The organism is Micromonospora sp. NPDC049275, from assembly GCF_043197115.1.
GTDB lineage: Bacteria > Actinomycetota > Actinomycetes > Mycobacteriales > Micromonosporaceae > Micromonospora.
The window spans coordinates 713,506-754,841 of record NZ_JBICSN010000001.1 but is presented as its reverse complement, the minus strand read 5'-3'; the positions used below and the strand labels follow the sequence as shown (position 1 = coordinate 754,841).

The following is a 41,336-nucleotide window of genomic DNA, read 5'->3' as shown; positions in this document are numbered from 1 at the left end:
TGCTGCTGACCGTAGCCGCCCTGGTCGTAAGCGCTGGTCTGCTGGCCGTAGCCGCCGGTCGGCTCCGCCGTCCGACCGCCGCTGTACGGGGTCGTCGGATCGGGCTGGCCGTAGCTCGAAGCCTGCTCCGGCTGGTAGACGCCTGTGGCGTACGGGTCGGCGGGCGCCGGGTACTGGGTGCTGTCACCTGTGTACCGGCCGGTCGGCTCGTCGAAGCGCTCGCCGTAGCCGGCCGCACCGGCGGGAGCCGGCGGGTAGCCCGCTGCACCGGCCGGAGCCGTGTAGTCACGGCTGCCGTAGCCACCACCGGAGGAGGGCGCGCTGCCGTAGCCGCCACTCGGGGCCGCCGCGCCGCCGTAACCCGCGCCCGAGCCGGGCACGGCGCCGTAGGCGTCCCCTGCCGGGCCGGCGCCGTAGCCGCCATCAACTCCGCCGGCGCCGTAGCCGCCATCAACTCCGCCGGCGCCGTAGCCGCCATCAACCCCGCCAGCGCCGTAGCCGCCATCAGCCCTGGCGCCGTAGCCGCCATCCGGCGTTGCCGCCGTGCCGTAGCCGCCGCCCGAGGAGGGCGCATTGCCGTAGCCACCGGCGCCGTAGCCGCCCGGGGCGGGCTCGTCGCCGTAGCCGGCGCCTCCCCAGCCCTGCTGGCCCGCCGCGCCGTAGGGCTGTGCAGGCGCTCCGTACGGGTCCGGCGGGACGTCCTCGACCACCGGGCGGTGCATCATCGTCGGCGCCTCGCTCAGCGCCGCGCCGCCGACCATGGTCGGGTCGGGCCCGCCTCCGGGGCGGTTGACCACCCGGGTCCGGTCGTCGGCGCCGTGGAAGGCACCCCGGGCCGCCGGCACGGCGCCAGCCCCGCCAGCCGCTCCGGCCGTCGCCGACTCGTCATCGTCGTCGCCGCTCTCGCGACGCTTCATCCAGAGCAGCACGATCGTGCCGACACCAGCCGCGACGAGCAGGCCGCCGAGCAGGATGATCAGGTACGAACTGATGCCGCCGCCGTCGTCCTCCTTGGAGGCGTTCGCCGCAGCGCCCGGGCTGGCCTCCTCGGAAGCCTCCTCCTCGGTGCCCTCCTCGGTCGACTCCTCGGTGGGAGTGGCCTCGGCGCTGGCGGACGGGGTGGCGCTGGGCGTCGCGGCGACCGCGATCTCCAGGCTGATCCGCTGGCCGGTGATGGACTGTCCGGCGCTGGCGTTGAAGCTCTTGACCGCGTTGATGTTGTCGAAGCTGGCACCGACGGTGAGCCGGCCCGGAGCGATCGGCTTGTCGGTCGTGCCGTTGATCCGGAAGTTGCCGCTATCGTCGCTGAACGTGTCGTAGCGGTGGCCGGCGCCGTCCTGGAGGATCACGAGGGCGTTCGGCACCGCGCTGTTGTCGGCCTTCTTGACGACCTTGCCGGAGACCGACTTCACAGTCTGGTTCTGCTGGGGCGTCGGCGGGGCCGCCTTGGCGGTGAGGTTGACAGTGGTCGAGCCCTGTCCGTTTCCGAGCCCAGCACTAGCCTTGACGGTGATGCGGGCGGACCCGTTCGAGGCATCGTCGGCCAACTTGAACTTGGCTGTGTAGGTGCCGCCCTCGGTCACGTTCCCCTGCGAGCAGCCATCGACGCACTGGAGCTTCGAGTTGTCAGAGCTGACAGTGATGTCGGCGGGCACGACCGGGTCGTCGAAGCTGAGCTTGTAGCTCACCGTCGTCTCGCCGCCGGCCTGGACGGTGCCTGGGGAGGCCGAGACGTTTGTGACGTTGGGTGCGGCCAGGGCTGGTGTGGCGGGGACGGCGAGCAGAGCGCCGGCAACCAGCGCTACGACCACACCGGCCCGCTGCTTCCAGGCACGTCGGTGTGTTGACACGTCCACCGCCTTCCGGGCTGACTTCCCTTGACCGGCGGGGCGCCGGGCCGGGGATCATCACGGTACGAATACGCCGTCGGCCACTATGCCTTGTCTGACTGGATCGGCGCGACCCAGGGCCAGAGTCGGGTGCTTCACCTGTGCGTCGTATCGTCCCGTCGTGTCCTCTCCGCACAGTAAGTCCGCCGCCGTAGCGGCGGCTTTGTCGGCGCTTGACGAGGGTCGTACACCCGAACGGCCGGTACTCCGGGAGGCGGTCCGGTCCTTGTTGGCCGTCCTCGCGGAGCGCGCCCCCGGCCGATCGGTGGAGGTGCGCGTCCCACCATACGGTGCGATCCAGTGCGTTCCCGGTCCTCGACACACCAGGGGAAACCCACCGAACGTCGTCGAGATGTCTCCGCAGACCTGGTTGGAGGTGGCCACCGGGCGGATCGGGTGGATGGAGGCGGTCACCGACGGTCGCGTGCAGATGAGCGGCGTTCGGGCGGACCTCTCGGCATTCCTGCCCCTCTAGCTGCCCGGATGTCCGAGTGATCGTAACTCTCGGCAGGGAAATCGTGACTATCTGTATTGACGGTGACTCGCGTACACTGTCAGGCGACGACAGTGGTCCCGGCCGAGGAGTGTGGATCCGCACCGTGATCCCCGCCAGGCCGGTCCAGACCAGCGTGAGGGAGCGGTAGTGCCCCGAGGCGACGGCCGGCTGAGCCACGACCTTGACCCCCAACGACCCGGCCCCCAGGACGCCTGCGGCGTCTTCGGCGTCTGGGCCCCCGGTGAAGAGGTCGCCAATCTGACCTACTTCGGCCTCTATGCCCTACAGCACCGCGGGCAGGAGGCCGCGGGCATCGCGGTGAGCGATGGCTCGGGCGTGGTGGTCTACAAGGATCTCGGCCTGGTGGCCCAGGTCTTCGACGAGCCCACCCTGGCCAGCCTGCGCGGCCACCTGGCGATCGGGCACGCCCGATACTCCACGACCGGCGCCTCCAACTGGGAGAACGCCCAGCCGACCATCCGGTCGACGAGTTCCGGCACGACCATCGCGTTGGCCCACAACGGCAACCTGGTCAACACCGCCGAGCTGGAGAAGGAGGTCGCCGAGCGCGGCCTCGTCGCGGACGGCTCGACGAACGACACCTCGCTGGTGACCATGCTGCTGGCCAGCCGTCCGGACCTGTCGGTCGAGGCGGCCGCGCTGGAGGTGCTGCCGCAGCTGCGCGGAGCGTTCAGCTTCGTCTTCATGGACGAGTCGACGCTGTACGCGGCCCGCGACCCGCACGGCGTCCGCCCGCTGGTGCTCGGCCGGTTGGAGCGTGGCTGGGTGGTGGCGAGCGAGACCGCCGCGCTGGACATCGTCGGCGCCAGCGTGGTGCGTGAGGTCGAGCCCGGTGAGCTGATCGCGATCGACGAGGAGGGGCTGCGCTCCACGCGGTTCGCCGCGCCGGAGCCGAAGGGCTGCCTCTTCGAGTACGTCTACATCGCCCGCCCGGACGCGACAATCGCCGGGCGCAACGTGCACGCGGCGCGGGTGCAGATCGGCAGGCAGCTGGCCAAGGAGCACCCGGTGGAGGCCGACCTGGTCATCCCGGTGCCCGAGTCCGGCACCCCGGCCGCGATCGGTTACGCCGAGGCGTCCGGCATCACCTACGGCGCCGGCCTGATGAAGAACCCGTACGTGGGTCGCACCTTCATCCAGCCGTCGCAGACCCTGCGTCAGCTGGGCATCCGCCTCAAGCTCAACCCCCTGCGACAGAACGTCCGCGGCAAGCGGCTGGTGGTCGTGGACGACTCGATCGTGCGCGGCAACACGCAGCGGGCCATCGTGCGGATGCTGCGCGAGGCGGGGGCTCTTGAGGTGCACGTCCGGATCTCCTCGCCGCCGGTCAGCTGGCCGTGCTTCTACGGCATCGACTTCGCCACCCGGGCGGAGCTGCTGGCCAACGGGTTGGACAACGACGGCATCCGGCGCTCCATCGGCGCCGACACGCTGGGCTACGTATCGCTTCCTGGCCTGATCGCCGCGACCGAGCAGCCGAAGACCCGGCTGTGTCGGGCGTGTTTCGATGGGGAGTACCCGATCGAGCTGCCAGCCGGCAACCTGATCGGCAAGCACGTGCTCGAAGGGATGGGCCGCCGGGTCGCCGACGCGACGCCGGAAGCCCCGGACAGCTTCGGCCCGCTCGTCGCCACTCCGGGTGGCGTGACCGCAAACCGCCCGTAGCACCAACCGGCGCGGCCCGGCCACCGCCGGCGCGGCACCGAGAACCACAAAGGGGAGAACCGTGACGCACGTGTCCGAGCGCAGCGGCGCAGGAAGCAGCCCGACGGGCGCCGGCGGCGACCACCAGCCGTGGACGGGTGGTGCCGGTCGGCAGGCCCGTAAACGCTCGGTCTCGTACGCCGACGCCGGGGTCTCGATCGACGCGGGCGACCGCGCCGTGGAGCTGCTCAAGTCGAAGGTGCGCGAGACCCGCCGCCCGGAGGTGCTGGGCGACCTCGGCGGCTTCGCCGGCCTGTTCCGGCTGGACACGAAGAAGTACAAGAGCCCGATCCTGGCGTCCTCCACCGATGGTGTGGGCACCAAGCTGGTGATCGCCCAGCAGATGGACATCCACGACACGGTAGGCATCGACCTGGTCGCGATGGTCGTCGACGACCTGGTGGCCTGTGGCGCCGAGCCGCTGTTCCTGCTCGACTACATCGCCACCGGCGAGGTCGTTCCGGACAAGGTGGCCGAGATCGGCGCGGGCATCGCCGACGGCTGCCGGTACGCGGGCTGCGCGCTGCTGGGCGGGGAGACCGCCGAGCACCCCGGCGTGCTGCGCCCGGACGAGTACGACATCTCGGCGACGGGCGTCGGCGTGGTCGAGGAAGCCGACATCCTCAGCCCGGACCGGGTCGAGGTGGGCGACGTCGTCATCGCCATGCGCTCCTCCGGTCTGCACTCCAACGGCTACTCGCTGGTCCGGCACGTGCTGCTCGGCGCTGCCCGGATGCGTCTGGACATCGTGATCGACGACTTCGGGCGGCAGCGGACCCTGGGCGAGGAGCTGCTCACCCCGACCAAGATCTACGCCAAGGACTGCCTCAAGCTGATCGCCGAGGCCGAGGTGCGGGCGCTGTCCCACATCACCGGCGGCGGCATTCCCGGCAACCTCGTACGGGTGCTGCCGGAGCACGTCGACGCGGTGGTCAACAGGTCCACCTGGAAGCCGCAGCCGATCTTCGACCTGATCCAGTCGAAGGGCCGGATCGACGACCACGACATGGAGTCGACCTTCAACATGGGCGTCGGCATGTTCGCGATCGTCTCGGCCGAGGACGCCGACCGGGCCCTGGCGACGCTCACCGGCCGTGGGGTCGAGGCGTGGCAGGCGGGCGAGATCATCGAGGGCACCGGCAACGTGCAGATGGTGGGTCAGCACACTCGCGGCTGATCACGCTCCGGTGATCGTACGGGCACCTGATCAGGGCTTCACCCGAGTGGCCAGTGCCGCCTAGCCTGAAGGGCTCGGGCTGGGTGGAGGAGGGTGATGGCTGCTGGTGAGGTGTCGTTCAGCGGGATGCGCGGTCTGGCCGCGGTCCCGTCGTACGTCGTCATGCAGCCGACGACCCTCTGCAACCTCGACTGCGCGTACTGCTACCTGCCGTTTCGGGCCGCTGACCGACGGATGCCGGTGCCGGTGGCCGAGGCGGTGGCGGCGTCGGTAAACCCGTGGGCGGCGGCCGGTCGCTTCTCCGTCGTGTGGCACGGCGGCGAGCCGCTGGCCGCCGGCCGGGAGCACCTGGCGGACCTGATCGCGCCCTTCGGGCCCGAGGTCGAGCACCACGTGCAGACGAACGCCACGCTCATCGACGACGAGTGGTGCGCCTTCTTCGCCCGGCACGAGGTGCGGGTGAGCGTGAGCGTTGACGGGCCCGCCGAACGCAACGGCGACCGGGTCAACCGCGGGGGTCAGCCGGCGTACGACCGGATCCTGCGCGGCGTGGCGGCGCTGCGCCGGCACGGACTGCCCTTCTCGGCGCTGGCCGTGGTGTCCCAGCCGGCGCCGGGGCTCGCCGCCGAGTTGTACGACTACTTTCTCGGGCTGGGCTGCGACGTGCTGGGCATCAACATCGAGGAGACCGAGGGCGTCAACACCCGCGACAACAGCCACGACGCTGCGGCGGTGACGGCGTTCTGGGCCGAGTTGGTGTCGGCCTGGCGCAAGGAGCCCCGGATCCACCTGCGCGAGATCGAGTGGTCGCTGCGGTACGCGGCGGCGGTGCTCGACGGCGCGGCGGACGGCGTCCTGCCCCGTCGGCTGGACCCGATCCCGACGATCGGGCACGACGGCTCGGTGACCGTGCTCTCGCCGGAGTTGGCGGGCTTCACCGATCCGCACTACGGCGACTTCAGCAGCGGGAACGTGCTGGCCACCCCATTGGCCCGGATCCTGACGGACGCGGCGTCGACGCCCTGGGTGGGCGAGTTCCTCACGGGCGTGGAGGCGTGCCGGGCGTCGTGCCCGTACTTCGGCTTCTGTGGCGGCGGTCATGCCGCCAACCGTTACTTCGAGCTGGGGCGTTTTGACGGTACGGAGACCGAGCACTGCCGCAACAGCAAGATCCGCCTATTGGAGGGAGTGTTGGAGCATGCCCGAGACCACCAGTCACCGGCGGCCTGAGCGCGAAGCGGACGACGCCCCGGACGGAGTCACCGAGCGGGTGCGGGAGGCCGCCCCCGGGCTCGTCGCGCTGCTTCAGGAGGCCGAGGACGCACGGCGGCTGCGGGCGGAGGTGTCGGGCGGAGACGGCGTCAGCGCGGTCTGCGCCTGGAACCACTTCGAAAACATCCCGACCTTCTACAACTGGAACAACCGGCCGCGCTGAGGCCGACGGTGATCAGGGGCCTGTCGGCCGGTCGGAGTGACCTCCGGCCAGGGCAGGCCCCTGATGATCGCACCGATCTCGCTCCCGATGGGCACATGCGTGAGCACGCGGGGCTTACCGCGTGCTCAGCTGCGTCGAGAGGTCAGCGGGTCGGTCGGACCCAGGGATCCGGGTCGTCGTCCGCGTGATTCTCATCATCGTCGTCGACGAACTCTTTTGAGTCGTCGTCGAAGTGGTGCTCAGACTTACCAGCACCCGCCAGTTCGCGCTGCAAGGCGGTGAGGTCGGTGTTCGGGGAGTGGTACTTCAACTCCCGGGCCACCTTCGTCTGCTTGGCCTTAGCACGGCCGCGCCCCATGGCTCGACCCCCTCGCACAGAATGCGGGGCAGCCCGAAGGCGGGCCCCGATGACGTCAGGCATCTCTCGTGGCTCTTACGGTACATGGGGATGCCATCGTTCGGCACCTCGGGTTACCGTCGGCCGGCTCTGCGCGTCGCGGCGATCCGGCCGTCACCCAGTGTACCTGGTAAGGAGCGGAACGAAGAGCACCCGTGACACCGGACAAAACACGCCAAACTTGACCCGGCTTCAGCTTACCGAGTCGGACCGGCGAGAGAGGCCCGGAGGCGGATCCCGGTCGATCCGCCTCCGTTCCCAGATGGTCAGCGCAGGTGGATCGTGCGCAGGCGACCGACCTCGGCCATCCGCCGCTCGGCCAGCCGGTCCGCGGCGACCGCCGGGGGCACGCCCTCGGCGTCCGCTAGGTGCAGGATCTCGCGGGTGGTGTCGTAGATCCGGGTGGCCCGCAGTTTCGCCCGCTCGAAGTTGAAGCCCTCGATCTCGTCGGCCACCTGGATCACGCCGCCGGCGTTCACCACGTAGTCCGGCGTGTAGAGGATGCCCCGGTCGGCCAGCAGCTTCTCGATGCCCGGGTGCGCGAGCTGGTTGTTCGCCGCTCCGGTCACCACCTTCGCGCGCAGCGCCGGCACCGTGTCGTCGTTAAGCGCGCCACCCAGCGCGCACGGGGCGTACACGTCGATGTCCGCCGCGACCAGCGCGGTGGCGTCGTCCACCAGGGTGACCTGCGGGTGGTTGGCGCGTACCCAGGCCAGGGCCTTCGGGTTGACGTCGGTGGCGACCACCTCGGCGCCGTCCTCCAGCAGGTGCCCGGTCAGGTACTTGCCGACCTTGCCGAGGCCCGCTACGCCGACGCGCCGGCCACGCAGGCTCGGCGTGCCCCAGACGTGCTCGGCGGCGGCCCGCATCCCCTGGAAGACACCCCACGCGGTCAGGATGGACGAGTCGCCGGCGCCGCCGTGCTCCACGCTGCGGCCCGTCACGTACCGGGTCTCGCGGGCGATGATGTCCATGTCGGCCACGTAGGTGCCGACGTCGCAGGCGGTGTAGTAGCGGCCGGCCAGCGACTCCACGAAGCGGCCGTACGCGCGCAGCAGCGCCTCGCTCTTGATCTGCTCCGGGTCGCCCCAGATGACGGCCTTGCCGCCGCCCAGGTCCAGGCCGGCGAGAGCGTTCTTGTACGCCATTCCGCGGGACAGGTCGAGCACGTCGGCGAGCGCGTCGTCCTCGCTGTCGTACGGGTAGAAGCGGGTGCCGCCGAGCGCGGGCCCCAGCGCGGTGGAGTAGATCCCGATGATCGCCTTCAGACCGCTCTGCTTGTCCTGGCAGAAGACGACCTGTTCGTGACCTGTCGATACCGGGTCGTCGGTGCTCGCGAATACGCCCATGACTGGCTCCTACAGTGGTGTGCGTTCCTTGTGGGACGCGGACCTGGTGGACGCCGGCGGGGATGCTGCCGGTGCGGTCGAGCCTAGTATCGGCCGCCGTGCGGCTGCCCGACGTGCCGCCGTCGTCCCACGTTGCGGCGCACGTGGTCCGGCCGCTGGCTCCGCAGGGGTGCGGTTCGTGGGAGGATCGCGCGGTGCCGTCGCTCTTCGCTTCTTACCTGCGCGTGTACGAGCCGCTGACCGCCTTCGACAGGGACCGGCAGAGCTACTGGCGCCGCTACGCCTCGGAAGGGCGCGCGGTAGCCCCGGTCGAGGGTCCCGGCCGCCAGCGAACGGCGGTGATCGAGGCGTTGGGTGCGGGTTGGACCCGGTTGCCGGACCTGCCCGAGGAGGCGTACGTCCTGGAGACGGACGACGGCCTGCTGGTCTGCCCCTGGAACCTGCGCATCCGGGTCGCCGAGGCGGCTCTCAACGCCCGGGACGGGGTGCCTGCGGTGTTGGCCGACGCGTTCGTGCCGCCGGTGCTCGCCGGGCAGGCCAGGGCGGTCGTCGACGACTGGCGCAGCGGCGCCCGGGTGCTGGAGCACGGTGTGCCACGGGTGCACGAGCAGATCGCCACGTGGGGCGTCCCGCTGCGGTGGTTCGTGCTCTTCGACCCGGCGGAGCGGGATCAGGTCACCGAGCCGGGGCGGCGGGCGCTGCGCTACCGGACGGAGATCTCCAAGGCTCGTCGCCGCTCGTCGCGGGCGTTGTCGGTGCTGCGCAAGTCGGTGGGCGAGGCGCCGATCACCGAGGCGGTGGAGGAGGCGGCCCGTTGGCTGGAGGAGTTCCACCCGCGCTCGGTGGTGGAGCTGGACTACGGCGGCCTGGTCGACCTGCTCTCCGACGAGACCCTCGCCGCGGACGACTCGCCCGAGCTGGTCGCCGGCGGCCTTGCCGGGCTGTCGCGGGGCGAGGCCGAGGAGGCGTCAGCCGCGTACGACAAGCTGGTGGCCCGCTGGCGTGCCGTACAGCTGCTGGAGCGGTGCAACTAAGGCATTTCGCCCCTAGGAGCGCTCCCAAGGTGAGGTGTGCTCGTAGTTGACGCATCACGAACCGTGATCATGAGTCCGAATAAGGTAGTTTCTGCCGTGTAAAAGTCGTAAAAATCGGGCATGGTTCATCCGTCCGTCTAGGGACCTTCATCCGTTCGGCCCATGTCGGACATCGGGGACTAGCCGGACCATGGGAGACGCGTCGGCCGGCGGGACCCCGGCCGATGTCTATACATGTGGAGGAGTGACCGATGGCATCGCGAACGCACGAACCAGAGCCGCTACTCACGCCGGCCGAGGTGGCGTCGATGTTCCGTGTCGACCCGAAGACGGTGACCCGGTGGGCGAAGGCGGGCAAGCTCAGTGCCATCCGTACCCTGGGTGGCCACCGTCGATACCGCGAGTCGGAGGTCAGGGCGCTGCTGCAGGGTCAGATCCCGCAGCAGCGGCAGGGCGACTGAGCGGCATACGTTTTTTCGGTAGGGGCGGTGGATCTCGGTCCGCCGCCCCTTTCCATGCCCGGACTCAGCCCTTCGGTTCGGTCAACGTGACCCGGATGCCGACCGTGCCGCCCTCGCCGCGGCGCAACCGGCTGCCGAGCAGGCTCAATCGACCTATCACCCGGTACTTGTGCTTGAGCAGGTCGCGGATCCGGCCCGTGTCGCTGCCACCGGAGATCGTCGCGTGGGCGGGCACCTCCGCCCCGTGCGGTCGGCCCCGCACGTCGCACGGGGCCACTGTCACCTCGCCGTTGTGGCGGATCCGCTTCACCTTCCCCGAGTCGGCCCGGGTCCAGACCGCCAACGCCTCACCGTCGCGGACCGCCCAGACCGGGGTCGGCACCGCCCGACCGTCCTTGCGGAAGGTCGTGAGCAGGAGGTACTTCTCGGCCGACAGTCGGTCCAGCGTGGTCACGCCGCCAGGATACGACCGGTGTGGCCCTCCGAGGGGCTGGATAGCATCAACGGCGTGACGGGGGAGCCTCTAATCGGTGACGTGTTCGGGGAACTGCTGCGGGACACACTGGCCGTGGCCACCGGGGTCGGGCCCCGGCCGCTGGTCGGTGGTCGACTGCCGCGACCGGTCATCGAGATCATCGAACGGGAGGACGGTCTGATCAACGGCGCCCCGGCGGCGCACTACCTGGACGGGCCGGCAGAGTGGCAGCCGTACGACCATCGGGCCGTGGACCGGGTCCGCGGTGAGACGCTTGACGTCGGCACCGGCGCCGGCCGGATCGCGCTGCTGCTCCAGGAGCGCGGCGTACCCGTCACCGGGCTGGACACCTCGGCGGGGGCGCTGGAGGTCAGCCGGCGTCGCGGCGTACGCCGGCTCGTGCACGGCACGGTGGACACGCACGTCGCCGACGGCCAGCGGTACGACACGTTCCTGCTGCTCGGCAACAACCTCGGTCTGTTCGAGGGCAGGGACCGGGCACCCGGGTTCCTGGCCGCGCTCGCCGCGCTGGCACGACCGGGGGCGCAGATCATCGCGCACGGCACAGACCCGTACGGCACCACCGATCCGGTGCACACCGGCTACCACGAGCTCAACCGCCGCCGGGGACGGTTCGGTGGCCAGTTGAGGCTCCGGCTGCGCTATCGGGAGCTGGGCACCGAGTGGTTCGACTACCTGGTCTGCTCGCCGGACGAGTTCGCCGAGCTGGTGCGCGGCAGCGGCTGGCGGCTGACCGATGTGGACGACCGCGACGCCCCCTACTACCTGGCCACCCTGCGCCTCGCCGCCTGATCCGACAGAGAGCCCTCATCGAGGGCCCCCTGTCGGCGGATCAGACCTGGACGGTCGGGGGCAGCTGCTCCGGCGGGAGGCCGCCATCGCCGTCGACCACCTCGTCGGGGGTGCCGTCCTCGTCGATGTCGACCATGGTGATGTCCACCTTGCCGTCACCGTCGGTGTCGAACTGGAACAGGTCGGCCTTGCCGTCGCCGTCGGTGTCCACCACCCACACGTCGGTCTTGCCGTCGTTGTTGGTGTCGGCGCGCAGCAGGTCGACCCGCTCGTCGCCCCGGGTCTCCACGATCTCGGAGTCGGTGCTGACGCTCTCCGGTGCCTGGCTCATCTCGATGCGGTCCTTCCCTTGAGTTGACGGGCCGTACGTACCCGATCGCGCGCTCCCCCACGCATCGGCGGGTCGTCGTGCTGTTTAGGGTCGCACCATGAGCGAGCGGAGCGGGCCGGGCACCCGGGCCGGCGTGGCGGGGACCCCGCGCGCCACCGGGGCGGACAGGGAGGCGTGATGAACGATCGTTTCGTGGTCGTCGGTGCGGGCACGATGGGGCTCGGCATCGCGTACGTGGCGGCCGGGGCCGGGCATGCCGTCGAGCTGGTCGAGGTGGATCCGGCGCGGGGCGCGACAGCGCTGACCCGGCTCGCCGACCTGTGGGAGCGGGCGGTGCAGCGCGGCAAGCTGACCGCCGACGAGGCCGCAGTGAACCGGCAGCGGGTGACACTGCGCCCGAGCCTCGGCGAGGTCGCCCCCGCTCCGGGGGTGGTCGTGGAGGCGGTGCCGGAGCGGCTCGACCTCAAGCGCACGGTGTTGCGGGACGCCGCCACCCTGAGCCCGGCCCTGCTCGCGAGCAACACGTCGAGCATCGCCATCGGCGAGTTGGCCGCGGGCCTGGACGCGCCGGAGCGCTTCCTCGGCCTGCACTTCTTCAACCCGGTCTGGGCGATGGCCCTGCTGGAGATCGTGGTCGGCCCGGCCACCGCCGAGGAGACGACGGCGGCTGCCGTCGCGCTCGCCGGCCGGCTCGGCAAGGACCCCGTCGTCGTACGCGACCTGCCCGGCTTCGCCACCTCCCGGCTCGGGGTCACCCTCGGGTTGGAGGCGATCCGGATGGTCGCCGACGGGGTGGCCAGCCCGGCAGACATCGACAAGGCGATGGTGCTGGGCTACCGGCACCCGATCGGGCCGCTGGAACTCACCGACCTGGTCGGCCTGGACGTGCGGCTGGACATCGCCCGCACCCTCCAGGCCGCGTACGGTGACCGCTTCGCGCCGCCGCAACTGCTCGTGGAGATGGTGTCCGCCGGGCGGCTGGGCAAGAAGTCGGGGCACGGCTTCTACCACTGGGAAGGCGGCGTCAAGCGGTGAGCGGTCTGCGGATCGAGGAGCGGCCGGATCGGCTCGTGGTGACACTGAGCCGGCCGGAGAAGCGCAACGCCATCGACGCCGACCTGATCGGCGAGCTGCACCAGGTCTGCGCCGAGTTGGAGGCACGCCCCCGACTGCTGCTGTTGACCGGCGGTGCCGAGGGCATCTTCGCCGGTGGGGCCGACATCGGTCAGCTCCGCGAGCGGGGCCGCGCGGACGCCCTGGCGGCGATCAACTCGGCGGCCTTCGCCCGGATCCGAGCGTTGCCGATGCCGAGCGTGGCAGCCGTCGACGGTCCGGCGCTGGGCGGTGGCGCTGAGCTGGCGTACGCCTGTGATTTGCGGGCGTGCACGGCGCGGGCGGTCTTCGGCCAGCCGGAGGTGCGGTTGGGCATCCTGGCCGGCGCTGGCGCGACCCACCGGCTGCCCGCTCTGGTCGGCGAGGGCCGGGCCAAGGAGTTGCTGTTCACGGGCCGGCGGGTGGACGCCGCCGAGGCGCTGCGGATCGGTCTGGTGAACCGGGTGGTGGACGAGCCCGGCGAGCTGCTGGCGGTGGCGCACGGGCTGCTGGACGAGATGGCGCAGGGCTCACCGCTGGCGTTGCGGCTCACCAAACTGGCGGTGGACGCACCCGCCGCCGCACATCCGCAGCTCGATCTGGTCAGCCAGGCCGTGCTCTTCGAGGACGAGGAGAAGCACCGCCGCATGACCGAGTTCCTGGAGCGCCGCCGGGCCCGCTGACACGGAACGGCCGCACCGGCTTCGAAGCCGGTGCGGCCGCTGCGGTCCGCGGTGGTGCTCAGTGCCGGATCTGCATCCCGGAGTCGGCGATCGCCCGGATCACCTGGGCAGACTCACCGAAACCGATGATGAGTACGGCGTCCGCCCCGAATTCCTTGATCTCCTTCGCGCCGCCGGTGAAGTCCACGGGGGCCGCCTTGGCGTCGGCCGGAGGGTCGTACGTGAGCAGCTTGAGTCGGTCGGCGGCGATGCCGGCCTTCTCCAACTCGTCACGGACGGTGGCCTGGAGGCCCTGGCCGTAGGAGTCCTTGCGGGCGACGATGACGATCTTCTGCGATCCGTCCCGGAGGACGACGTCGGCCAGCGCCCGACCCTGCAGGCTGTCCGGCGGGGCGGTGCGGAAGTAGAGGCCCTTGTCCTCGATGTCGGTCAGGCTGGCGTCGGTGTTGCACGGCGAGAAGAGGATCTTGCCGGCACGGACGACGTCCGGCAGCACCTCCCGAGAGATGCCCGAGGCGCCGGCGCCGATGATGATGCTGACCCCGTCGGCCACGTGCTTGGCGACGGTCGCCTTGGCCACTGCCGTGCTGGTGCCGTCGTCGCCGTCCTTCCACGTCACCGGCTTGCCCAGCGCCCCGCCAGCGGCGTTGACGTCCCTGATCGCCAGCGCCGCGGCGGCCGCCATCGGCGGGTACGCGATCGCCAGGTCGCCGGTCTTCGGCAGCAGGCCACCCACGATCAGCGGCTGCTGGTCGTCGTTGCTGCCGGGGCGCGGCTTCCTCGCCTTCGGCGGGGTCTTGGTGCTCGCTGCGGACTCGGCGCCCGCGCCGACAAACTCGGTCTTGCCGTCGTTGATCTGCTGGCCGTCGAAGGTCAGCGTCGCGTAGCTCGCGGTGGCCGGCTCGCCCTTGTCGGTGAAGCCGGCACGGCTCAGCGAGACGCTGCGGTACTCGATGTCCTGCCCGGAGCGGGCCAGCGCGAGGCACGTGGCAGGGTCCTCGCAGCGCTGACCATTGTTGGTCACGCCGACGATCTGCTTGGCGATGGCGGCCGGGTCGGTGCTGCCAGCCAGTTGGGCGGCGAGCACACTGATCACCACTGCGTCGTACGTCTCGGCGGAGTACAGGTAGTCCGTCAGCGCCGGATTGACGGACCGTAGCCGGCTCTTGAAGTCGTCGGGCAGCTGGGTGAGTGGCGTGGTCCCCTTCATCCCGTCGACGAGATCAGCGCGTTCCTTCAACTCCGCTGGGTAGGAGTTGAGCATGTTGCCGTCCGTGCCGTAGAGGCGCACCTGTTGGGCGCTTCCCTCTTCGGCCTTTTCATCCCCGCAAGCGCTTGTGGCGAGCAGGATCGTCGCGCAGGCAGCCAATGTGGCCACCCGCGAGCGGCGTGATACGAGCATGGTCGTCCTTCCTCCGGCGAAGGTCCGCTGCGCACATTAGCGTGCCGGGGCCGGCTGCGGGACCGTGGAGGTGGCGAAATGCGCAGGTCGCTCGCGTCGAACACACAGAGTGACGAAAATGCTGGGCCTTGACCCACCGTCCTACTGTGCGCTGGGTGACGGACCTACCACAGCAGACGTTCGACGACGCGACCGCCGTGCTCCATTCGGCGCTGGCCGGCGATGGGGAAGCGGTGACAGGTGCGTTCGACGCGGTCGTCGACCGGGCCGGCCTGCCCGGCGCGTACGGGGTCGCCTGGTGTCTGGCGGCGACGATGGTCGGCGACGCCCCGCCGAGCAGCGGATGCGCGCTGGACTTCCCGGGCATCGAGCAGGCGGATTACGACACCCGCTGGGTGGCTCGCTTCGTGAGCGCGTACGCCAACCGGGACGTGTCGACCGGGGAGGCCCTGTTCGGCGCGGCCGCCGCCGACGGGCAGCTCTCCGACTGCCTGCTCACGCTCGCCGGCTCGACGATCGCCACCCTGCGCAGCCGCGCCGGCTGACCACGCCCCGGCGGGCGCGGCGCCCCGGCGGGGTGCCGCGCCAGCACGGACAGCTCAGAAGGCGTGGTACGCGACCAGTGGCTCGTACTCGTAGCGGACTGTTTCGAAGCGGACCCGGAAGTTGACCCCGTCCCGGACGTTCGTCGCTACGGTGATCCAGCCGGAGTTGGCCGGCAGGTAGGTCCAGTAGTTGCAGTTGCCGGTCTTGTCGATGAAGATCACGCAGGCGTCGGTGCCGTACGCGCTGGCGTTGCGCACGTTGATGTCGCGGCACCGGCTGGTGGTGCGGTACGGGCCGGCCTGGCCGCCGTAGCCGCCGGTCTGGAAGAACGAGCGCACCGCCCCGCCGTAACAGGTGGCGAGCGGGGCGAAGAGGTTCGGCCCCGAGGTGAAGTCGGTGGAGTCGGCGGCCTGCGCGGCCGGTGCGGCGGCCTGAGCCGCCTGGGCGGGTGCGCCGGTTGCGAGCAGCGCGGCGGCCGTGGCGACGGCGAGCAGGCGGGCGGTCGGGGATGACATGCGTGCCTCCGGAAACGGTTAACTGACAGTCCGTATTGGACGGTCGAGCTGACCGTGACGATGATACTGATCGATCAATGTGGCCGTGGTCCCAGATCGTCCGCCGTGTGTGATAGCTCTGTGGGCATGTCCGAGGCCATGCTCAGCAAGGTGCGCAAGCTGCTCGCCCAGGCCGAGGACCCGGCCTGCACGCCCGCCGAGTCGGCGGCCTTCACCGCCAAGGCGACGGAGTTGATCGCCCGCTACGGCGTCGACAGGGCATTGCTCGCCGTACGGGACCCGACCACCGACCCGGTCGGCGACCGGGTGCTCGACATCGTCGCCCCGTACGCCCGGGACAAGGTAGGCCTGCTCGCCGCCGTCGCCGAACCGCTGCGCTGCCGCTGCGTCCGTCGCCGGCAGGGCAACGGGTTCGCGGTGCACCTCTTCGGCTTCGCCAGCGACCTGGAACGGGTGGACCTGCTCTTCACCTCACTGCTCGTGCAGGCCGCGCATGGTCTGGCGGCCACGGCGGTGCCCGCCGACGACCATCCGGCCGCCTTCCGGCGGTCCTGGCTCGCCGGCTTCGCGGAGGTGATCGGGGGTCGGCTCTGGGCGGCCGAGACGGCGGCGGCCGGCGAGTCGGGTGGCCCGTCGGTGGCGCTGGTGCTGGCCGACCGCTCCGATCGGGTGCAGCGGCGACTCACCGAGGAGTACCCGCGACTGCGAACCGCACCGGCGCGCCGGCTCGGCGGCACGGGCTTCGGCTCCGGGGCCGAGGCCGGGAGCCGCGCGCAGCTGGGCGGTCGGGGCCTGGATGGCAGCCGGGCCGGTCGACAACTCGACCGCTGACCGCGGTTCGGGATCGGGCCCGGGCCACGCTCAGGCAGGATCGGCGGGATAGGGGCGGGACACCCTGGTGAGGTAGCGGGTGAGCAACTCGTGCCAGCCCGCCGTGAGCGCCTTGCGGTATCCCTCGGCCGCCTCCCCGTGCCGATCGAAGTGGCGGTGCTCCAGTTCGACGCGGGTCCGTTCCGGCCCGTCGGGAAGGAACAGCACCTCGACCTCGCTCGCCTTCGCCGGGTCCGGCACCGGCACCCGGTCCGGACCGATCTGCCAGGCGAAGACCAGCCGCCGCGGCGGATCCCACGTGAGCACGCGTCCCCAGTCGGCGCGGAAGCCGTACGGGCCGATCTCGTAGAGCATGCCGCCGGCCCGTGGCTCCATGCCCAGCTCGGCGAGGGCCTCCGGACCGGACCACGTGTACTCGGTGACCCACCAGTCGGTCAGCTCATCGGTGAAGACCGCGAACGCCCGCTCGGCGGGACCCGGGGCGAGGAGACTGCACCGCAAGGAGAACCGCTCCAGGTCCTGCCGGATGTCGGCCGGATCAGCCATCCCCTGTCCCATAGGCCCGGACCATACCGGCTGATGCCTCGGTGTGCAGCTTCGCGAGGTGCTCTGTTCCAGACAGTGGGTTGCCGAGCCGTCACGGACGGGATGCCCCGCCGGAAAGCGGGTAACCGCGCCGAACGGCCCGGAGGACCGGGTCCGCGTACGGGAGCGGGAGAGCATGAGCGAGAACGCGCAGCAGCGGAGTCCGAACCGGGACGTCGACGCCGGGGATCCGGACGTCCTGCTCGACATCCCGAACGTCTCGGTCGACTCGATCCGACTCGCCGTGGACGGGCTCGACGCCGACATCTCGCTGCGCGTCCGGTTGGCCAACCTGCTCCAGCTCGACGCCGGCGTACGGGTCCACCTGCACGGCGTCGAGTTGGACATCGACGGGGTGCACGCCGAGGCGCAGCTACGGGTACGGCTGGAGTCGTTGGTGGCACTCCTGGGCCGGGCACTCGACACGATCGACAACAACCCGCAGGTCATCGAATCCCTGTCCCGAGCGGCCGGCGGCGCGCTCGAGGACGTCAATCGCGGTACCGAGCAGTTGACCGCCGCCGGCGCCGCCGGGGTCACCGCCCTGGCACAGCACTCCGGGGTACGCGACGAACTGGCCCGACAGGCGGGCCTGCCAGGCGAACTCGGCGACCAGACGCGAGCACAGCGCGCCCGCCCGGCGGAGTCCCGGCCGGAGGGGCAGCCGCCGGAGTCGCGTCTGAAGGGCCGGTGGCCGGTGGATCGGGCCTCCGCGCAGGCGCAGCCGAACTCGGCGGGGCAGGGGTCCGGGGCGCAACGGCCGCCTGAGGCCCAGGGCCGGCAGCAACCGGAAGGCGGTCCGCGGGAAGACCGGCCCGCACCGGCTGGTTCGTCGACCGGTAAGCCCGCCGATCAGCAGGGTGGCTCCCCACCCTCCGGTCCTGGCGGGTCCCGGGGTCCCGCCAGCGAGGGTCGGGGCGGCCAGGACGGCGGTGGTGGCAGGCCCGCCGGGCAAGCCGTCGGCGGTCACGGCAGCGGCAACCAGGCTGGCGGCAGCGACCAGGGCGAGGCCCGTCAGGGTGGCAGCGGTCAGACCGGTGGTGGTCAGACCGGCGGTGGTCAGACCGGCGGCAGCGGTCAGGCCGGCGGTGGCCAAGCCGGCGGCAGCGGTCAGGCCGGCGGTGGCCAAGCCGGTGGTGGTCAAGCCGGTGGTGGTCAAGCCGGCGGTGGCCAGGCCGGCGGTGGCCAGGCCGGCGGTGGCCAGGGCGGTGGTGGTCAGGGCGGTGGTGGTCACGCCGGCCGTGGCCAAGGCCGTGGCGGCCAGGGCGGCGGTGGTCAGGGCGAGGGTGACCAGGGTGACGGTGGTGTGGCGGGTGGGGCGTATGCCGCAGCTCAGAGTGCGGCGCAACTCGCCGAGCAGGCCGGGGAGACCCTGCGGCAGGCCGGCCGCAGCGTGTGGGAGGCGATCCAGGGCGGGATGGCCCAGCACCGGCACCAGGGCCGCCGCGATCAGTGATCACGGCCGGCGCAGGCCGTCGTGCGCCTCGGGCCGCGGTGATCGACTCGAGTTCGGCGAAATCGCGGTATCCCGGTCGCTGCGACACCGCAATATCGCCGAAACCGAGTGGATCAAGGACGGGCCGGGCGATCACGGCTCCGGGACGAAAAAAAGCAGAACGCCGACCGCGTTTCCGCTGGTCGGCGCTCCTGTAGCCCGGCGAAAGGCTATGTGGCCAGGGGCGGGGTCGAACCGCCGACCTTCCGATTTTCAGTCGGACGCTCGTACCAACTGAGCTACCTGGCCGTGTTGCTCGGCTCATGCTACCTGCCAACCGGACGAATCGCCGGCAGGGTCACCTGCTCCGATACGCAGAACGCCGCGCAAGGCGCGGCGTCAGCGCTGCGGTCCTGACGGGACTTGAACCCGCGACCTCCGCCTTGACAGGGCGGCGAGCACTCCAACTGCTCCACAGGACCTAGCTTGTGTTGCTCCGGCTTGCGCCGGTCGTGCCCCCAACGGGATTCGAACCCGTGCTACCGCCTTGAAAGGGCGGCGTCCTGGGCCGCTAGACGATGAGGGCGGCCCCGCCATCATTGCACATTCGCAACTTCAAGCGGACTTGCTCCCATCCGGCCCCGCCGGAGGCTTGGAAAGCATACGTGATGCCTGGCGGGACGACAAAATCGGTATCGCTGAAGCCGTTGTGAACCGTATAACCGCAGGTCAGGCCCAATCTAGCTGAGTCGGGTGATCCCGAAGCGGTGCTTCAGGTCGGCGATCAGGCGCGGGCAGGCGGCGAGGGTCGCGCCCCGGTTACCGCCCCCGTCGTGCAGCAGCACTACCGAACCGGGACGCGCGGCGTTGTGGACCCGCTTGGCGATCGTGTCGGCGCTCGGCTTGTCCCAGTCCTGCGGATCGACGGCCCAGTGCAGCGGGTGCATGCCGAGATCCTTCGCCACGGCCAGGACCTCAGGCGTCCACCGACCGCCGGGCTGCCGGTAGAAGGACACCGGCGTGCCCGGGGCGGCCGTCTGGATGGCCTTGTTGGTGCGGGCCAGGTCGGCCCGGATCTCGGCCTCCGGTCGGCGGGCGAGGTCGAGGTCGTGCCGCCAACTGTGGTTGCAGAGCTGATGGCCTTCCCGGACGATCCGTCGGATCAGGTCCGGGTGTCGCTGGGCCTCGAAACCGATCACGCAGAAGGTGGCCGTCACGTGGGCCGCCCGCAGCTGGTCGAGCACCTTCGGCGTCCAGGCCGGGCTGGGCCCGTCGTCGAAGGTCAGGGCGACGGGACGTACGCCTGTGTTGCGCCGTAGCCCGGCCGGGAGCTTCGCCGGCAGCGGTCGCAACGGCGGCTTCGGTGGCTTCGTGCGGGTGGGCTTCGGCGTCGGGGTGGGCGGGGTGGTCGGAGTGGTCGACTCGACGGGTTGCGGCCCGCCAGCGGCGTGGACGGTGCTGTCTGGCTGAGCGCAACCGGACAAGACCAGCACCACGGCGAGGACGGACGCCAGGGCGGCGCGGGCTTGCATCTGTTCGCTCCCGGGGGTCGGGGCAGGCGGACGTCCTCGACGGTAGTGGAAGCGGCCGAGGGACCGACAGGCCGGTCACGCCTCCCGCGACTGGTCCAGCGAGTCTCGGACCGCCACCGCGAGGGAGACCGCCTCGGCCAGGTCGACAGGCCGGACCACCCCGGCGGGGAGCGTGTCGGCCCGCCAGCCCGGGCCGGCGGCGAGGATCAGCAGCGGGCGGCGGGGCGCCGCGAGCAGCGCGCTGAGCTGGGCCGGATCGGCGGTGGGTCGGGTGTGGGACCAGAGCACCACGGCCGCCGGTCCGGTGCGGTTGACCGCCTCGACGAGGGCGGCCACCGGCACGCGGGCACCCAGCATCCGGTAGCTCACCCCGGCCTCGGCGAGCGCGGCGGCCAACGCTTCCAGGGGGAGGGTGTGCTGCTCCTCGTCGGAGCAGGAGAGCAGGATCCGGGCGGGGCCGCTGGGCGCGTTGGCCTGGCTGGCTGCCGCGAAGGCCTCCGACACGCACCGGGAGACCAGGTGTTCGACCTCGATCAGGCCGGCGGTGGTGGCGTGCCGGTCGCCGATGCCGGCGAGCACGGGGCGTAGCAGGGTCTCCCAGGTGGCGACGACGCCGCTGGCGGCGATCGTGTGCGCGATGGTCTCGTTGATCGCCGCCGCGTCCAGGCGCATGGCGGCGCGGGCCAGGCCCCGGGCGGCCGGGCCGGCGCGGCCCACCGGGATGGCACCCCCGCCGTCGCGTCCGGGCGGGCGGATCCGGCTCCGGGCGACGGTGTCCACGGACGTACGGTCCGGTGCCTGCCGCGCCCACCGGGCCGCCTCGGCGGGGCTCACGCCCTCGGCGGTCAACCGCCGCATGGTTTCGAGGCGGGCCAGGTCGGCGGGGGTGTAGCGGCGGTGGTGGCCGGGCACGTGCTCACTGGGCCCGAGCCCGTAGCGCTGGTGCCAGGTGCGCAGCGTGGTGACCGCGACCCCCAGCCGGCGCGCGACGGCGCCCGCGCTCAGCGCCTCATCGGCCACCCGACCGCTCCGCCGCGTCATCCGCCGACGATCCGGACGGGGTCATGGTCGAGCCGGGGGCGCCCGACGGAGCACCCGAGGGGCGCAGCAGACGGTTCACCACCCCGCCCAGCCAGGGTGCGTACGACCGGGGGTCGCGGTCGAGTTCGGCCTCCAGGGCGGCCGGGTCGGCCCAGCGCAGCTCGGCCACCTCGTCCGGGTCGGGGCGCAGCGGCGCGGCGGGCAGAAACTCGCCGCGCAGCACGTGGTCGTACTCGAACTCGACCCGACCTGTGGTCGGGTCCTCGGCGTAGTAGACGTAGACGCCGACCTCGGTCAGCTCGACCGGGCCGGTGCCCAGCTCCTCCTTCAGCCGTCGGTTGGCCGCTTCGGCAAGCGATTCGCCGGGTCGGGGGTGGCCGCAGCAGGAGTTGGCCCAGCGCAACGGGAAACGGGTCTTGACCGCCGCCCGTCGTTGCAGCAGGACCTGGCCGTCCGGGTCGATCAGCAGCACCGAGAAGGCCCGGTGCAGTTGCCCGGGCGGTTGGTGGGCGGCGGCGACCGTGGTGTCGCCGTGGGCCCGTCCGGCGTCGTCGACCAGCTCGACGAGGTGATCCTCGCGACTGGTCATCGGCCTTCTCCGGTGATCCGGCCGGCGGCCAGCTTGCCGGAGATCAACACCATCGGTACGCCCACACCCGGCTGGGTGCCGGAACCGACGAAGACGACGTTCGACAGGTCGCGGTGGAGGTTCGACGGGCGGAACGGCCCGGTCTGGAAGAGGGTGTGCGCGGCGGCGAACGGGGTGCCGGCAGCCATCCCCTGCTCGGCCCACTCGGCGGGCGTGATCGCCTGCAACACCTCGACCCCGGCGCCGAAGCCGACGTACCCGCGCTCCTCCAGAGTGCCGATCAGTTGGTCGCCGTAGCGCCTGGTCAGGTCGCCCCGCCACTCGAACGGCGCCCGGTCGAGGTTGGGCACGGGCGCGAGCACGTAGTAGGTGTGCCGATCGGGTGGGGCCACCGACGGGTCGGTCCGGCTGGGGTTGGTCACCAGCAGCGACGGATCGGTCATCAGCTCGCCCCTGCGGATGACCTCATCGAAGGTGCCCTTCCACGCGCGTCCGAAGTGGATGTTGTGGTGGGCGATCTTCGCATATCCCTGCCGCGAGCCGACGTGCAGGACGACACAGGAGGGTGAGTAGGTGAGGCGTCGCGCGGGCGCGGCGGGGAGCAGGTCCCGGTAGGCGACCGGTAGGTCCGGATTGAGCACCACGACGTCCGCCGGCACGAGCTCACCGTCGGCGGTGAGCACGCCGGTGGCCCGGCCGTTCGCGGTCTGGACCCGGGTCACTGTCGTGTCGTACCGGATCTGCACGCCGTGCTTCTCGGCCGCGCCGGCCATCGCCCGGGAGACCGCGTGGATGCCGCCGCGGGGGAAGTAGACCCCGGCCACCGAGTCGAGGTACGCGATGACCGCGTAGATGGCCAGCGCGTCGTGCGGGGCGAGCCCGGCGTACATCGCCTGGAACGAGAAGATCCGCTGGGTGCGCGGATCCCGGAAGAACTGGTTGATCTTTGTCTGGAGGCGGCGGAAGGCCCCACCGGTGAGCAGCTTCAGCAGGTTGCCGGTGATGAGGTCGGTGGGCGCGTCCAGGTTGCGCTCGATGAAGTCGGCCCGTTCCAGCCGCCACAGCTCCCGCGCGTAGTCGACGAAGCGCAGATAGCCGTCGGCCTCCCGCGGCCCGCAGACCCGGGAGATCTCGGCCGCCATCCGCGTGGTGTCGGTGAGCACGTCGAGGGTCGAGCCGTCCGGGTAGTACGCCCGGTAGGCCGGGTCGAGCGGCGTCAGGTCGAGCCAGTCGTGCAGCTCCTCGCCGACCGCCCCGAGCGCCTCGGCGATGAGGTCGGGCATCGTGAGCACCGTCGGGCCGGTGTCGAACTCGTACCCGTCCACGGAGAGCCGGCCCGCGCGCCCGCCGGGGACCGGCTCGCGCTCCAGCACAGTCACCTGGCGGCCGCTGCCGGCCAGGTGCAGTGCGCAGGCGAGCCCACCCAACCCGGCGCCGACGACCACCACCCGGTCCGTCCGTCCCGTCACCGTCCGCACGTGACCACCTCCTCGAAAAGATCGCTCATCAGGCCCGCCGGCTGGTGGCGGCGGCGGCCAACCCGGTCAGCGCGGTGCGCGCCGTCCGGTCCACGGGTGCGCTGTCGAGCGCGGCCAGGGCGTCACCCACCCGCTCGGCGATCATCCGCTCCACCCGGGCCACCGCGCCGGTCTCGGCGACCAGGTCGGCGAGTCGGTCGATCGGCTCGCCGTCGGCCTGCTCCAGGGCCTTGAGCTGGCCGGGCGTGGCCAGTTGCCGCGCCAGCATGAGCAGCGTGGTCGGCTTGCCGGTGCGCAGGTCGTCGCCGGCCGGCTTGCCGGTCGCCGCCGGGTCGCCGTAGACGCCGAGCAGGTCGTCGCGGAGTTGGAACGCCTCGCCGACGGCCAGGCCATAGCGGGTGTACGCGGTGACGAGCGCGGCGTCCGCGGTCACCCCGGCCAGGAAGGCGCCGAAGAGCAGCGGTCGCTGCACCGTGTAGCTGGCGGTCTTGTAGCGGGCCACGCGCAGCGCCCGGTCGACGGACCAGCTGGTCGGGTCGTTCTCGCCGAGCACGTCCAGGTACTGACCGGCGACGGTCTCGACGCGCATCTGGTCGTAGCAGCGGCGGACCTCGAACAGCCGGGCCGGGGTGATGGTTGCGCGGGCGAGCAGCTTGTCGGCCCAGACCATGCAGAGGTCGCCGATGAGGACGGCGCCCGCCTCGCCGAAGCGGCCGGGGTCGCCCCGGTGGCCGGCGGCGACGTGCTGCGCGGCGAGCGCGACGTGTGCCGTGGGCCGGCCCCGGCGGGTGGTGGAGGCGTCCATCACGTCGTCGTGCACCAGCGCGAAGGTGTGCAGCAGTTCGAGCGCGGCCAGCGCGGGCAGGACCGGTGCGAGCGGCTCGGTGCCGCCGACAGCTCCGCGCCAGCCCCAGTAGGCGAACGTGGAGCGGATCCGCTTGCCGCCGACCAGCACGGCCTCGCGTGCGGCGGACGCGAAGCCGCCCATGGCCGCGTCGATCTCGGTGAGTGCGTCGACCTCGGCGCTGAGGAAGGTGGAGAGGGTCTCGTCGACCGCCGTGATCAGGTCCTGGGTGTACGCGGCCAGGACGGCGCGGACGGGATCGTCCCTGTCGCCCTGGGCCGCCGGCGCCACACGGGTCGCGTTGCCCGCTACTGCGTCGTTGGCCATGTGGGCGAGCGTACCCTAGGGTACGAGTTGCGTCGATTGGTGCGTCGATAATTGAGGAGGGCCGGTGGACACGGATCTCACCGCTGCCTATGACCGGTGTCGTGAGCTGCACAAACGGCACGGGCGTACCTACTATCTCGCCACCCGGCTCCTTCCCGCGTGGAAACGACGACATGTGCACGCCCTCTATGGATTCACGCGCTACGCCGACGAGATCGTCGATCGCACCGAGGACCTGCCACCGGCCGAGCGGGCCGCCCGTCTCGACGACTGGGCCAGCCGTTTCGTGGCCGGTCTGCGTGGCGCGCCTGTCGACGACCCGCTGCTGCCGGCGGTGCTGCACACGATCGCCGTCTTCGATCTCGACCGGGACGACTTTGCGTCGTTTCTGAAGAGCATGGCGATGGACCTGACCGTCACCTCGTACGCGACCTACGACCACCTGCTCGACTACATGGAGGGCTCGGCGGCGGTGATCGGCACGATGATGCTGCCGATCCTGGGCAGCAGCGATCCGTCGGCGGCCCGTGAGCCGGCCCGGCAGCTCGGCTTCGCCTTCCAGCTCACCAACTTCATCCGCGACGTCGCCGAGGACCTGGACCGGGGTCGCACCTACCTGCCCGACGAGGACCTGGCGAAGTTCGGCGTCACCCGCGACGAGCTGGCCGAGGCCAGCGCCCGCGGGCGCGGAACGCCCCGGACGCGCGAGCTGATCGAGTACGAGGTGACCCGGGCCCAGGCGCACTACGCCGCCGCCGCGCCCGGCATCACCATGCTCGCGCCGGCGTCGCAGGCGTGCATGCGGACCGCGTACGCGCTCTACGGCGGCATCCTCGACGAGGTGGCAGCGCAGGACTACGACGTCTTCACCCGCCGGGCCCTGGTGCCGCAGCGGCGGCGGATGGCGGTGGCCGCCCGCGCTCTGCTCACCTCGACGGGTACCCCGGTCACGATCCCCGGGCCGACGGTCCAGCCGGCGGCCCGGTGACGGCGGGCACGGCGATCGTGCTCTTCACCCGCGACCTGCGGGTGCACGACCACCCGGCGCTGGCCACCACCTGCGCGGCGTTCGACCGGGTGGTGCCGCTGTACGTGCTCGACCCGGCGCTGGCCGGGTTGTCGGCCAATCGCACCCGGTTCCTGCACCAGGCGCTCGCCGACCTGCGCGACGCGCTGCGCGAGCGCGGCGGTGACCTGGTGGTGCGCCGCGGGGACCCGGTGGCCGAGACGATCCGGTTGGCCGGCGATGTCGGCGCGACAGCCGTGGCGCTCTCCGCCGACGTCAGCCACTACGCCCGTCGGCGCGAGCGGCGACTGCGCGCCGAGTGTGAGCGGCACCGGCTTCGCCTGCGGCTCTTTCCGGGGCTGACGGTGGTCGAGCCGGGTGCGTTGCGTCCCGGGGGCGGAGGCGAGCACTATCGCGTGTTCAGCCCGTACCACCGGGCGTGGGCTGCCGCGCGGTGGCGCGACGAGTTGGCAGCGCCCCGCCGGATCGCGCTGCCCGACGGGGTGCGCGTGGGTCGGGTGCCGACGCCGCCGGCCGGGGAGTCACCGGACGCGGCCACCGGTGGCGAGCGGGTCGCCCGCCAGCGGCTCACCGACTGGCTGCCCGAGCTGGGCCGGTACGACGACCAGCACGACGACATGGCCGGCGACGACACCTCCCGACTCAGCCCGTACCTGCGGTTCGGCTGCGTGTCCCCGCTGTCGGTGGCCAACCGGGCCGGCGACCGGGCCGGGCCCTTCGTTCGGCAGGTCTGCTGGCGCGACTTCTACTACCAGGTCACCGCCGCGTTCCCGGAGATCTCGACGGCCGCCTACCGCCGGGGCGCCACCGAGCAGTGGCGCTACGACGACGATGCCCTGGCCGCCTGGGCCGAGGGGCGGACCGGAATGCCCATCGTCGACGCCGGGATGCGGCAGATGCGGGCGCAGGGTTGGCAGCACAACCGGGCGCGACTCATCACCGCCGGCTACCTGACCAAGCACCTGGGCCAGGACTGGCGGGGTGGTGTCGCTGTCTTCTTCCGCTGGCTGCTCGACGGGGACGTGGCCAACAACTCGGGCAACTGGCAGTGGGTCGCCGGCACCGGCAACGACACCAAGCCGTACCGGGGTTTCAACCCGGTCCGGCAGGCCGAGCGGTACGACCCGGCCGGCGACTACGTGCGCCGCTGGGTCCCGGAGCTGTCGACGGTGTCGGGAAAGGCGATCCACCAGCCGTGGAAGTTGCCCGAGGCCGTCCGCCGCACGCTCGACTATCCGCCGCCGCTCGCCGTGCCCGGCACCGACCCGGTCTGGCTGCGCTGATCAGAGGCAGGAGTGGAGCACCTCGGCCAGTTCCTCGACGCGGTCGTGGTCGGCGAGCCGCGCCGTGACGTACGCGAGGGTGTAGCCGCGTTCGGGGTCGGCCCACGCGCTGCTGCCGCCGAGCCCGCCCATGCCCCAACTGCCGTCCGGCTCCCACTGCATGCCCAGCGTCCACCGGACCTGGCGGTCCAGCAGTACGTCCGTCCCGTCGTACTGGACCCCTGTCGCCTCGGCCACCAGTTCGGTGCTGAACAGCCGTACGCCGTCGAGGACGCCTCCGGCCAGCAGGCCGGCGTAGAGCCGGGCCAGGCCGCCGGCGGTGGCGTGCAGGTTGACCGCCGGCATCTCGGCGCCCCGCCAGAGCGGGCTGTTCAGCACGGCCAGGTCCAGCCCGCCGGCCGGATTGCCCATCGCCCGTGCCCGCAGCGAGCCGGGCTCGCCGAGCTTCCGGATCGGCCACTGCGGGTCGCCGTAGCGCAGGTCCGCGCAGCGGCGCTGGTCGGCGTCGGCCAGCCCGAAGCCGAGGTCGAGCTGCCACGGACCGGCGATCTCGTCGGCCAGGAAGCGGCCCGGGCCGCGGCCGTCTACCCGGCGGACCAGCTCGCCCACCAGGTGCCCGTACGTCCAGGCGTGCTCCGCGGCAAGCGACCCCGGCGTCCACTCGGGGTCGGCGGCCGCCAGGTCGCCGGCCAGCAGCGCCCAGTCGGCGACCGCGGTGGCCGGCCGGGGCACCGGGAAGGCCGGTAGCCCGGCGGTGTGCGACAGGACCTGCCGCACGGTTGCCGGGGTGCGGAACTCCGGCCAGTACCTCTCGACCGGCGAGTCGAGGTCGACCCGTCCCCGGTCGACGAGCAGCAGCAGGCAGAGCGCGACCACCGGCTTGCTCACCGAGTAGACGTTTACAAGCGTGTCCGGCCGCCACCGTTGGGCCGAGGGCCCGTCGCCGGTCCGGGAGCCGCCGACCAGGTCGAGCACCGGCTGACCGTCGTACCAGACGGTCAGGCTGGCGCCGGACTCCCGGCCGGTCGCGAGCAGGTCGTGGAAGTGGTCCCGGACGGGTTCGAAGCGTGCGTGCATCGGATCACCGTAGGCGGTGGGGCGCGCTGACCGTGCCGACTTTTCCGGACCCAGGTGGTCGGGGCGAGGCCGCTGGGGGATGCTGTTCCGATGGCGGAGCCGGAGCTGGTGGATGTGGTCGTGGTGGGGCTCGGGGTCGGCGGCGAGGAGGTGGCCGGGCGGCTCGCCGAGGCCGGCCTGAGCGTCGTCGGCATCGAACGGGACCTCGTCGGTGGCGAGTGCCCGTACTGGGGCTGCATCCCGAGCAAGATGATGATCAGGGCGGCGAACGCCCTGGCCGAGGCGCGTCGGGTCGACGGGCTCGCGGGCACGGCGCAGGTCAGTCCGGACTGGGCGCCGGTGGCGAAGCGGATCCGCGAGGAGGCCACCGACACCTGGGACGACAAGGTCGCGGTGGAGCGGTTCACCGGCAAGGGCGGCCGGTTCGTCCGGGGCAGTGGCCGGCTCGACGGCCCGGGGCGCGTCCGGGTCGGTGACCAGGTGTTCCAGGCCCGGCACGGCGTCGTCCTGGGCACCGGCACCCGGGCGTCGGTGCCGCCGATCGACGGCCTGGCCGACACGCCGTACTGGACCAACCACCAGGCGATCGAGGTCGAGCAGCTGCCCGAGTCGTTGCTTGTGCTCGGCGGTGGCGCGATCGGGCTGGAGCTGGCGCAGGTCTTCGCGCGCTTCGGCGTCCGCGTCACGGTGGTGGAGGCGCTGGACCGGGTGCTGGCCGTCGAGGAGCCGGAGGCGTCCGAGGTGGCCGCCGCGGCGCTGCGCGCCGACGACGTCGAGATCCACACCGGTGTACGGGCCGAACGCGTCGCGCACGACGGCGACCGGTTCACGCTGCACGGCGTCGGGGGCGCGCAGTTCACCGCCGAGCGACTGCTCGTGGTGACCGGCCGTCGGGCGCACCTGGAGGAGTTGGGGCTGGACACCGTCGGTGTGGACGCCGGCCAGCGTTACCTGCCGGTCGACGACCGGCTGCACGTCACCGACGGCATCTGGGCGGTGGGTGACCTGACCGGTCAGGGCGCGTTCACCCACATCGCCATGTACCAGGCGGGAATCGTTGTGGCCGACCTGCTGGCCCACGCCCGGGAGGCGACGGCGGGGGCCGACGCCAGCGGGACCGCGAGCGTCGTCGGCGGCGCGATGGGGGCGTCGAGTTCGCTGGCCGCCAGCGGGTCGAGTGGGTCGGCCGGCACCGTGCCGCGCGCCGACTACCGCGCGCTGCCCCGGGTGACCTTCACCGATCCCGAGGTCGGGGCGGTCGGGCTGACCGAGCAGCAGGCCCGTGAGCGCGGCATCAACGTGCAGGTCGGTTTCACCAAGCTGGGCAGCTCGACGCGGGGGTGGATTCACCGCGTCGGTGACGAGGGGTTCATCAAGCTCGTCGCGGATGCCGACCAGGGCGTGCTGATCGGCGCGACGTCGGTCGGCCCGGCCGGCGGTGAGGTGTTGTCCGCGCTGGTGGTGGCGGTGCACGCGGCCGTGCCGCTGAGTCAACTGCGACACATGATCTACGCGTACCCGACGTTCCACCGTGCCATCGAGGACGCGCTGCGCAACCTGTCCTGACGACGTGGAACGGCGACAAGCCACGACAACCTGAAAGCAAGATTTGCCCGTCCGGCTGTTCATTTCTTTCATTAGGGTGACGTACGATTGCGGCCGTGACCAAGAGGTTGACCGAAGTTGCCAAGAAGGCGGGCGTCAGCGAGGCCACCGTCAGCCGGGTGCTCAACGGCCGGGACGGTGTCTCCGAGACGACCCGGACAGCGGTGCTCACCGCGCTGGACGTGCTCGGCTACGAGCGGCCGACCAAGCTGCGCGGCGAGCGTGCCCGGCTGGTCGGGCTGGTGCTGCCGGAACTGCAGAACCCGATCTTCCCGGCGCTCGCCGAGGTGGTCACCGGCACCCTCGCCCAGCGGGGCTACACCCCGGCGCTCTGCGCCCGCACCATCGGCGGCGTGTCCGAGATGGACTACGTGGAGATGCTGCTCGACCACCAGGTGTCCGGCGTGATCTTCGCGGGTGGCTCGTACGCGCTCACCGACGCGCGGCACGACCACTACCGGCGGTTGACCGACCGGGGCCTTCCCGTGGTCCTGGTCAACGCCGGCGTGGACGAGTTGGGCTTTCCGCGGGTCTCCACCGACGACGCGGTGGCGGTGGAGCAGGCGTACGGGCACCTGCGCTCGCTCGGCCACGAGCGGATCGGGATGGTGCTCGGCCCGGAGGGGCACGTGCCGTCCCGTCGCAAGCTGGACGCCATGGTCCAGGTCGCGGGCTGGGGCGAGGCCGACGCCGAGTGTGTCGAGCGTTCGAGCTTCTCGATGGAGGGCGCGCGGGTCGCCGCGACGAAGCTGGTCGAGCGTGGGGTCACCGGCATCATCTGCGCCAGTGACGTGCTGGCCCTGGGGACCATCCGGGCCGCCCGGCGGCTCGGGCGTGCGGTGCCCACGGACATCTCGGTGGTGGGCTTCGACGACTCCGCGTTCATGACCTGCACCGACCCGCCGCTGACCACCGTGCGGCAGCCGATCGAGACGATGGGGCAGGCCGCGGTGGACCTGCTGGTCACCCAGATCGAGGGTGCCGGCGTCCTGCAGGACGAGCTGCTGTTCGAGCCGGAGCTTGTGGTGCGCGGCTCCACCGCGCCGGCGCCCGGCCGCTGAGCGCGCCCCGGCCGTACTGACCGACAGCCTCCGCCGGCCGTCGACCGCTTCCGCGGTCGGCGGCCGGTTTTTCGTGGTCGCCCACAGTGCGCCGCGACCGCCGGACCAGATGGGACCGAAGGCCGGCAAAACCGGCCTAAAACACGTCTCTGTCGGTGTCTGCCGTAAGGATGTCGAGTCTTTTCAGAACACAGTCGACACCTTGCTGAAATGAGTCGGCCTCGTTACAGTGACTCCACTCACACCTGGCTCCGGCGCAGCTACTGGGCGTCAGGTCGCATCACCGCAGATCAGCGCACCTCATGGAGACACCCGTTCCCGAAGGGATGGACAGATGTCCGTACCGCAATACCGAAGGGCTGCGGCGCTGGCGCTCGTGGCCGGCCTGGGGTTCAGCCTCACGGCATGCTCCACGAAGAGCGACGACAAGGGCGCGACCGCCGGCGGCAAGGTCACCATCACGGTCGACTGCCAGCCGGTCGGCGCCCAGAAAGAGCTGTTGAAGAACTGGAACGACGACGTCGTCGAGTTCCAGAAGCAGAACCCGGACATCGTCGTCAAGAGCGTGAGCGTCGGCGAGCAGTGCAACAACCCGCCGGACTTCACCGCCCGCCTCGCCGGCGGCACCGTGACCGACGTGTTCTACGGGTACATGACCGATCTCCAGCAGGTGCTCGACTCCGGTCAGGCCATGGACATCACCGGGGTCGTCAACAAGGACACCATCCCCACCTGGGACAGCGTCGACCCGGCGCTCAAGGAGGCCTTCAGCGACGGCGGCAAGCTCTACGCCGTCCCAGTGAAGAACTACTCGATGGGCCTGGTCTACAACAAGGTCCTGTTCCAGAAGGCCGGGCTCGACGTCAACAACCCGCCCAAGACCTGGGCCGAGGTCCGGGCCGCCGCCAAGAAGATCTCCGCCCTCGGCAACGGCATCGCCGGCTACTCCGAGTACAGCGCCGGCAACACCGGCGGCTGGCACTTCACCTCGCTGCTCTACTCCCAGGGTGGCCAGGTGCTGACCCCGGACGGCAAGAAGGCCGACTTCAACAACGCGACGGGCAAGCAGGTCCTGCAGAACATCAAGGACATGCGGTACGGCGACAACAGCATGGGCTCCCGCCAGCTGCTCCAGTGGGGTGACCTGCTGACCAACGCCGGCGCGGGCAAGGTCGGCATGTTCATCGGCGCACCGGACGCCACCCAGGCGATCGTCAGCCAGTTCCAGGGCAAGTTCCAGGACTGGGCGATGGCCCCGCTGCCCGGCCAGGACGGTCCGGCGAAGGGCACGCTCGGCGGCGGCGAGGGCTACTTCTTCAAGAAGGACCTCTCTCCGGAGCAGGTCAAGGCCGGTCTGAAGTGGATCGCGTACCAGAAGCTCACGCCGGGCAAGGGCCAGTTCGACTACGTCCGGGCCAAGCCGCAGAACTACCCGGTGGGTCTGCCCCAGCCGCTGCTGTTCGCCAACGGCAGCGAGGCGCAGAAGCAGGAACTCGAGCTGCGCAAGGCGAACGCGAACGTCGACACCACCAACTTCGCGATCTTCGAGGCGACCCCGGTGCCGATCAAGGGTGAGCCGCGCAACGCGCAGGCGATCTACGCGGTCCTCGACGCCGCGATGTCCGGGGTGCTGACGAACCCGAACGCCAACATCGACGCGCTGCTCAAGACGGCCGAAGAGAAGGTCAACCAGCTCCTGGCCGCCGAGAAGTGACCGGCAGGTGTGGGGGCCGGCCCGACGGCCCCCACACCCCGCGTCGCACCGTCCGCGTCACTGACTTCCGCAGGAGTTGCCTTGGCGATCACCGCCGTCCCCCAGGCCCCCAGGAAACCGGGTCGCCCGATGTCGCCGTACGCGACAGGGCCGCAGCGCACGAGCCTCGGCCGCAAGGTACGGGACAACCTCACCGGGCACGCGTTCCTGATCGGCGCCGTGCTCTGCTTCGTGGTCTTCTCCTGGTACCCGATGATCCGCGGCATCGTCATGAGCTTCCAGCGGACCAGGCGCGGCGAGACGACCTGGGTCGGCTGGGACAACTACTCCCGTCTCATCGCCGACCCCAGCTTCTGGCCCGCCTGGAAGAACACGCTCTACTTCACGGTGCTCGCGCTCGTGCTCGGGTACGCGGTGCCGTTCTTCGTGGCGATCCTGCTCAACGAGTTCCGCCACGCCAAGGGCTACCTGCGGGTCCTGGTCTACCTGCCGGTCATGCTGCCGCCGGCCTCGGCGCTGTTCCTCTTCAAGTTCTACGCGTACGACCCCAGCGAGGCGGGGCTGTTCAACGCGGTCCTCAAGGCGCTGCACCTGCCCACGTCGCAGTGGATGCAGTCGCCGGACATGACCATGCCGGCCATGGTGATCGCGTCCACCTGGATGAACATGGGTGGCGCCGTGCTGATCTACCTGGCGTCGTTGCAGAACATTCCCGGCGAGCTGTACGAGGCTGCGGAGCTCGACGGCGCGGGGATCTGGCGGCGGATCCGCCACGTGACGATCCCGCAGACCCGGCTGATCCTCGCGCTCCTGGCGATGCTGCAGATCGTCGCCACGATGCAGCTCTTCATCGAGCCGCTGATCCTCGCCAACGGCGCGGGCGCGGAGGATTCCGCGACCTCGGTGGCGTACCTCATCTACCAGCACGGGTTCTTCCAGAACGACCTCAACGGCGCCGCCGCGCTCGGCGTGATCATGCTCGTCGTGCTGGCCGGCTTCTCCGCCGTGTACGTGCGGCTGACTGCGAAACAGGACTAGGACGGCGAGGAATGGCACAGGATTCCGGAACCCGGACCCTCATCTCCCACTCCCAGCTCAGCAGGGGGCGCGGCAAGGTCATCTACTGGACGCTGCTGATCGTCGTCGTCACCGGCTTCACGCTCGTCTTCCTCGGGCCGCTCTACTGGATGGTCACCGGCGCCCTCAAGTCCGGCCAGGAGATCGCGCAGACCCCGCCGTCGCTGTTCCCGAAGGACCCGCAGCCGCAGAACTACATCGACGCGTGGAACAACCTGGCCCTCGCCAAGCTGCTGTTCAACACGTTCTACTACGCCATCGGGGCGGTGCTGTTCCAACTCGTCCTCGACAGCGCGGCCGCGTACTCGCTGTCCAAGCTGCGACCGATCTTCGGCAACGTGATCCTCGGCCTGATGCTGGGCACCCTGATGATCCCGGCGATGGTCCTCATCGTTCCGCAGTACGTGACGGTGCTCGACCTGCCGATCCTGCACATCAACCTGCTCGACTCGCCGTTCGCCATCTGGCTGCCGATGGTCGCGAACGCGTTCAACATCTTCCTGCTGAAGCGGTTCTTCGACTCGATCCCGGAGGAGCTGATGGCCGCCGCCCTGATGGACGGGGCGTCGTCGCTGCGCACGCTCTGGTCGATCATCCTGCCGCTGTCGCGTCCCATCCTCGGCGTCGTTTCGATCTTCGCGGTGACGGCGGTGTGGAAGGACTTCCTCTGGCCGAAGCTGGTCATGCCGTCGCCGGAGACCCGGACGGTGAGCGTCGGCATCTACACCTTCGCGGGTGGCACCCCGATGAACGTGGTGATCGCCGCGTCGGTCATCGCCGCCATCCCGACTGTCATCATCTTCCTGATCTTCCAGCGGAACATCATGTCCGGTCTGACCACGGGCAGCATCAAGGGATAGCCCACGACCGCAGTCAACCGCGCGGCGAACAACGACCGTTCGCCCCGACACATAACCAGGTCCGGCGAACCCGCCGACGTACTGACGCAGAAAGCAGGTGCTCGTGTCCACAGCTGACAGAAGTCCGTGGTGGCGTGGAGCCGTGATCTACCAGGTGTATCCCCGGAGCTTCGCCGACGGTAACGGCGACGGCATCGGTGACATCGCCGGCATCCGGTCCCGGCTGAACCACCTGTCCGCGCTCGGCGTCGACGCGATCTGGTTCAGTCCCTGGTACCCGTCGCCGATGGCCGACGCCGGCTACGACGTCTCCGACTACCGCGACATCGACCCGGTCTTCGGCACCCTGGCCGAGGTCGAGGCGCTGATCGCGGAGGCGCACGACCTCGGCATCCGGACCATCGTCGACGTGGTGCCCAACCACTGCTCCGACGCGCACCCGTGGTTCCAGGCCGCGCTGGCCGGCGGCCCGGGAGCTCCCGAGCGGGACCTGTTCTGGTTCCGTCCCGGCCGGGGCCCGAACGGCGACGAACGACCCACCGACTGGATCGGCGAGTTCGGCGGCGAGACCTGGACCCGCACCACCAACCCGGACGGCACGCCCGGCGACTGGTACCTGCACCTGTTCGCTCCGCAGCAGCCCGACTTCAACTGGGAACACCCCCGGGTACGGGCCGAATTCGAGGACATCCTGCGGTTCTGGTTCGACAGGGGCGTGGACGGCATCCGGATCGACTCCGCCGGTCTGCTGGTGAAGGACGGAGAGCTGCCGGAGGTCCGACCGGACCACCAGCACCCGTTCCACGACCTCGACGGGGTGCACGACATCTACCGGGGCTGGCGGCGGGTCGCCGACTCCTACCCGGGCGAGCGTGCGCTGATCGGTGAGGTGTGGTTGCCGGACCGGCAGCGGTTCGCCAACTACCTGCGCCCGGACGAGCTGCACGCCGCGTTCAACTTCGACTTCCTCGGCTGCGCCTGGGACGCCGCGGCGCTGCGGGAGAGCATCGACGGCACGTTGAGCGCGCACGCGCCGGTCGGGGCGCCGGCCACCTGGGTGCTCTCCAACCACGACGTCACCAGGCACGTCACCCGCTACGGCAGGGCGGACACCACGTTCAGCTTCGCCGCCAAGCGCGAGGGGATCCCCACCGACCTGGAGCTGGGCACCCGCCGGGCGCGGGCCGCCGCGCTGCTGTCGTTGTCGCTGCCCGGCGCCGCCTACGTCTACCAGGGCGAGGAGCTGGGGCTCTGGGAGGTCGAGGACATCCCGTACGCGCTGCGTCAGGACCCGATGTGGGAGCGTTCCGGCCGGGTCGATCCCGGTCGCGACGGCTGCCGCGTGCCGCTGCCCTGGGCCGGTGAGGAGCCGCCGTTCGGGTTCAGCCCCGACGGCGCGGCGGCGCCCTGGCTGCCGCAGCCTGCCGACTGGAAGGACCGGACGGCGCTGGCGCAGACCGGCGACGCGGCCTCGATGCTTGAGCTGTACCGCGCGGCGATCCACCTCCGGCGCGGCGAGTCGGCGCTCGGTGACGGCGAGCTGACCTGGCTGCCCGCCCCGGACGGCGTACTTGCCTTCAGCCGTGGCGGTGGCTTCCGCTGTCTGGTCAATCTCACCGACGCGGCGGTGCCACTGCCTGACGGGGAGTTGCTGCTGGCCAGTGGCCCACTCGACGACGGTCTGCTGCCCTCGGACACGGCCGTCTGGCTGCGTACCCCCGAAGAGGTGGACGGACCGCGCGCGGACGCCGGCGCCCTGACCTGATCGACCGACGTGGTGCCGGCGGTCCCGTCCCGCCGCCGGCACCACCCACCCGCGCACGACGCAGAGGAAGGAGGAACGAGGGGGAGACACCGCCACGCCGCAGCACCGAAACGGGGGACCTGGCCTGCCTGACGAAAGGGAGAGCGCAGCTCATGGCCAACCACACCACCGCCACCCCGCACCACCTCCGACACCCGGCACGCGTCGGGCTGGCCGCGATCGCCGCCACCCTGCTCGCCGCCACCACGGTGACCGCCCTCGCGGTCACCGGCACCGCCACCCCGGCCTCGGCGGCCGGGTTGTCCCCCTTCGACATTTCCGGCCGTGGCGCGACAGTCCCGTTCGTCGAACAGGAGGCGGAGAAGGCCGCGCACAACGGCACGAAGATCGGCCCGGACCGTCGCTACGGCACGCTGCCGTCGGAGGCGTCCGGCCGCGAGGCGGTCACCCTCGACTCCGTCGGTGAGTACGTCGAGTTCACGCTCACCGCCCCGGCCAACGCGGTCACCTTCCGGCACAGCCTGCCGGACAGCTCGGCCGGCACCGGGCGGGACGCCGCCCTCGACCTGCGGGCCAACGGCGCCCTGCTGAAGTCGGTGCCGGTGACCTCGCGGTACGGCTGGTACTACGGCGGATACCCGTTCAACAACAACCCGGGCGACACGAACCCGCACCACTTCTACGACGAGACCCGGGCGATGTTCGGCACCACCTACCCGGCCGGTACGAAGATCCGGTTGCAGGTCTCCTCGACCGCCCAGTCGCCGACGTTCACCATCGACCTGGCCGACTTCGAGCTGGTGGGCGCACCGATCAGCAAGCCCTCCGGTGTGCTGGACGTGGTCACCGACTTCGGGGCCGACCCGAGCGGCGCGACGGACTCGACAGCGAAGTTCCAGGCCGCTGTCGACGCCGGTAAGGCCCAGGGCCGGGCCGTCTGGATCCCGGCCGGCACGTTCACCCTCTGGGACCACGTGGTGGTCGACGGGGTGACCCTGCGCGGCGCCGGTCCCTGGTATTCGGTGCTCGGCGGGCGGCACCCCACCGACCGCAAGCGGGCCGCCGGCATCTACGGCAAGTACGTCTCCGGCGGCGGCTACACGGGTGAGATCCGGTCGCACGAGGCCGGCGGGCCGAGTCGCAACGTCACGCTGCGGGACTTCGCCATCATCGGTGACATCCGTGAGCGGGTGGACGAGGACCAGGTCAACGCCCTGGGCGGGGCGATGACCAACTCGGTGGTGGACAACCTGTGGTTGGAGAACACCAAGGTCGGGGCGTGGATGGACGGCCCGATGGACAACTTCACGATCCGCAACAGCCGGATCCTGGACCAGACGGCGGACGGGGTGAACTTCCACACCGGCGTCACCAACTCGACCGTGACGAACACGTTCGTGCGCAACACCGGCGACGACGCCCTGGCGATGTGGGCGCAGAGCGTGCCGAACGTCAAGAACTCGTTCACGCACAACACCATCGGCGTGACGCTGCTGGCGAACCACCTGGTCAGCTACGGCGGTCGGGACATCACGATCTCCGACAACGTGACTGCCGACTCGATCACCAACGGCGGTGGCATCCACGTCGCCAACCGCTACCCGGGTGTGCAGGGCGACACGGCGGTCCGGGGCACCTGGACGATCGCCCGGAACACGTTGATCCGCAACGGCAACTCGGACTACAACTGGAACTTCGGCGTCGGGGCGATCTGGTTCTCCGCCCTCAACGAGGCGTTCCAGCAGGCCACCATCAACATCACCGACACCGACATCCTGGACAGCTCGTACGCCGCGCTGCACTGGATCGAGGGCCAGACCAGCGGCATCAACCTCACGAACGTGCGGATCGACGGCGCCGGCACGTACGCGCTCCAGGTGCAGGCACCCAGCCAGGTGTCCTTCACGAACGTGCGGGCCACCAACATCGCGCAGAGCAACCCGATGCACAACTGCGTGGGCGGTGGCTTCCAGATCACCCAGGGCAGCGGCAACTCGGGCTGGTACACGTCCACCCCGTACTGCGGGCCGTGGCCGGAGCCGCAGTGGGGTGGCGGTCCCAGCACCCCGCCGACGACCGGCCCCACCACCGCGCCGCCCACCACGGCACCCCCGACCACCGCGCCGCCGACCACGCCGCCACCCAGCGGCGGAAACCTCGCGCTGAACCGGTCGACGACCGCTACCAGCACCAACCAGAACTACACGGCGGGCAACGCGGTGGACGGCAACGCGGGCACCTACTGGGAGAGCGCCAACAACGCCTTCCCGCAGTCGCTGACGGTGGACCTGGGCGCGGCCCGCTCGGTCGACCGGGTGGTGCTCAAGCTGCCCGCCGGCTGGGAACGCCGCACCCAGACCCTGTCCGTCCTGGGCTCCACCGACGGGTCGTCGTACGCCACCCTGGCGTCGTCCGCCGGCCGGGTCTTCGACCCGGGCAGCGGCAACGCCGTCTCGATCGGGCTGCCCTCCGGTGACCGCCGCTACATCCGGGTCACCGTCACCGGCAACACCGGCTGGTCGGCCGCCCAGCTCAGCGAGATCGAGGTGTACGGCGGCACCGCCACCACGGCACCGCCGACCACCGCACCCCCGACGACGGCACCGCCGACCACCGCACCGCCGACCACGCCCCCGCCCAGTGGCAACCTCGCGGCCGGACGGTCGGTCACCGAGACCAGCCACTCCGACGTGTACGCCGGGACCAACGCGGTGGACGGCAACGCCAACACCTACTGGGAGAGCGCCAACAACGCCTTCCCGCAGTCGCTGACCGTGGACCTCGGCGCCACCCGTTCGGTGTCCCGGGTCGTGCTGAAGCTGCCGCCGTCGTCGGCCTGGCAGACCCGTACGCAGACGCTGGCGGTGCTCGGCTCCACCACCGGCTCGTCGTTCACCACCCTGAAGGCGTCCGCCGGCTACACCTTCAACCCGGCCAGCGGCAACACGGTCACCGTTACCTTCACGGCGACCAGCCAGCGGTACCTGCGGCTGACCGTCACCGGTAACACCGGCTGGCCCGCCGGTCAGCTCAGCGAGTTCGAGGTCTACTCCAGCTAGGCCGACGGTCCCCGCCCGGACTGGGCGGGGGCCACCGGTCGGACGCCCGGCGCAGCGCGGCGCAGGGCCCGAGCGCACCCGTCCCACACCGCACCGTCCCCCACCTGTCGCGGCACGACGGGCGTACCCCTGCACCCGTCACCGGGCAACGCACCCACACCACCCCCGAAAGAGGTGTAGCCACCCATGTCGAGAAACGGCCCCACCCGAGGCACCCCGCGTACCGGCTCGTCCGGTCCCGTCCCCCGACCGGACCGAGCCCACCGAGCCCACCGAGCCGGCCGGCTGCCGGTCCGGCTGCTCGCCGGCGCGGTCGCCGGACTGCTCCTCGCCGCCGTCCCCGCCCTCACCCCCGCGAGCGCGGCCCCGGCGGCGAAGCCGGCGCCGGCCCCGGCCGGGTCCGCCCGCGCGGCCCTGCTCGCCGGGCTCTCCGCCACCATGAGCGCCAGCAGCTACAACCAGAACTACGTGGCGAGCAACGCCAACGACGGCAACGCCTCGACCTACTGGGAGAGCGCCAACAACGCGTTCCCGCAGTGGATCCAGGCCGACCTCGGCGCCACCGTCAGCGTGGACCGGGTGGTGCTCAAGCTGCCGCCGTCGTCGGACTGGCAGACCCGTACGCAGACGCTGTCGATCCTCGGCTCCACAAACGGCTCGTCCTTCACCACCCTGAAGGCGTCCGGCGGCTACACGTTCAACCCGAGCACCGGCAACACCGCGACCGTCAGCTTCACCGCGGCCAGCACCCGCTACGTACGGGTCCAGGTCACCGGCAACACCGGCTGGCCGGCCGCCCAGCTCTCCGAGGTCGAGGTGTACGGCGCCAGCGGCAGCACCGACACCCAGGCCCCCAGCGCGCCCGGCAACCTGGCCTACACCCAGCCGGCCAGCGGTCAGATCCGGCTCACCTGGTCGGCGTCCAGCGACAACGTCGGCGTGACCGGGTACGACGTCTACGCCGGTGGCGCGCTGCGCGGGACCGTCAGCGGCTCGACGCTGACGTACACCGACAGCCAGTCGGACAGCGCCACCGTCTCGTACTACGTGCGGGCCAGGGACGCGGCCGGCAACCAGTCGTCGAACAGCAACACCGTGACCCGGACCGGCACCGGCACCCCGCCGACCGGCACCAACCTCGCGGTCGGCAAGCCGATCACCGCCTCCGGGTACGTGCACACGTTCGTGGCCACCAACGCCAACGACAACAACGTGGCCACCTACTGGGAGGGCAACGGCAACCCGAGCACGCTCACCGTGCAGCTCGGCGCGAACGCCAGCCTCAGCCAGGTCGTGCTGAAGCTCAACCCGGACTCCTCCTGGGGTGCGCGTACCCAGAACATCACCGTGCTGGGCCGGGACCAGGGCTCGTCGAGCTTCACCACCCTGGTCGGCGCGGCGAACTACACCTTCAACCCGAGCAGCGGTAACACGGTGACCATCCCGGTCTCCGGCGCCGCGGCCGACGTACGGCTCTCGATCGCCTCGAACACCGGCGCACCGGCCGGGCAGGTGGCCGAGTTCCAGGTCATCGGCACCCCCGCGCCGAACCCGGACCTCACCGTGACCGGCATGTCGGTAAGCCCGACGGCACCCGTGGAGACGAGCACCATCACGCTCTCGGCCACCGTGCGCAACGCCGGCTCGGCGGCTTCCGGGGCCACCAACGTCAACTTCTACCTGGGCTCCACCCGGGTCGGCACCGCGTCGGTCGGCGGCCTGGCGGCCGGCGCCTCGACCACTGTCAGCGCCAGCATCGGCACCCGCGACGCGGGCAGCTACCCGCTCAGCGCGAAGGTCGACGAGGCCAACGCCGTCGTCGAGCAGGACGACACCAACAACAGCTACTCCAACCCGAGCCCGCTCGTGGTGAGCCCGGTCGCCACCAGTGACCTGGTCGCCTCGGCGGTGGCCTGGTCGCCGGGCAACCCGTCGGCAGGCAACACTGTCACCTTCTCCGTGTCGATCCGCAACGCCGGCAGCGTGGCCTCCGCGTCCGGGTCGCACGGCATCACGCTCACCGTGCTCAACGAGTCGGGCACCGTCGTGCGTACCCTGGCCGGCTCGTACTCCGGCGTGATCAACGCCGGGGCCACCGTCGGCCCGGTCAACCTGGGCACCTGGACGGCCGCGAACGGCAAGTACACAGTCCGGGTCGTGCTCGCGGCCGACGGCAACGAACTGCCCGTCAAGCAGGGCAACAACACGAGCGACCGTCCGCTCTTCGTCGGGCGCGGCGCCAACATGCCGTACGACATGTACGAGGCCGAGGACGGCGTGGTCGGCGGCGGCGCGGCAGTCGTGGGCCCGAACCGGACCGTCGGCG

The 41,336-nt window shown here is 71.2% G+C and carries 37 protein-coding genes and 3 tRNA genes (1 of these 40 running past the window's edge); 23 read left to right on the top strand and 17 right to left on the bottom strand.

What is annotated here, in order from left to right; all coding sequences use genetic code 11:
- Positions 1 to 1,850: carboxypeptidase-like regulatory domain-containing protein (locus ACGFIE_RS03575; RefSeq protein WP_393290586.1), on the bottom strand; the 1,850-nt coding region annotated here is incomplete at its 3' end.
- Positions 1,851 to 2,010: 160 nt separating this feature from the next.
- Between ACGFIE_RS03575 and ACGFIE_RS03570 the strand changes: the two genes are divergently transcribed.
- The 5 genes from ACGFIE_RS03570 (at position 2,011) to amcA (ending at position 6,722) form a co-directional block, all read left to right on the top strand.
- A complete protein-coding gene (locus tag ACGFIE_RS03570; RefSeq protein ID WP_393290583.1) occupies positions 2,011 to 2,364 on the top strand; it encodes a sterol carrier family protein in 354 nt (117 codons plus the stop codon).
- Positions 2,365 to 2,532: 168 nt separating this feature from the next.
- Positions 2,533 to 4,071 carry an amidophosphoribosyltransferase gene (gene purF / locus ACGFIE_RS03565; RefSeq protein ID WP_363681133.1) on the top strand — a complete coding sequence of 513 codons (1,539 nt, stop codon included), beginning with the start codon at positions 2,533 to 2,535 and terminating at the stop codon, positions 4,069 to 4,071.
- A gap of 61 nt (positions 4,072 to 4,132) precedes the next feature.
- A complete protein-coding gene (gene purM, locus ACGFIE_RS03560; RefSeq protein ID WP_393290580.1) occupies positions 4,133 to 5,287 on the top strand; it encodes a phosphoribosylformylglycinamidine cyclo-ligase in 1,155 nt (384 codons plus the stop codon).
- 126 nt (positions 5,288 to 5,413) lie between these two features.
- Complete coding sequence (gene amcB / locus ACGFIE_RS03555; protein WP_393291275.1) at positions 5,414 to 6,517, top strand: cyclophane-forming radical SAM peptide maturase AmcB; 1,104 nt, start codon at positions 5,414 to 5,416, stop codon at positions 6,515 to 6,517.
- Positions 6,486 to 6,722 carry a multiple cyclophane-containing RiPP AmcA gene (amcA, locus tag ACGFIE_RS03550; protein WP_007454327.1) on the top strand — a complete coding sequence of 79 codons (237 nt, stop codon included), beginning with the start codon at positions 6,486 to 6,488 and terminating at the stop codon, positions 6,720 to 6,722. Before amcB ends, amcA begins: the two co-directional genes overlap by 32 nt.
- A gap of 142 nt (positions 6,723 to 6,864) precedes the next feature.
- On the opposite strand, the gene ACGFIE_RS03545 is transcribed toward amcA, so the two are convergent.
- Both ACGFIE_RS03545 and ACGFIE_RS03540 read right to left on the bottom strand, forming a co-directional pair.
- Complete coding sequence (locus ACGFIE_RS03545) at positions 6,865 to 7,080, bottom strand: DUF3073 domain-containing protein (RefSeq protein ID WP_007454329.1); 216 nt, start codon at positions 7,078 to 7,080, stop codon at positions 6,865 to 6,867.
- Between the two features lie 305 nt (positions 7,081 to 7,385).
- A complete protein-coding gene (locus ACGFIE_RS03540; protein ID WP_355134085.1) occupies positions 7,386 to 8,468 on the bottom strand; it encodes a Glu/Leu/Phe/Val dehydrogenase in 1,083 nt (360 codons plus the stop codon).
- A gap of 194 nt (positions 8,469 to 8,662) precedes the next feature.
- Between ACGFIE_RS03540 and ACGFIE_RS03535 the strand changes: the two genes are divergently transcribed.
- Together ACGFIE_RS03535 and ACGFIE_RS03530 are read left to right on the top strand one after the other, a co-directional pair.
- Positions 8,663 to 9,502 (top strand): hypothetical protein, encoded by an 840-nt coding sequence (locus ACGFIE_RS03535; RefSeq protein ID WP_363681139.1) that lies wholly within the window; start codon positions 8,663 to 8,665, stop codon positions 9,500 to 9,502.
- 251 nt (positions 9,503 to 9,753) lie between these two features.
- A complete protein-coding gene (locus ACGFIE_RS03530; protein WP_007073996.1) occupies positions 9,754 to 9,963 on the top strand; it encodes a BldC family transcriptional regulator in 210 nt (69 codons plus the stop codon).
- 64 nt (positions 9,964 to 10,027) lie between these two features.
- Here ACGFIE_RS03530 and ACGFIE_RS03525 read toward each other — a convergent pair whose 3' ends face one another.
- The gene (locus tag ACGFIE_RS03525; protein ID WP_363681141.1) at positions 10,028 to 10,417 is read right to left on the bottom strand and encodes a PPOX class F420-dependent oxidoreductase; all 390 of its coding nucleotides are present in this window, start codon (positions 10,415 to 10,417) and stop codon (positions 10,028 to 10,030) included.
- Between the two features lie 54 nt (positions 10,418 to 10,471).
- On the opposite strand from ACGFIE_RS03525, the gene ACGFIE_RS03520 reads away from it, so the two are divergent.
- Positions 10,472 to 11,251 (top strand): class I SAM-dependent methyltransferase, encoded by a 780-nt coding sequence (locus ACGFIE_RS03520; RefSeq protein WP_393290577.1) that lies wholly within the window; start codon positions 10,472 to 10,474, stop codon positions 11,249 to 11,251.
- Between the two features lie 40 nt (positions 11,252 to 11,291).
- Here ACGFIE_RS03520 and ACGFIE_RS03515 read toward each other — a convergent pair whose 3' ends face one another.
- Positions 11,292 to 11,582 (bottom strand): hypothetical protein, encoded by a 291-nt coding sequence (locus tag ACGFIE_RS03515; RefSeq protein WP_363681145.1) that lies wholly within the window; start codon positions 11,580 to 11,582, stop codon positions 11,292 to 11,294.
- Positions 11,583 to 11,759: 177 nt separating this feature from the next.
- Between ACGFIE_RS03515 and ACGFIE_RS03510 the strand changes: the two genes are divergently transcribed.
- Positions 11,760 to 12,617 (top strand): 3-hydroxyacyl-CoA dehydrogenase family protein, encoded by an 858-nt coding sequence (locus ACGFIE_RS03510; protein ID WP_393290575.1) that lies wholly within the window; start codon positions 11,760 to 11,762, stop codon positions 12,615 to 12,617.
- Positions 12,614 to 13,357, top strand: a complete 744-nt coding sequence (locus ACGFIE_RS03505) for an enoyl-CoA hydratase/isomerase family protein (RefSeq protein WP_393290573.1) — start codon at positions 12,614 to 12,616, stop codon at positions 13,355 to 13,357. The genes ACGFIE_RS03510 and ACGFIE_RS03505 overlap by 4 nt, the downstream gene beginning before the upstream one ends.
- A 58-nt stretch (positions 13,358 to 13,415) precedes the next feature.
- Here ACGFIE_RS03505 and ACGFIE_RS03500 read toward each other — a convergent pair whose 3' ends face one another.
- On the bottom strand, positions 13,416 to 14,759 hold the full coding sequence (locus ACGFIE_RS03500; protein ID WP_393290571.1) for an ABC transporter substrate-binding protein: 1,344 nt from the start codon (positions 14,757 to 14,759) through the stop codon (positions 13,416 to 13,418).
- A 155-nt stretch (positions 14,760 to 14,914) separates the two neighbouring features.
- On the opposite strand from ACGFIE_RS03500, the gene ACGFIE_RS03495 reads away from it, so the two are divergent.
- A complete protein-coding gene (locus ACGFIE_RS03495) occupies positions 14,915 to 15,304 on the top strand; it encodes a hypothetical protein (protein WP_363681153.1) in 390 nt (129 codons plus the stop codon).
- Positions 15,305 to 15,358: 54 nt separating this feature from the next.
- On the opposite strand, the gene ACGFIE_RS03490 is transcribed toward ACGFIE_RS03495, so the two are convergent.
- Positions 15,359 to 15,820 (bottom strand): hypothetical protein, encoded by a 462-nt coding sequence (locus tag ACGFIE_RS03490; protein ID WP_393290569.1) that lies wholly within the window; start codon positions 15,818 to 15,820, stop codon positions 15,359 to 15,361.
- A 126-nt stretch (positions 15,821 to 15,946) separates the two neighbouring features.
- Here ACGFIE_RS03490 and ACGFIE_RS03485 point away from each other — a divergent pair, with 126 nt between their 5' ends.
- Entirely contained in the window at positions 15,947 to 16,651 is a 705-nt protein-coding gene (locus ACGFIE_RS03485; protein ID WP_363681157.1) for a DUF2786 domain-containing protein, read from the top strand.
- 30 nt (positions 16,652 to 16,681) lie between these two features.
- Here ACGFIE_RS03485 and ACGFIE_RS03480 read toward each other — a convergent pair whose 3' ends face one another.
- On the bottom strand, positions 16,682 to 17,209 hold the full coding sequence (locus tag ACGFIE_RS03480) for an SRPBCC family protein (RefSeq protein ID WP_393290566.1): 528 nt from the start codon (positions 17,207 to 17,209) through the stop codon (positions 16,682 to 16,684).
- Between the two features lie 163 nt (positions 17,210 to 17,372).
- On the opposite strand from ACGFIE_RS03480, the gene ACGFIE_RS03475 reads away from it, so the two are divergent.
- A complete protein-coding gene (locus ACGFIE_RS03475; RefSeq protein WP_393290564.1) occupies positions 17,373 to 18,692 on the top strand; it encodes a hypothetical protein in 1,320 nt (439 codons plus the stop codon).
- Positions 18,693 to 18,906: 214 nt separating this feature from the next.
- On the opposite strand, the gene ACGFIE_RS03470 is transcribed toward ACGFIE_RS03475, so the two are convergent.
- From ACGFIE_RS03470 to ACGFIE_RS03435, 8 genes are all read right to left on the bottom strand, one after another.
- A tRNA-Phe gene (locus ACGFIE_RS03470) sits at positions 18,907 to 18,980 on the bottom strand.
- A gap of 99 nt (positions 18,981 to 19,079) precedes the next feature.
- Positions 19,080 to 19,153, bottom strand: a tRNA-Asp gene (locus ACGFIE_RS03465).
- 31 nt (positions 19,154 to 19,184) lie between these two features.
- A tRNA-Glu gene (locus ACGFIE_RS03460) sits at positions 19,185 to 19,257 on the bottom strand.
- A gap of 154 nt (positions 19,258 to 19,411) precedes the next feature.
- The gene (locus tag ACGFIE_RS03455; protein WP_393290561.1) at positions 19,412 to 20,203 is read right to left on the bottom strand and encodes a polysaccharide deacetylase family protein; all 792 of its coding nucleotides are present in this window, start codon (positions 20,201 to 20,203) and stop codon (positions 19,412 to 19,414) included.
- 75 nt (positions 20,204 to 20,278) lie between these two features.
- The gene (locus tag ACGFIE_RS03450; protein WP_393291272.1) at positions 20,279 to 21,223 is read right to left on the bottom strand and encodes a MerR family transcriptional regulator; all 945 of its coding nucleotides are present in this window, start codon (positions 21,221 to 21,223) and stop codon (positions 20,279 to 20,281) included.
- Positions 21,213 to 21,833 carry an isopentenyl-diphosphate Delta-isomerase gene (gene idi, locus ACGFIE_RS03445; RefSeq protein WP_393290558.1) on the bottom strand — a complete coding sequence of 207 codons (621 nt, stop codon included), beginning with the start codon at positions 21,831 to 21,833 and terminating at the stop codon, positions 21,213 to 21,215. Before idi ends, ACGFIE_RS03450 begins: the two co-directional genes overlap by 11 nt.
- On the bottom strand, positions 21,830 to 23,311 hold the full coding sequence (gene crtI, locus ACGFIE_RS03440; RefSeq protein WP_266247882.1) for a phytoene desaturase family protein: 1,482 nt from the start codon (positions 23,309 to 23,311) through the stop codon (positions 21,830 to 21,832). The genes idi and crtI overlap by 4 nt, the downstream gene beginning before the upstream one ends.
- A 28-nt stretch (positions 23,312 to 23,339) precedes the next feature.
- Positions 23,340 to 24,482, bottom strand: a complete 1,143-nt coding sequence (locus ACGFIE_RS03435) for a polyprenyl synthetase family protein (RefSeq protein WP_393290555.1) — start codon at positions 24,480 to 24,482, stop codon at positions 23,340 to 23,342.
- A gap of 64 nt (positions 24,483 to 24,546) precedes the next feature.
- On the opposite strand from ACGFIE_RS03435, the gene ACGFIE_RS03430 reads away from it, so the two are divergent.
- Both ACGFIE_RS03430 and ACGFIE_RS03425 read left to right on the top strand, forming a co-directional pair.
- Complete coding sequence (locus ACGFIE_RS03430) at positions 24,547 to 25,470, top strand: phytoene/squalene synthase family protein (protein ID WP_393290553.1); 924 nt, start codon at positions 24,547 to 24,549, stop codon at positions 25,468 to 25,470.
- The gene (locus tag ACGFIE_RS03425; protein ID WP_393290551.1) at positions 25,467 to 26,792 is read left to right on the top strand and encodes a cryptochrome/photolyase family protein; all 1,326 of its coding nucleotides are present in this window, start codon (positions 25,467 to 25,469) and stop codon (positions 26,790 to 26,792) included. The genes ACGFIE_RS03430 and ACGFIE_RS03425 overlap by 4 nt, the downstream gene beginning before the upstream one ends.
- Here the strand turns inward: ACGFIE_RS03425 and ACGFIE_RS03420 are convergent, their stop codons facing one another.
- Positions 26,793 to 27,869, bottom strand: a complete 1,077-nt coding sequence (locus ACGFIE_RS03420; RefSeq protein WP_393290549.1) for a serine hydrolase domain-containing protein — start codon at positions 27,867 to 27,869, stop codon at positions 26,793 to 26,795.
- A 90-nt stretch (positions 27,870 to 27,959) separates the two neighbouring features.
- On the opposite strand from ACGFIE_RS03420, the gene ACGFIE_RS03415 reads away from it, so the two are divergent.
- The 8 genes from ACGFIE_RS03415 to ACGFIE_RS03380 all read left to right on the top strand — a co-directional run.
- Positions 27,960 to 29,435: a dihydrolipoyl dehydrogenase family protein gene (locus tag ACGFIE_RS03415; protein ID WP_393290546.1), complete on the top strand. Its 1,476-nt coding sequence runs from the start codon at positions 27,960 to 27,962 to the stop codon at positions 29,433 to 29,435.
- A gap of 95 nt (positions 29,436 to 29,530) precedes the next feature.
- Positions 29,531 to 30,535 (top strand): LacI family DNA-binding transcriptional regulator, encoded by a 1,005-nt coding sequence (locus tag ACGFIE_RS03410; RefSeq protein WP_363681177.1) that lies wholly within the window; start codon positions 29,531 to 29,533, stop codon positions 30,533 to 30,535.
- A 334-nt stretch (positions 30,536 to 30,869) separates the two neighbouring features.
- Positions 30,870 to 32,249 (top strand): ABC transporter substrate-binding protein, encoded by a 1,380-nt coding sequence (locus tag ACGFIE_RS03405; RefSeq protein ID WP_393290544.1) that lies wholly within the window; start codon positions 30,870 to 30,872, stop codon positions 32,247 to 32,249.
- 81 nt (positions 32,250 to 32,330) lie between these two features.
- Entirely contained in the window at positions 32,331 to 33,287 is a 957-nt protein-coding gene (locus ACGFIE_RS03400) for a sugar ABC transporter permease (protein WP_358097000.1), read from the top strand.
- An 11-nt stretch (positions 33,288 to 33,298) separates the two neighbouring features.
- A complete protein-coding gene (locus ACGFIE_RS03395) occupies positions 33,299 to 34,186 on the top strand; it encodes a carbohydrate ABC transporter permease (protein WP_007454379.1) in 888 nt (295 codons plus the stop codon).
- 142 nt (positions 34,187 to 34,328) lie between these two features.
- Positions 34,329 to 35,951 carry a glycoside hydrolase family 13 protein gene (locus ACGFIE_RS03390; protein WP_393290539.1) on the top strand — a complete coding sequence of 541 codons (1,623 nt, stop codon included), beginning with the start codon at positions 34,329 to 34,331 and terminating at the stop codon, positions 35,949 to 35,951.
- Positions 35,952 to 36,103: 152 nt separating this feature from the next.
- The gene (locus ACGFIE_RS03385) at positions 36,104 to 39,010 is read left to right on the top strand and encodes a discoidin domain-containing protein (RefSeq protein WP_393290536.1); all 2,907 of its coding nucleotides are present in this window, start codon (positions 36,104 to 36,106) and stop codon (positions 39,008 to 39,010) included.
- Positions 39,011 to 39,196: 186 nt separating this feature from the next.
- Positions 39,197 to 41,336, top strand: the 5' portion of a protein-coding gene (locus tag ACGFIE_RS03380; RefSeq protein ID WP_393290534.1) for a discoidin domain-containing protein. The gene runs 1,586 nt beyond the window's last position; the window shows 2,140 of its 3,726 coding nt (coding positions 1–2,140); the start codon lies at positions 39,197 to 39,199; its stop codon lies off the right edge, out of view.

Bases quoted from the DNA above. Each gene is read 5' to 3' on its own strand.
- amcB (WP_393291275.1), top strand. From the start codon at position 5,414: ATGCGCGGTCTGGCCGCGGTCCCGTCGTACGTCGTCATGCAGCCGACG.
- amcA (WP_007454327.1), top strand. From the start codon at position 6,486: ATGCCCGAGACCACCAGTCACCGGCGGCCTGAGCGCGAAGCGGACGAC.
- ACGFIE_RS03545 (WP_007454329.1), bottom strand. From the start codon at position 7,080: ATGGGGCGCGGCCGTGCTAAGGCCAAGCAGACGAAGGTGGCCCGGGAG.
- ACGFIE_RS03540 (WP_355134085.1), bottom strand. From the start codon at position 8,468: ATGGGCGTATTCGCGAGCACCGACGACCCGGTATCGACAGGTCACGAA.
- ACGFIE_RS03530 (WP_007073996.1), top strand. From the start codon at position 9,754: ATGGCATCGCGAACGCACGAACCAGAGCCGCTACTCACGCCGGCCGAG.
- ACGFIE_RS03515 (WP_363681145.1), bottom strand. From the start codon at position 11,582: ATGAGCCAGGCACCGGAGAGCGTCAGCACCGACTCCGAGATCGTGGAG.
- ACGFIE_RS03510 (WP_393290575.1), top strand. From the start codon at position 11,760: ATGAACGATCGTTTCGTGGTCGTCGGTGCGGGCACGATGGGGCTCGGC.
- ACGFIE_RS03500 (WP_393290571.1), bottom strand. From the start codon at position 14,759: ATGCTCGTATCACGCCGCTCGCGGGTGGCCACATTGGCTGCCTGCGCG.
- ACGFIE_RS03490 (WP_393290569.1), bottom strand. From the start codon at position 15,820: ATGTCATCCCCGACCGCCCGCCTGCTCGCCGTCGCCACGGCCGCCGCG.
- ACGFIE_RS03485 (WP_363681157.1), top strand. From the start codon at position 15,947: ATGTCCGAGGCCATGCTCAGCAAGGTGCGCAAGCTGCTCGCCCAGGCC.
- ACGFIE_RS03480 (WP_393290566.1), bottom strand. From the start codon at position 17,209: ATGGGACAGGGGATGGCTGATCCGGCCGACATCCGGCAGGACCTGGAG.
- ACGFIE_RS03475 (WP_393290564.1), top strand. From the start codon at position 17,373: ATGAGCGAGAACGCGCAGCAGCGGAGTCCGAACCGGGACGTCGACGCC.
- ACGFIE_RS03455 (WP_393290561.1), bottom strand. From the start codon at position 20,203: ATGCAAGCCCGCGCCGCCCTGGCGTCCGTCCTCGCCGTGGTGCTGGTC.
- idi (WP_393290558.1), bottom strand. From the start codon at position 21,833: ATGACCAGTCGCGAGGATCACCTCGTCGAGCTGGTCGACGACGCCGGA.
- ACGFIE_RS03435 (WP_393290555.1), bottom strand. From the start codon at position 24,482: ATGGCCAACGACGCAGTAGCGGGCAACGCGACCCGTGTGGCGCCGGCG.
- ACGFIE_RS03420 (WP_393290549.1), bottom strand. From the start codon at position 27,869: ATGCACGCACGCTTCGAACCCGTCCGGGACCACTTCCACGACCTGCTC.
- ACGFIE_RS03415 (WP_393290546.1), top strand. From the start codon at position 27,960: ATGGCGGAGCCGGAGCTGGTGGATGTGGTCGTGGTGGGGCTCGGGGTC.
- ACGFIE_RS03405 (WP_393290544.1), top strand. From the start codon at position 30,870: ATGTCCGTACCGCAATACCGAAGGGCTGCGGCGCTGGCGCTCGTGGCC.
- ACGFIE_RS03395 (WP_007454379.1), top strand. From the start codon at position 33,299: ATGGCACAGGATTCCGGAACCCGGACCCTCATCTCCCACTCCCAGCTC.
- ACGFIE_RS03385 (WP_393290536.1), top strand. From the start codon at position 36,104: ATGGCCAACCACACCACCGCCACCCCGCACCACCTCCGACACCCGGCA.